At 56.7% G+C, this 57,283-nt stretch carries 54 protein-coding genes, 1 pseudogene and 2 riboswitches (1 of these 57 cut by a window edge); of the genes and pseudogenes, 44 read left to right on the top strand and 11 right to left on the bottom strand.

What is annotated here, in order from left to right; genetic code table 11:
• The 4 genes from recF to dnaA form a co-directional block, all read right to left on the bottom strand.
• A protein-coding gene (gene recF, locus ACESMB_RS04510; RefSeq protein ID WP_372925340.1) for a DNA replication/repair protein RecF crosses the window boundary here: on the bottom strand, positions 1–324 show its start. The gene continues 798 nt to the left of window position 1, outside the view; the window shows 324 of its 1,122 coding nt (coding positions 1–324); the start codon lies at positions 322–324; its stop codon lies beyond the left edge, outside the window.
• Positions 325–423: 99 nt separating this feature from the next.
• Positions 424–1,695: an ABC1 kinase family protein gene (locus tag ACESMB_RS04505; protein ID WP_372925339.1), complete on the bottom strand. Its 1,272-nt coding sequence runs from the start codon at positions 1,693–1,695 to the stop codon at positions 424–426.
• A gap of 31 nt (positions 1,696–1,726) precedes the next feature.
• Positions 1,727–2,830: a DNA polymerase III subunit beta gene (dnaN, locus tag ACESMB_RS04500; RefSeq protein ID WP_372925338.1), complete on the bottom strand. Its 1,104-nt coding sequence runs from the start codon at positions 2,828–2,830 to the stop codon at positions 1,727–1,729.
• Positions 2,831–2,887: 57 nt separating this feature from the next.
• On the bottom strand, positions 2,888–4,333 hold the full coding sequence (gene dnaA, locus ACESMB_RS04495; RefSeq protein WP_372925337.1) for a chromosomal replication initiator protein DnaA: 1,446 nt from the start codon (positions 4,331–4,333) through the stop codon (positions 2,888–2,890).
• A 642-nt stretch (positions 4,334–4,975) separates the two neighbouring features.
• Between dnaA and rpmH the strand changes: the two genes are divergently transcribed.
• From rpmH to mnmE, 5 genes are all read left to right on the top strand, one after another.
• Positions 4,976–5,110 carry a 50S ribosomal protein L34 gene (rpmH, locus tag ACESMB_RS04490; protein WP_008172542.1) on the top strand — a complete coding sequence of 45 codons (135 nt, stop codon included), beginning with the start codon at positions 4,976–4,978 and terminating at the stop codon, positions 5,108–5,110.
• Between the two features lie 15 nt (positions 5,111–5,125).
• Positions 5,126–5,533, top strand: a complete 408-nt coding sequence (gene rnpA, locus ACESMB_RS04485) for a ribonuclease P protein component (RefSeq protein WP_372925336.1) — start codon at positions 5,126–5,128, stop codon at positions 5,531–5,533.
• Positions 5,533–5,826 (top strand): membrane protein insertion efficiency factor YidD, encoded by a 294-nt coding sequence (yidD, locus tag ACESMB_RS04480; protein WP_372925335.1) that lies wholly within the window; start codon positions 5,533–5,535, stop codon positions 5,824–5,826. Before rnpA ends, yidD begins: the two co-directional genes overlap by 1 nt.
• Before the next feature lie 4 nt (positions 5,827–5,830).
• Positions 5,831–7,543 (top strand): membrane protein insertase YidC, encoded by a 1,713-nt coding sequence (yidC, locus tag ACESMB_RS04475; RefSeq protein ID WP_372925334.1) that lies wholly within the window; start codon positions 5,831–5,833, stop codon positions 7,541–7,543.
• A gap of 71 nt (positions 7,544–7,614) precedes the next feature.
• Entirely contained in the window at positions 7,615–8,985 is a 1,371-nt protein-coding gene (gene mnmE / locus ACESMB_RS04470; protein ID WP_372970995.1) for a tRNA uridine-5-carboxymethylaminomethyl(34) synthesis GTPase MnmE, read from the top strand.
• Positions 8,986–9,175: 190 nt separating this feature from the next.
• On the opposite strand, the gene thpD is transcribed toward mnmE, so the two are convergent.
• On the bottom strand, positions 9,176–10,111 hold the full coding sequence (gene thpD / locus ACESMB_RS04465; protein ID WP_372970994.1) for an ectoine hydroxylase: 936 nt from the start codon (positions 10,109–10,111) through the stop codon (positions 9,176–9,178).
• Positions 10,112–10,419: 308 nt separating this feature from the next.
• Between thpD and ACESMB_RS04460 the strand changes: the two genes are divergently transcribed.
• From ACESMB_RS04460 to ACESMB_RS04450, 3 genes are read left to right on the top strand one after another with little or no spacing between them, the layout of a single operon-like run.
• Positions 10,420–10,980: a DUF3833 domain-containing protein gene (locus tag ACESMB_RS04460; RefSeq protein WP_372925331.1), complete on the top strand. Its 561-nt coding sequence runs from the start codon at positions 10,420–10,422 to the stop codon at positions 10,978–10,980.
• A 60-nt stretch (positions 10,981–11,040) separates the two neighbouring features.
• Positions 11,041–12,135 carry an efflux RND transporter periplasmic adaptor subunit gene (locus ACESMB_RS04455; RefSeq protein ID WP_372925330.1) on the top strand — a complete coding sequence of 365 codons (1,095 nt, stop codon included), beginning with the start codon at positions 11,041–11,043 and terminating at the stop codon, positions 12,133–12,135.
• 3 nt (positions 12,136–12,138) lie between these two features.
• Entirely contained in the window at positions 12,139–15,288 is a 3,150-nt protein-coding gene (locus ACESMB_RS04450; protein WP_372925329.1) for an efflux RND transporter permease subunit, read from the top strand.
• 10 nt (positions 15,289–15,298) lie between these two features.
• On the opposite strand, the gene ACESMB_RS04445 is transcribed toward ACESMB_RS04450, so the two are convergent.
• Complete coding sequence (locus tag ACESMB_RS04445) at positions 15,299–16,573, bottom strand: EAL domain-containing protein (protein WP_372925328.1); 1,275 nt, start codon at positions 16,571–16,573, stop codon at positions 15,299–15,301.
• Between the two features lie 637 nt (positions 16,574–17,210).
• Between ACESMB_RS04445 and mnmG the strand changes: the two genes are divergently transcribed.
• From mnmG to ACESMB_RS04360, 17 genes are all read left to right on the top strand, one after another.
• Positions 17,211–19,097, top strand: coding sequence for a tRNA uridine-5-carboxymethylaminomethyl(34) synthesis enzyme MnmG (gene mnmG, locus ACESMB_RS04440; protein ID WP_372925327.1), 1,887 nt, complete (start codon positions 17,211–17,213; stop codon positions 19,095–19,097).
• Between the two features lie 8 nt (positions 19,098–19,105).
• The gene (gene rsmG, locus ACESMB_RS04435) at positions 19,106–19,768 is read left to right on the top strand and encodes a 16S rRNA (guanine(527)-N(7))-methyltransferase RsmG (RefSeq protein WP_372970993.1); all 663 of its coding nucleotides are present in this window, start codon (positions 19,106–19,108) and stop codon (positions 19,766–19,768) included.
• Between the two features lie 2 nt (positions 19,769–19,770).
• Positions 19,771–20,565, top strand: coding sequence for a ParA family protein (locus ACESMB_RS04430; RefSeq protein ID WP_372925325.1), 795 nt, complete (start codon positions 19,771–19,773; stop codon positions 20,563–20,565).
• A gap of 51 nt (positions 20,566–20,616) precedes the next feature.
• Entirely contained in the window at positions 20,617–21,489 is an 873-nt protein-coding gene (locus ACESMB_RS04425; RefSeq protein WP_372970992.1) for a ParB/RepB/Spo0J family partition protein, read from the top strand.
• Between the two features lie 262 nt (positions 21,490–21,751).
• Positions 21,752–22,144, top strand: coding sequence for an ATP synthase subunit I (locus tag ACESMB_RS04420; protein ID WP_372970991.1), 393 nt, complete (start codon positions 21,752–21,754; stop codon positions 22,142–22,144).
• Positions 22,145–22,159: 15 nt separating this feature from the next.
• Positions 22,160–23,029 carry a F0F1 ATP synthase subunit A gene (atpB, locus tag ACESMB_RS04415; RefSeq protein WP_372925322.1) on the top strand — a complete coding sequence of 290 codons (870 nt, stop codon included), beginning with the start codon at positions 22,160–22,162 and terminating at the stop codon, positions 23,027–23,029.
• 81 nt (positions 23,030–23,110) lie between these two features.
• Entirely contained in the window at positions 23,111–23,338 is a 228-nt protein-coding gene (atpE, locus tag ACESMB_RS04410) for a F0F1 ATP synthase subunit C (RefSeq protein WP_372925321.1), read from the top strand.
• 98 nt (positions 23,339–23,436) lie between these two features.
• Complete coding sequence (locus ACESMB_RS04405; protein WP_372925320.1) at positions 23,437–23,907, top strand: F0F1 ATP synthase subunit B; 471 nt, start codon at positions 23,437–23,439, stop codon at positions 23,905–23,907.
• A 12-nt stretch (positions 23,908–23,919) separates the two neighbouring features.
• Positions 23,920–24,456, top strand: a complete 537-nt coding sequence (locus ACESMB_RS04400; protein WP_372925319.1) for a F0F1 ATP synthase subunit delta — start codon at positions 23,920–23,922, stop codon at positions 24,454–24,456.
• 28 nt (positions 24,457–24,484) lie between these two features.
• Positions 24,485–26,029, top strand: a complete 1,545-nt coding sequence (gene atpA / locus ACESMB_RS04395) for a F0F1 ATP synthase subunit alpha (protein WP_372925318.1) — start codon at positions 24,485–24,487, stop codon at positions 26,027–26,029.
• A 66-nt stretch (positions 26,030–26,095) separates the two neighbouring features.
• Entirely contained in the window at positions 26,096–26,956 is an 861-nt protein-coding gene (gene atpG, locus ACESMB_RS04390) for a F0F1 ATP synthase subunit gamma (protein ID WP_372925317.1), read from the top strand.
• 55 nt (positions 26,957–27,011) lie between these two features.
• Positions 27,012–28,409 carry a F0F1 ATP synthase subunit beta gene (gene atpD, locus ACESMB_RS04385; RefSeq protein ID WP_372925316.1) on the top strand — a complete coding sequence of 466 codons (1,398 nt, stop codon included), beginning with the start codon at positions 27,012–27,014 and terminating at the stop codon, positions 28,407–28,409.
• Between the two features lie 36 nt (positions 28,410–28,445).
• Complete coding sequence (locus ACESMB_RS04380; protein WP_372925315.1) at positions 28,446–28,868, top strand: F0F1 ATP synthase subunit epsilon; 423 nt, start codon at positions 28,446–28,448, stop codon at positions 28,866–28,868.
• Between the two features lie 168 nt (positions 28,869–29,036).
• Complete coding sequence (gene glmU, locus ACESMB_RS04375; RefSeq protein ID WP_372925314.1) at positions 29,037–30,404, top strand: bifunctional UDP-N-acetylglucosamine diphosphorylase/glucosamine-1-phosphate N-acetyltransferase GlmU; 1,368 nt, start codon at positions 29,037–29,039, stop codon at positions 30,402–30,404.
• 49 nt (positions 30,405–30,453) lie between these two features.
• On the top strand, positions 30,454–32,286 hold the full coding sequence (gene glmS / locus ACESMB_RS04370) for a glutamine--fructose-6-phosphate transaminase (isomerizing) (RefSeq protein WP_372970990.1): 1,833 nt from the start codon (positions 30,454–30,456) through the stop codon (positions 32,284–32,286).
• 75 nt (positions 32,287–32,361) lie between these two features.
• Positions 32,362–32,460: riboswitch (glycine riboswitch) on the top strand.
• A 161-nt stretch (positions 32,461–32,621) separates the two neighbouring features.
• Positions 32,622–33,839 carry a D-amino acid dehydrogenase gene (locus ACESMB_RS04365; RefSeq protein WP_372925312.1) on the top strand — a complete coding sequence of 406 codons (1,218 nt, stop codon included), beginning with the start codon at positions 32,622–32,624 and terminating at the stop codon, positions 33,837–33,839.
• Between the two features lie 167 nt (positions 33,840–34,006).
• Positions 34,007–34,741 carry a substrate-binding periplasmic protein gene (locus ACESMB_RS04360; protein ID WP_372925311.1) on the top strand — a complete coding sequence of 245 codons (735 nt, stop codon included), beginning with the start codon at positions 34,007–34,009 and terminating at the stop codon, positions 34,739–34,741.
• On the opposite strand, the gene ACESMB_RS04355 is transcribed toward ACESMB_RS04360, so the two are convergent.
• A complete protein-coding gene (locus ACESMB_RS04355; protein ID WP_372970989.1) occupies positions 34,738–35,469 on the bottom strand; it encodes a DUF3047 domain-containing protein in 732 nt (243 codons plus the stop codon). The genes ACESMB_RS04360 and ACESMB_RS04355 overlap by 4 nt on opposite strands.
• A 73-nt stretch (positions 35,470–35,542) precedes the next feature.
• A riboswitch (cobalamin riboswitch) is annotated at positions 35,543–35,739 on the top strand.
• 112 nt (positions 35,740–35,851) lie between these two features.
• Here ACESMB_RS04355 and ACESMB_RS04350 point away from each other — a divergent pair.
• From ACESMB_RS04350 to ACESMB_RS04270, 17 genes and pseudogenes are all read left to right on the top strand, one after another.
• Positions 35,852–38,629, top strand: coding sequence for a ribonucleoside-diphosphate reductase subunit alpha (locus tag ACESMB_RS04350; RefSeq protein ID WP_372925309.1), 2,778 nt, complete (start codon positions 35,852–35,854; stop codon positions 38,627–38,629).
• Positions 38,630–38,645: 16 nt separating this feature from the next.
• Positions 38,646–39,704, top strand: coding sequence for a ribonucleotide-diphosphate reductase subunit beta (locus tag ACESMB_RS04345; protein ID WP_372925308.1), 1,059 nt, complete (start codon positions 38,646–38,648; stop codon positions 39,702–39,704).
• Between the two features lie 47 nt (positions 39,705–39,751).
• A pseudogene (locus ACESMB_RS04340) lies at positions 39,752–39,877 on the top strand (NAD(P)-dependent oxidoreductase); the annotation flags it as partial.
• A gap of 69 nt (positions 39,878–39,946) precedes the next feature.
• Positions 39,947–40,861, top strand: a complete 915-nt coding sequence (locus ACESMB_RS04335) for a LysR substrate-binding domain-containing protein (RefSeq protein ID WP_372925307.1) — start codon at positions 39,947–39,949, stop codon at positions 40,859–40,861.
• A 79-nt stretch (positions 40,862–40,940) separates the two neighbouring features.
• A complete protein-coding gene (locus tag ACESMB_RS04330) occupies positions 40,941–41,303 on the top strand; it encodes a hypothetical protein (RefSeq protein WP_372925306.1) in 363 nt (120 codons plus the stop codon).
• 59 nt (positions 41,304–41,362) lie between these two features.
• The gene (locus tag ACESMB_RS04325) at positions 41,363–42,310 is read left to right on the top strand and encodes a sodium-dependent bicarbonate transport family permease (RefSeq protein WP_372970988.1); all 948 of its coding nucleotides are present in this window, start codon (positions 41,363–41,365) and stop codon (positions 42,308–42,310) included.
• 4 nt (positions 42,311–42,314) lie between these two features.
• A complete protein-coding gene (locus tag ACESMB_RS04320) occupies positions 42,315–42,719 on the top strand; it encodes a hypothetical protein (RefSeq protein WP_372970987.1) in 405 nt (134 codons plus the stop codon).
• A 146-nt stretch (positions 42,720–42,865) separates the two neighbouring features.
• Positions 42,866–43,429, top strand: a complete 564-nt coding sequence (ahpC, locus tag ACESMB_RS04315; RefSeq protein ID WP_372970986.1) for an alkyl hydroperoxide reductase subunit C — start codon at positions 42,866–42,868, stop codon at positions 43,427–43,429.
• Positions 43,430–43,650: 221 nt separating this feature from the next.
• A complete protein-coding gene (ahpF, locus tag ACESMB_RS04310; protein WP_372927230.1) occupies positions 43,651–45,237 on the top strand; it encodes an alkyl hydroperoxide reductase subunit F in 1,587 nt (528 codons plus the stop codon).
• Positions 45,238–45,474: 237 nt separating this feature from the next.
• The gene (locus ACESMB_RS04305) at positions 45,475–45,684 is read left to right on the top strand and encodes an acetyltransferase (RefSeq protein WP_372927231.1); all 210 of its coding nucleotides are present in this window, start codon (positions 45,475–45,477) and stop codon (positions 45,682–45,684) included.
• 45 nt (positions 45,685–45,729) lie between these two features.
• The gene (locus ACESMB_RS04300; protein WP_372927232.1) at positions 45,730–46,281 is read left to right on the top strand and encodes a YgjV family protein; all 552 of its coding nucleotides are present in this window, start codon (positions 45,730–45,732) and stop codon (positions 46,279–46,281) included.
• A gap of 47 nt (positions 46,282–46,328) precedes the next feature.
• Positions 46,329–46,889, top strand: a complete 561-nt coding sequence (locus ACESMB_RS04295; RefSeq protein WP_372927233.1) for a TIGR00730 family Rossman fold protein — start codon at positions 46,329–46,331, stop codon at positions 46,887–46,889.
• Positions 46,890–46,917: 28 nt separating this feature from the next.
• Positions 46,918–47,898, top strand: coding sequence for a hypothetical protein (locus ACESMB_RS04290; RefSeq protein WP_372970985.1), 981 nt, complete (start codon positions 46,918–46,920; stop codon positions 47,896–47,898).
• Positions 47,895–48,185: a YkgJ family cysteine cluster protein gene (locus tag ACESMB_RS04285; protein WP_372927235.1), complete on the top strand. Its 291-nt coding sequence runs from the start codon at positions 47,895–47,897 to the stop codon at positions 48,183–48,185. The genes ACESMB_RS04290 and ACESMB_RS04285 overlap by 4 nt, the downstream gene beginning before the upstream one ends.
• Before the next feature lie 43 nt (positions 48,186–48,228).
• Complete coding sequence (locus ACESMB_RS04280; protein ID WP_372970984.1) at positions 48,229–48,579, top strand: DUF3147 family protein; 351 nt, start codon at positions 48,229–48,231, stop codon at positions 48,577–48,579.
• Positions 48,580–48,628: 49 nt separating this feature from the next.
• Entirely contained in the window at positions 48,629–50,155 is a 1,527-nt protein-coding gene (locus ACESMB_RS04275) for a flavin-containing monooxygenase (RefSeq protein ID WP_372927237.1), read from the top strand.
• 94 nt (positions 50,156–50,249) lie between these two features.
• A complete protein-coding gene (locus ACESMB_RS04270) occupies positions 50,250–51,170 on the top strand; it encodes a lysophospholipid acyltransferase family protein (RefSeq protein WP_372970983.1) in 921 nt (306 codons plus the stop codon).
• Positions 51,171–51,176: 6 nt separating this feature from the next.
• Here ACESMB_RS04270 and mltF read toward each other — a convergent pair whose 3' ends face one another.
• On the bottom strand, positions 51,177–52,553 hold the full coding sequence (mltF, locus tag ACESMB_RS04265; protein WP_372970982.1) for a membrane-bound lytic murein transglycosylase MltF: 1,377 nt from the start codon (positions 52,551–52,553) through the stop codon (positions 51,177–51,179).
• A gap of 141 nt (positions 52,554–52,694) precedes the next feature.
• On the opposite strand from mltF, the gene ACESMB_RS04260 reads away from it, so the two are divergent.
• Positions 52,695–53,150, top strand: a complete 456-nt coding sequence (locus tag ACESMB_RS04260) for a DUF302 domain-containing protein (RefSeq protein WP_372970981.1) — start codon at positions 52,695–52,697, stop codon at positions 53,148–53,150.
• A 36-nt stretch (positions 53,151–53,186) separates the two neighbouring features.
• Here ACESMB_RS04260 and dsbG read toward each other — a convergent pair whose 3' ends face one another.
• Together dsbG and ACESMB_RS04250 are read right to left on the bottom strand one after the other, a co-directional pair.
• Complete coding sequence (gene dsbG, locus ACESMB_RS04255; RefSeq protein WP_372927241.1) at positions 53,187–53,963, bottom strand: thiol:disulfide interchange protein DsbG; 777 nt, start codon at positions 53,961–53,963, stop codon at positions 53,187–53,189.
• A complete protein-coding gene (locus ACESMB_RS04250) occupies positions 53,960–54,811 on the bottom strand; it encodes a prolipoprotein diacylglyceryl transferase family protein (protein ID WP_372927242.1) in 852 nt (283 codons plus the stop codon). The genes dsbG and ACESMB_RS04250 overlap by 4 nt, the downstream gene beginning before the upstream one ends.
• 350 nt (positions 54,812–55,161) lie before the next feature.
• On the opposite strand from ACESMB_RS04250, the gene ACESMB_RS04245 reads away from it, so the two are divergent.
• On the top strand, positions 55,162–56,487 hold the full coding sequence (locus ACESMB_RS04245; protein WP_372970980.1) for a DEAD/DEAH box helicase: 1,326 nt from the start codon (positions 55,162–55,164) through the stop codon (positions 56,485–56,487).
• A gap of 102 nt (positions 56,488–56,589) precedes the next feature.
• On the opposite strand, the gene ACESMB_RS04240 is transcribed toward ACESMB_RS04245, so the two are convergent.
• On the bottom strand, positions 56,590–57,276 hold the full coding sequence (locus tag ACESMB_RS04240; protein WP_372970996.1) for an OmpW/AlkL family protein: 687 nt from the start codon (positions 57,274–57,276) through the stop codon (positions 56,590–56,592).
• Positions 57,277–57,283: the final 7 nt, after the last annotated feature.

Below are 57,283 nucleotides of genomic sequence, written 5' to 3'. Positions count from 1 at the left end.
GTCTACACGGAGTGTTGTCTCCTTAGCCAGGACATCCCTGGAAATGCCAACCCGGTGACTGAGTTCTCCGGCTGGCGGATTGTCATCGGCTATCCCCGTATCCAGACCCCCGAAAACTGTCAGCTTCTGCTGCCCGTGACTTACCACCGCCTGGTGACGACTGACCCGGAACGAACGGCCCAGACCAAGATAGCCAATAGCCTCGAGAACGCTGGTTTTACCACTACCGTTCTCGCCAAATAACAGATTCATGGAAGGTGAAAAACTGATTGGCGCAGAGACAAGATTGCGGAAGTGTTCCGTGTGCAATTTAACGAGCGCCATATGTCACGATAAGCCATTAACAGGGGAGACGGAACGAAAAAGGCAGCGTGCCTATCGGCGACGCTGCCCCAGTGTACAAAACCTTGTAGATGAACGCGATCAGTGAAGCATGGTCAGACGCTCATCCATAAAGACATCCATTTCAGGCGCCAGTATGTGGACATAGCGATCGAAATACAGGAACTGCTTCAGCAATAACGCAAACTCCCTCGGGAAATGAAGGCCGTGTCCTTCGCCTATCTTTACCATGTCCATAAGGATGTTGTTCACATCATCTTCAGCCTGATCCGGCTGATAAGGCACCTCATCGGGTACCATCTTGTCCATTTGCTGGTAAAGAAGGCGAAGATCATTTGCCAGTTCGCTGGCCTCAACCTTCTGATGGGTAATGCCGATACGAATCATGGCATCCGCCATCCCGTCGAAGTTACCAACCATCACGGAGGAAATAAAATCACTGACGGCCTGCCAGGTATCCGGCCGTATACGGCCTACAATGCCGAAATCTATAAATCCAACGCGCCCATCTTTCAGCACCATCAGATTACCGGCATGAACGTCCGCATGGAAAAATTCACACTGAGTGAGACTTGAGAACCAGGTGTTCATGGCAGTGATCAGAGTTCGTTCCGGGTCCCGCGCATAACCGCGAATACTTTCAAGGTCCGTAAGCGGCACACCGTGGAATCGCTCCATCGTGAGAATCCGGCGGGTGCTGCAGCTTTCATACACCAGGGGAACAGTAGCATCCTCGTTATGGGTGTTGAGCAGGAACTCACGGAACACTTTAAGGTTGTTAGCCTCCTTGATGAAGTCGCACTCCTCCATCATGGTCCGCTGGATTTCCTCGACGATTCCGGACAGTGATGTCCAGGACAGCTTCGGAGCCAGCGTTTCCAGAATCCTGGCAGACAGATACAGAAAATTAAGATCAGTGAGAAGAATGTTTTCCACACCAGGCTTCTGTACTTTGATCACCACATCCTCGCCGGTAACCAGTTTCGCGGCATGAACCTGCGCTATGGACGCAGACGCAAGCGCCACCGGATCAATATCGGAATAGACTTCTTCAATGGGACGCCCAAGTTCATCCCTGATGATCTTTTTGATCACACTGAACGGAAGGTTGGGCGTACGGTCCAGGCAGTACTGGAATTCCTCAACGTATTCTTTGGGGAAGAACGTGGGTGAACTGGCGATAAACTGACCCAGCTTTATATAGGTGGCGCCCAGAGATTCGAACGTTTGCCGCAGCAGACGAGGCGCCGGAGGTCTGTCACCACGGACCCAGTTTGCACCGGTACGACCAAGTACAGACAAGGTCTGGCCGATTCGAAAGGCACCTTTGAGACTGTTCGTCACCGTTCCCATGTTCTATTCCTTATCCCGTAAACATTGTCTTCTACAGCCGCATGGGCATAACAACGTAGAGGCAGCGGTTGTCGTTCTGGGCTTCTATCAGGGCGCTGCTGTTGGGATTCGCCAGGGTAATTTTCACCTGGTCCTCCTCCAGCGCGTTCATTACGTCCACCAGGTAGCCTACGTTGAATCCGATCTGCAGTGATTCGCCCTGGTATTCCACAGGCAATGCGTCTTCAGCCTGCTCCTGATCCGGATTATTGGCAAACACCTGGAGTTCATTGGGAGCCAGGTTCAGCCGCACACCACGGATATTTTCATGGGACAGAATACCGGCACGCTGAAGGGTATTTTTCAGCGTCGCCCTGTCCGCCAGTACAATCTTGTCACCACCTCGTGGGATTACCCGGTTGTAGTCGGGGAACTTGCCTTCGATCAGCTTCGAGGTGAAGGTGTAGGATCCAACAGTCGCTCGCAGGTGGTTGTCTCCGATTACCAGTGTAACCGGGGTGTCAACATCATCCAGCAGGCGCGACAGCTCCAGCACACCCTTGCGCGGTACAATCACCTGGCGCGGTTCCGGACACCCTGTCGGCAGGTCAAAATGCGCCATGGCCAGACGATGGCCGTCCGTGGCAACCGTGCGTACGTGGTCTTTGTCCACTTCCAGCAATAAGCCGTTGAGGTAGTAACGAACGTCTTGCTGCGCCATGGCAAACGCGGTGGCATCGAACATCCTGCTCAGTTCCTTCTGGGGAAGCTCAAGCCGGAAACTTTCGGCTTCGTCCTCAACGTTGGGAAAGTGCTCTGCGGGCAGGGTCGACAGCGTAAAATGACTGGCGCCACAACGCAGATGCAGGCGATCACCCTCCAGTGCCAGTTCGATGGGCGCTTCATCACCCAATGCCCGGCAGATGTCGGAAAGCTTTCTTGCAGGTACGGTAATACGCCCCGGCTGGTCAACATGTACCGGTGAAACCCGGCCCACGAGCTCAACCTCCATATTGGTTCCGGTAAGGATAAGGGTATTGTCCTCTGCCACCAGCAATACGTTGGACAGCACCGGCATGGTCTGTTTGCGCTCCACTACACCAGCGATGGATTGCAGCGGGGTTAGCAGGGATTCTCGGCTGATCGTCAGTTTCATGGCACTCAGCATTCTTTTATTGGAAGGTGAATGTTTATTGGTTGTTCACAGAACCGGTCAGGTTGTAAGCAACCGCATAAAGTTCTGATAATCCTCGCGGATCCCCGGGTCTGTCTCCTGGAGTTCCACAATTTTCTTGCAGGCATGAAGCACTGTTGTGTGGTCACGGCCACCAAAAGCGTCGCCGATTTCCGGTAGGCTGTGGTTGGTCAGCTCCTTGGCAAGCGACATCGCAACCTGCCTTGGCCGGGTAACCGTCCGGGTACGCCGTTTCGATAACAGGTCAGAGACCTTGATCTTGTAATACTCCGCCACGGTGCGCTGAATATTATCAATACTCACCTGCTTTTCATGCAGTGCCAGCAGATCCTTGAGGCTTTCCCGGATAAACGGCGGAGTAATCTCCGAGCCAGTGAAGTGAGCATTCGCTATCACCAGACGAAGCGCCCCTTCTAGCTCACGTACGTTTGATCTGATTTTCTGGGCAATAAAAAACGCAGCCTCACTGCTGAGTTTTACATTCACCTGATCGGCTTTTTTCATCAGGATAGCCACCCGGGTTTCCAGTTCCGGTGGCTCAACCATGACGGTAAGGCCCCAGCCGAATCGCGACTTGAGCCGCTCTTCCATGTCCACAATCTCTTTTGGAAAACGGTCACAGGTAACAATAACCTGCTGACCGCCTTCAAGCAGCGCATTGAAGGTGTGGAAAAACTCTTCCTGCGAACGCTCCTTGCGGGCAAAAAACTGGATATCATCGATCAACAGCGCATCGACAGACCGGTAGTAGCGTTTGAACTCATTAATCGCGTTGAGCTGCAGCGCCTTGACCATGTCGGCCACAAACCGTTCAGAACGCAGGTAAGCCACCTTTGCCCTTGGATTGCGACGTACGATGTCATTGCCAATGGCATGCATCAGGTGGGTCTTGCCCAAACCCACGCCGCCATAGAGAAACAACGGGTTGTAGGCACCTCCTGGATTTTCCGCAACCTGCATGGAGGCTGCTCTGGCGAGCTGGTTGGACTTGCCTTCCACGAAGGTATCGAAAGTAAAACCCTCATTAAGAAAGCTCTGGTGCTTGATATCACCCTCAACCTGTACCGGCCGCCGGCTATCGGTTTTTGACCTGGCTGAGCGGGGATTCACGGTAGCCGCGATTCCTTTTTCCTCCTCCGTCACCGTACCGGCCGACTCCTGCTCGGAAGCAGCACCGTTAACAGCCGTTTCTGAACGAACAACCAGTTCCGCCGTTTTTGGCGCCGAACCCACCTTCATATTAACAAGCGGTGCCTGGCCGCCGTGCAGATCTTTCAGCACTTCCTCTATTCGCCTGAGGTATTTTTCATTAACCCAGTCCATCACAAAACGGTTTGGCGCAAACAGCATCAGCTGACCCTCACGGTGATCAGACTGCAAGGGCCGTAGCCAGGTATTGAATTGCTGAGCGGGAAACTCGTCCCGGAGTACTTCCAGACACTGATGCCAGATATTATTCGGCACGACAGTCTTGCCTCCGATGCCTCAGAAATTACTCGTAACGGATCTCCATGACCCGACGAAAGAGATGACAAAGGATTCTAACCTGAGCACCCCTCGAGTGAAAGGGTCAAAAGCATTTAATAAACAGCCTGTGGAAATTTAAATTGTTTATTTTCATTATTTTACAGACTTACCTACAGGCTTGTGTACAGAAAATAAAAGCAACGTCAGTTACCCACAACCCCCTGTTCGCAACCCGGCCCCAACCCTGTGCACAACCCCTATAACTACGGTGCATAAATCACCCTGTTTACCTCAGGCCATGTTACCCACATGTCCTGCCTCGGTTATACACAGGCCTCACCGGCACTTGTCAACTGACTTTCATGCTCCCCAGATCCTCGGTTTTAAGGCTTTTTTTCCGCTTATCCACAGAAAATGGCCTGTGTAATAACAGTAATAATAGTCTTTAAAGAGATTAAAAAAGACTTACTGAATCTATTACTAACCAACACTTTCCGGGCCGTTTCCCGATAGGCGTATGACGTAAACAATAGGCATTGAATTCCCTGGCCACATTGCATAGAATGCCGCTCCTGTTTTGGCTGATCATTTTCCAGTCAACTATTGAATTTCAAATACCCGTAATGTGAGATCGACACCATGAAAAGAACGTTTCAACCAAGCGTACTGAAGCGTAAGCGCGTTCACGGTTTCCGTGCCCGCATGGCTACTGCCAACGGCCGCAAGGTTATTTCCCGCCGTCGTGCAAAGGGCCGTGCCCGTTTGTCTGCGTAAGACATTGACCGCCTGATGAAGGCTTTGACCTTTCCCAAATCATCCAGGTTGCTGAAACCCGGCGATTACGGCAAAGTCTTCGATGACGTTCAAATCAGGGTTCCGCACCGGAATTTTCTGATCCTGGCAACACCCAACACCCTGGGGCGTGCCAGGATCGGACTGGTGTTTTCCAAGAAAAATCTCAAACTCGCGGTCCAGCGCAATCGGGTAAAACGCAGGGTTCGGGAAACTTTCAGGCATCAGACAGACTTCCCTGCTCTGGACATTGTGGTACTCGGGCGCAGAGGGCTGATCGAGCTTGATAATCAAACGCTCAATGCTACCCTGACGGAGCTCTGGTCTCGTCTCAGGAAGAAACACCACCAGCTCCAGAAACCCTCAACATCGGAACATTCCGGTACCGGCAAAGGAACGGGTTAATGCGCAAACTGTTGCTCCTGCCCATCCGAGTCTACCAGTACGCAATCAGCCCCATGATGGCCAGCCACTGCCGTCACTATCCGACCTGTTCCCAGTATGCTATTGAAGCCATAACCACCCATGGTGCGATAAAAGGCCTTTTTCTTTCGGTGAAACGTCTTCTGAGGTGTCATCCCTGGGGGAAAGGCGGGTATGATCCCGTTCCGGGCACTGAAGTCTGCAGTGAGGTAATACCGACCACCTGCTGCGGGCCGGCCAGCCAAACCCATAACACTAACCAGACCAAACAGTAAGTTTATGGATATTCAACGCATTGTATTGTTTGCCGGCCTGGCCATTGTCAGTTACCTGATGGTTCTTGCCTGGAATGAAGACTATAACCAGCCCCAGACCGAGCAGGTAGCCGAGGAGACCAGTTCCAGTGCCCAGTCAGGAGACAGCGATGACCTGACACTGCCGGACGAATCCGCAGACGGCTCTGAATCTTCCGAAGAAGAGTTCACCACGCCGGAAGGCGACAGCGAAGCCATTGGCAGTACCGGAAATGGTTCGGTGGAAGTCAGCGATCAGCTAATTACCGTGCGTACCGACGTCTACGAACTGAAAATTGATCGGTTAGGCGGTAATCTCATCGAGAGTTCCCTGCTCCAATACGATCGCTCTCTAGACAGTGAAGAATCCCTGCGGATCCTGACCAATACCAACCGGCGCACCTACATCATGGAAAGCGGTCTTATCGGCCGTGATGGTATCGACAGCAAACGCAACGGAAACGCGCCGGTTTACGATGTCTCTGCCAGTGAATTCGAACTGGAGGAAGGCGAAGATTCGCTGACGGTAGATCTGAGCTATACCACCGATAATGATGTGGAAATCACCAAACGGTACCGGTTTGCCCGTGACAGCTATGAAATCGATGTCCGCTATCTGATCGATAACCAGTCCGACGATGTCTGGCAGGCCAACATGACTGGCAAGATTGTCAGGGATCAGGCGCCTGATCCAACCGCGCAAAACAGCCTGGGCATCAGGGCATTTCTGGGCATGGTTGTGAGCACCCCGGAAGACCCCTACGAAAAGTACGATTTTGATGACCTGACCGACGAACCTGTCAATCAGTCCGTCACCAATGGTTGGCTGGCTTTTCTCCAGCACTACTTTCTGGCGGCATGGGTACCTGAGCGGGATCAACCGGCACAGTTTCAGTCCACCCAGCGCGGCCCGCTCCATGTGATGGGGTTTGTATATCCCGCCACTCAGGTTCAGCCGGGAGAAACCGCAGAAGTATCAGCCCGGGCCTATGTCGGTCCCAAGATCATTGAACGTCTGGAAGAGGTCGCACCGAACCTGGATCGCACCGTTGATTTCGGCTTCCTGTTCTTTATTGCCCTGCCGCTATTCCTCATTCTGGACTGGTTCTTCGGCCTGGTGGGCAACTGGGGTGTCGCGATCATCCTGCTGACGGTTCTGGTCAAGGCCGTGTTCTTCAAGCTCTCGGCAACCAGTTACCGTTCCATGGCGAGAATGCGAGCTGTGGCGCCTCAGCTGACAAGGCTGAAGGAGCTCTACGGCGACGACCGTCAGCGAATGTCCCAGGAAATGATGGCACTGTACAAACGGGAGAAAATAAATCCCCTGGGTGGCTGTCTGCCGATACTGGTACAGATGCCGGTGTTCATTTCCCTGTACTGGGTCCTGTTCGAAAGTGTGCAGCTGCGCCATGCCCCCTTCATGCTGTGGATTCACGATCTGTCGGTAATGGATCCCTACTTCATCCTGCCGATCCTGATGGGTGCCAGCATGATGTTGCAGATGAGCCTGAACCCGACACCACCGGACCCTATGCAGGCCAAGATCATGAAGATGATGCCAATTGTCTTTACAGTCTTCTTCCTCTGGTTCCCGGCAGGTCTGGTACTGTACTGGCTGGTTAACAACATCCTGTCCATCAGCCAGCAGTGGTATATTACCCGCAAGATCGAAGGGGAAATGGCCACCAAGAAGAGCTGACAGGGCACGATCAAAGCCAGTAATCACAGAGGCTCCTTCCGGGAGCCTCTGCTGTTTCAGGGGACTACAATATGTTCAATGCCACCGATACCATTGCCGCCATTGCTACAGCACCGGGCCAGTCCGGTGTCGGTATCGTGCGGGTCTCCGGCTCGGATGCAGCCGCCATTGCCCGGCAGATGCTGGGATTCAGGCCAAAGCCCCGGTACGCTCACTATGGTCCGTTCCTGGACACCAACGGCGAGCTGATCGACGAAGGTATCGGGCTGTTTTTCCCCAATCCCCATTCCTTCACCGGCGAGGACGTAATCGAGCTACAGGGGCACGGCGGCACGGTTATCCTGGATCTGTTATTAAGAACCGTCTGCGAACTTGGAGCCCGCCTGGCCAGGCCCGGTGAATTTTCCGAAAGAGCCTTTCTCAACGACAAGCTTGACCTTACCCAGGCAGAGGCCATTGCCGACCTGATTGAGAGCAGTTCCGAGCAGGCGGCCCGTTGCGCGGTGCGGTCGTTACAGGGTGTGTTCTCCCGCCGGATTGATGCCCTGGTTGATGCCATTACCCACCTGCGGATCTATGTGGAAGCCGCCATTGATTTTCCCGAGGAGGAAATCGATTTCCTGGCGGATGGCAAAGTTGCCAACGATCTCCAGGCGATCATGGGGGATCTGGACGTTATTCTTGCGGAAGCCCAGCAGGGCACGATTCTCAGGGATGGCATGAAGGTGGTTATTGCCGGGCGGCCGAACGCCGGCAAGTCCAGTCTGCTCAATGCCCTGGCAGGTCGCGAAGCGGCCATCGTCACCGCCGTTGAGGGTACTACCCGGGATGTGCTGCGGGAACATATCCACATCGATGGCATGCCCCTGCACATTATCGACACTGCCGGCCTGCGGGACAGCCCCGATGAGGTGGAACAGATCGGCATTGCCCGGGCGTGGGAGGAAATCCGCCAGGCGGACCGTATCCTCTTGATGGTGGATGCCACCACCACACCGGAGACCGAACCGCACCGGCTATGGCCGGACTTTATTGATCAGTTACCTCAGGGAGCCCCACTTACGGTGATCCGCAACAAGGTGGATCTGACCGGTGAACCCGTTGGTATTGAACAATCCGACGAAGCGGCGGCTCCGGTCATCCGTATTGCCGCCCGATCTGCCGATGGACTCGAGGATTTACGGGATCACCTGAAGCAGTGCGTGGGATTTGCCAGTACTACAGAAGGAGGATTCATCGCCCGCCGCCGCCACCTGGATGCGCTGGAGCGGGCTCGGGATTTCATGCGGCAGGGGGAGCAGCAACTGAACGGGTTTGGTGCCGGCGAGTTGCTGGCAGAAGACCTGCGTGCAGCACAGGACGCCCTGGGAGAGATTACCGGTGCAATGACGCCAGATGAACTGCTGGGCAAGATTTTCAGCAGTTTCTGCATCGGTAAATAAGCGCAGGCATCAACCGCGAGCGTTTGTCCGATGCGTGGTCAGTCGGTCATGTGGCTGCTTGCCCCGCTGACAATGGTGTTCGTGGCCGGTACGTTATTGCTGTCCGGGTTGAATCTCAATTATTCCCGTCACCATGCGGGCAAAACGGGAACCGGGTATCGCTCCCGTTTTTGTTTCCGGCGGTCTTTCGTTACCCGGTTCTGCGGTGATGCCGGTTATCCACTGACTGGAGTGCCTCCGTCCGGGCGCGGTTGCCCAGGAACTCCGGCCTTGGTTTGTTGCCGCAGAACGGCTCTAACAGCTGGTTCTCCACACTGTTATAGACGAAGAACAGGTTGCTCCGGGGCCAGGGAGACATATTGGCGTTGGAGGCGTGCAGGGTGTTGCATTCAAAAATGATCAGCGAGCCTGCAGGGCCAGTAGGCGCCTGGATGCCATGTTGATCGATCATCCGGTCGAGATCCTGGTCCGCCGGCACGCCCAACTCCTGTTTTTTCAGGGATGACTGGTAGTTGTCCTCGGGCGTGCGACCGACACAGGGAATAAAGGTCTTGTGGGAACCCGGCACGAGCATCAATGGCCCATTGAACGGCGTGTTGTCAGTCAAAGCAATGGAAAAGCTGACGGAGCGCATACGGGGCATACCGTCTTCCGCATGCCAGGTTTCGAAATCCGAGTGCCAGTCAAAGCCTTTGCCATGGAACCCGGGCTTGAAGTTGATGCGGGACTGGTGGATATAGGCATTGCTTCCCAGCAACTGATGCACCATTCCCAGGATATGACGGTCCCGGGTCAGCCGGTCAAAACGATCAGAGAGTTCGTGGATGCCGAAAATCGAACGTATTTCCTGCTTGCCCGGCTCGGTGATTGTGCCTTCTGAGTGCAGTATGGTGGTGTCGTTCTCGTAGGCTCGCAGGTCGTCACGGAAACGCTGCACTGTCATGGCATCGAGAAAGTTGTTGCATACCAGGAAGCCGTCTCTTTCGTATTGAGCCAGTTCGGTCTCGCTCAGCGGGCCGTCGGTGCGGTCTCGACCGCTACTGTGGACCACCGGGTCAAGGCGATCGAAACTTGCGTTGGGGCGCTCAAGCCGGGTGGGGTACAGATCGTCAGTACGAGTCTCCATGGTCAAACCTCCCTATTTTTCTATCGCAAAGGGGAAACCGCACTGGCTTCCCCAAAAGCAAAAAAACAACAAGTTGATCTGGTATGGAATACCGCGCGAATGGCGGCTATTTAGAAGTCTGGGGGCGGTTGCCGGAATTTCAAGGAGCGGACATCCAGGAGCCGCTCCGGAAGAATTGAAAATCCCGGAACCGCAAAGCCTTGCAGCTTTAATTGCCCGTTGTTTTACGGCATTGATCGGTAACCGTGCTTTCGGCGTATTTCAAAGGTTACAAATTGTTTTCGCAACGTCCCGAGAGTGTAAAAGTCATGCAAAGTTCAGCCGGATCAAAGGTCATCACTGGTTTGCCCCGCTATCTGTGGTTATTGTTATCCACAGCCCTGCTCGTCGGCTGCGCCGGGCCGGCGCTGGAGGATTACAAGGATCGCAAACCGGTACTGACGCCCCAGGAATTCTTCACCGGCGAACTTTCCGCCCGGGGGGTGGTCAAGGATTTTTCAGGGGAAGTGATTCGTACCTTTGATGCGGATATTTCCGCCAGCTGGGACAGCGACGGTGTCGGCACCCTGGATGAAGAGTTCCGTTTTGATGATGGCGAAGTCCAGACCCGGGTCTGGACCCTTACCCCGGATGACGGTGCCCTGCACGCGGATGCAGGGGATGTGGTGGAGCCTGGCTCCATGCGCTGGCAGGGTAACGCCATCAATATGAATTATGTCCTGAGAGTGCCATATGGTGATGACACCATCGATGTACGCATGGATGACTGGATGTATCTGATCACATCCGACACGCTGATCAACCAGACCACCATGAGCAAGTGGGGAATCGACGTCGGTGAAATTGTACTGGTGATCAGCAGGAAATAGCCGGGCGGTGCCCTGGCGACGCCAATGCGAGCAACATAAAACCAATTAACAGAGAAGATTATGGCTAAGCAATGGCTGATCGCCCTGGTTCTTGTGGTCCTGGCAACCGGAGGGGCTTTCTCCTGGCAGTATTTTGGCCAGGAAGAATCTGGGGGCGCACAGAGAGAGCGCCCGGCAAGCAAGGTGAATGCGATCAGCCCCAGCATGGAATTGGTTCGGGATTCCGTCAACGCGGTGGGCAACCTGAGGGCCCTTGATCAGGTGGAGCTGACCACTGAAGTCAGTGGCCGTGTGGTGGAAATGAACCTGACCAGCGGAAAGCGGGTTGGCCAGGGTCTGTTGTTGCTGCGCCTGGACGACCGTCAGGCGCGGGCTGATCTGCAGGTAGCGGAAGCCACTCTGGCAGATGCTCGCCGTCAGTATGAACGGGCGCAGCGCCTGCAGGCCAACAACAGCATTTCACAGTCCCGGGTGGATGAGCTCCGGACCGCCATGGATGTGGCCGAGGCCCAACGGGAGTCAGCCCGGACCCGTCTCGACAACCACCGCATTGAGGCCCCTTTCGAGGGCGTTATCGGACTCAGTGATATCAGCCTTGGCACCTACCTCAGTTCCGGAACGCCGGTCACCACCCTTGATTCAACAGATCGTATGGAATTGGGTTTTTCCGTTCCCGAGCGTTTCCTGGGTCAGGTGCAGATGGGACAGATGGTCCGTGGCACGTCGCCGGCCTATCCCGACGAGGGGTTTCAGGGTGAACTGGTGGAAATGGGTACGCGGATCAACGAACTCAGCCGCACTTTGCCGGTGCGTGCCATTATCGACAATCCGGATGGCAAGTTACGCCCGGGTCAGTTCATGTCTGCCAACCTGACTCTGCGGGAGCGGGAAGCACTGGTCATTCCCGAGCAGGCCATCATGATCCGTGGTGACGACAAATATGTGTTCATTGCCGAGGACGGTGTCGCCCGCCGGGTATCCGTTTCCACAGGTTCCCGCTCGCCCGGCTGGGTGGAGGTATCCGACGGCTTAGCGGAGGATGACCGGGTGATCGTCACCGGTCAGGATCGTCTCAGCAGTGGTGACCGTATTGATGTGGTGGATGACGACGAGGCAATTCCGGATAACCGTTTTGCCAGTTCCCCGGAGTCCTGATCGATGATCCTCTCGGACATCTCCATCAAGCGCCCGGTTTTCGCCACCGTTATCAGCCTGCTTATCCTGGTTTTCGGTCTGGCTGCCCTGCGCGGCCTGCCAGTACGTGAGTACCCGGATATCGACCCGCCGGTGGTGTCAATTTCCACCGATTACACCGGCGCGGCCGCTGAAGTGGTGGATACTCAGATCACCCAGGAGATCGAAAGCGCCATCAGTGGTATCGAGGGTATCCGTTCCATCGAGTCCAGTACCGAACAGGGCGAGTCCCGCACGTCCATCGAGTTCAATACATCGCGGAATGTGGACATTGCCGCCAACGATGTCCGGGATGCAGTCGCCCGGGTGGCCAATAACCTGCCCGAAGAAGCCGACCCGCCGGTAGTTCGTAAGGCGGATTCCGACGCCCGTCCGATGATGTGGCTGTCATTGCGCAGTGATGTCTGGGACAGCGCTGAGCTTAGTGATTTTGCCGAAAGAGTACTGGTAGATCGTCTTTCCGTTCTGGATGGTGTGGCGGATGTCCGGATTGGTGGCGAGCGGCGCTATGCCATTCGCGTCTGGCTGGATCGTGAAAAACTGGCTTCCAGGGACATGACAGTGGCCGAGGTGGAACGGGCCCTCAGGTCGAATAATGTAGAGCTTCCAGCGGGTTCGGTGGAATCCTCTACCCGGGATTTTACTGTACGTGCCAAAGGGCGGCTCAGTGGCGTCGATGAATTCCGTCAGCTGGTTATCCGTCGTGACGGTAACGATCTGCTCAGGCTCGGTGAAGTTGCCAATGTGCAGTTGGGGGTCGAGTCCGACACCAGCCGTCTGCGCTTTAACGGGCAGACCGCGGTGGGGCTGGGGGTCATCCGGCAATCCAAATCCAACACCGTTGCTGTCTCGGACCTGGTTCGTGCAGAACTGGATAAAATCCGCGAAACCCTGCCCCCGGAAGTCAACATCGCTGAAAGCTACGATGAATCCATCTTTATCCGTGCTTCTATCCGGGAAGTCGCCATCACACTGGCGATCGCGGTATCCCTGGTCATTCTGGTTATTTTCATGTTCCTGCGCTCCTGGCGTGCGACACTGATTCCTGCGGTGACCATTCCGGTGGCGGTCATCGGTGCGTTCATCGGCCTTGGTGCCCTCGGTTTCTCCATCAACGTGCTGACGCTGTTGGCCGTTATCCTTGCCATCGGCCTGGTGGTGGATGACGCCATCGTGATGCTGGAGAACATCCAGCGGCGTATTGACGAAGGTGAACCACCGCTGCTGGCGGCCTATCGCGGTGCCCGGCAGGTGGCGTTTGCGATTATCGCTACCACCCTGACCCTGATTGCGGTGTTCGTACCTATCTCCTTCATGGGAGGCAACGTCGGGCGCCTGTTCGCGGAGTTCGGCTTTACGCTGGCGGCGGCCGTGGTGGTATCCAGTATTGTGGCACTGACACTGACTCCGATGCTGTGTTCCAAGTGGCTGAAGCACAGCCCGGAAACGGAAGAGGGCCACCGACTCTGGGCTGCCAGCGAGCGTGTTCTCAACGGGCTTACCAATGGTTATGCCCGCCTGTTGCGGTTCTCGTTGCGTCAGCCTGGCCTGTTGCTGGGTCTCGGCGTAGTGGGAATGATCATGGCGGTGGTGGTGTTTCCGAAACTGCCACAGGAGCTCGCCCCCACCGAAGACCGTGGTGTCATCATCATGCCTACCAGTGCGCCTCGTGGCTCCACGGTAGAGTACACGGACCATCATGTTCTCAAGGCCGAGGAGCAGTTGCTGCCTTACCTGGAAGATGGCAGTGCCAACCGCATACTCTCCATCGTGGGATTCCGGAATGAACCGGATAATGCCTTCATGATCATGGGCCTGGCCCCCTGGGACGAGCGGGACATCAAGCAGCAGGAAATCACCAGTGAGCTACGGGGCAAACTGGCAGGCATTCCGGGTGTGCGATCCGTGGCGGTGAATCCGCCAGGCCTGGGCCAGCGTGGGTTCAATCAGCCGGTGGAGTTTGTCATTGGTGGCCCCGACTACGACTCGGTGCAGGCATGGAGCGAGGAAATTGTCGAACGGGCGAAAGAAAACCCCGATCTCCTCAGCCTGGAAACCGATTTCGAGCTTACCCGTCCGGAACTGAACGTCACCATCGACCGGGAGCGGGCTGCGGATCTCGACGTGACGGTGGAAGATGTGGGCCTGACGCTGCAGACCATGCTGGCTTCAAGGCAGGTGACGACCTACCTGGATCGGGGCCGGGAATACGATGTGATCGTGCAGGCTTCTGATATCGATCGGGCTACCCCCAGTGACCTTGGCCGCGTGTTCCTGCGCCCACGGCAGGGTGGCGACCTGATTCCCCTGGAAGCCCTGGTTTCGATTGAAGAGGTTGGCGCCAACCCGGATCTGCGGCGCATTGACCGGTTGCCGGCGGTGGTTATCAGCGGTTCACTGGCGGACGGCTACGATCTGGGTTCGGCTCTGAACTACCTGAACGGTCTTGCTGTGGATAACCTGCCACCGGAGGCCAGGGTGAGTTACAAGGGGCTGAGCCGAGAGTTCCAGGATTCATCGGCGGCTATCTATGTGACCTTCGGGCTGGCGTTCGTGATTGTCTTCCTGGTGCTGGCGGCGCAGTTTGAAAGCTGGATTCACCCGATGATCATCATGCTGTCGGTGCCGCTGGCTGTTACAGGTGCGCTCTATGCCCTGTTCTTCTCCGGCATCACTCTCAACATCTACAGCCAGATAGGCATCATCATGCTATTGGGGCTGATGGCCAAGAACGGGATACTGATCGTGGAGTTTGCCAATCAGCTGCGCGACAGAGGCCATGAAGTCCATGATGCCATCCTGGAAGGGGCGATATTGCGTTTCCGGCCGGTTTTGATGACCACCATCTCCACGGTATTCGGGGCGGTGCCGCTGGTACTGGCAACCGGCGCCGGCGCTGAAAGCCGGGCTTCGATTGGTATCGTGATTCTTGGCGGGCTAATCTTCGCCACCACCCTGACCCTGTTCATCATTCCCGTGCTCTACAACCTGCTGGCGCGGTTTGCAAAGTCCAGCAACGCGGTGAGCGTGGAACTCGAGAAACAGGCCAGTCAATCTGCCGGCGGCCGCGGCATGGCCACTGCACCACAGTCAAAAGAGATGGACCGGTTCTGATCGCGACGGCTCAGAGTGTATGTGGAAAACACAGCTGGCCGTCGAAGAGTTCATCGGGATGCAGGTCAACACAGAACACCTGGCGGCCATTGCCGCTGGTCAATGAAGTGGACAGTGTCACCGTGCGAATGGCATCCGGTAATGCCACGTAGGGCCGGGACGCATTGATGTGCTGCGGCCGGGTAACCGCATTGCGGAAATATTCCCGGTGGGCCCAGCAGGCACCGGCTGACTGGTAGAGCGGGTTAAAATTATGAGGTGCCGCAGTGTGGGTGGCGAACACCAGGTTGCCCTGCTGCACTCCGTCCCGGTTGAGCAGGAAGCAGCGTTTGACACCTTCGATCTTCAGCATGGTTTCACACGCGGCAGTAAAGGGCTCCCCTCTTGCTACCCGAAGGCAGGCTTCAAGGATCTCGTATCTGAGCAGACGCAAAAAGTCCTGGTGATCCGAACTTTCCTTCAGGGAAGTCTGGCTGGACTGATTCATCACAGATCTCAGCGCAGCTTCACCCTGAGCCACCGTGGCCTGGTTGATGGCATCCGGCATAGCCAACAGGAATCCCTGCAACAGATCAGCCTCGGTTGCCAGTGCAATTCCGGCCTGGGCCTGGTTTTCGATACCTTCCAGCAGCACCAGGCTGCCACTCTCACGAATCATCCGCACCAGGCTTTCCAGTAACTGGCGGGCACGATGGTGCTGTTCGGCATTGACCAGCAGGCTGCGATCAAGCTTCACGATCATCGGGTCCATTCGCCACAGGCGCTCGAAATTCGAATCCCCGGTACCAAAGTCGTCGATAGCGATCCGGAAACCCCTGGCTTTGGCAATATCGATAAACTTCAGCAGGGCGCCAGGGTGTTCGCTTGCGGTCTCCACCAGCTCCAGCACCACCCTGTCCGGTGAAATGCCGCACGCCTGGCACTGGTCAATCAGCCGGTCCATAGACGAGGCGGGATGGGTGCAGGTCTCCGGATTGATGTTCAGGAAAAGCCATGCGGGTATCGGATGCGTTGAAAACTGTTCCAGGTGACGGTGCAACAGAAAGTTGTCCAGCTCTACCGTCTGCCTGCTTTTGTGAGCGCTTTTGAACAGTTGTACCGGTGAGACCGCCTGGTGATCCTGGCTGACCCGCACCAGCGCTTCAAAGCCGACCAGTTTCTGATGGGTCGGGCTGAAAATTGGCTGATACACCGAGTTGAAATCGAAGTCGTTGAAAATATTCCTTTCCCGGGTGTGTCGGGCGTGGAAGGTCCGGTGTCTGGAAAACGAAATTACACTGGTCATGGTCAGGTTCCCTCAGCGGTGAAGCCGCACTGGCCCTGGGCTGAAATTTGATTGAAAGCTGTGAATCCCCGCGAATTTCATGCCAGTTCGTCATTAAACAGGCGGATATAGTCATTTAAAGGTGTCAATAAACGATCATCGGTTGGCAGGCCCCAGAAATCTGCACCGTTAACGGGCAATGCCCGGATGATTGCCCAAAAATGGAACAGCCCAAGGGCGCGGAACAGTGCGGCTGTTGCTGGCGGCATCAAACTGTGGATAAATAATTGGATAACCTTCGGATAAGCTTTGAGTAAAACTCTACAAAATATTTAAAAACATACGGTTAGGATGTTTTTTGGTGCCTTCAGAAGCACTCCATGAATGTGGATAACTTTCTTGAAAACTTTTATGAGAAGATCACGACAAGACGCTGAAATTTTTCGGATTTCGGTTTTCACCTATCTGTGAAACCTGGCGTGGAACACCCTGGAGTGCGCGGGTGGTCTGCCAGAAGGTTAATATGGGCTTCCAGTCTGGTTAAAATTTGCACATTCTGACTGCAATTTACAGGGTAAGGCGTTATAATCCCCGCCCTGATTTTCAGGCTGTTATTGATACCCAGAATTTTTGATACCCCGTTTGCCGAGGTGATGTAGTGGATTATCCGACCCGTTTCGACGTGATTGTCATTGGTGGTGGCCATGCCGGCACTGAAGCCGCGCTGGCGGCTGCGCGTATGGGATCACAGACCCTGCTGCTGACCCACAACATTGAAACCCTGGGCCAGATGTCCTGCAATCCGGCCATTGGCGGTATTGGCAAGAGCCATCTGGTCAAGGAAATCGACGCCCTTGGTGGCGCCATGGCGATGGCTACAGACAGGGCCGGAATCCAGTTCCGCGTGCTCAATTCCCGCAAGGGCCCTGCGGTTCGGGCTACCCGTGCCCAGGCGGATCGGGTGCTTTACAAGGCGGCCATTCGTGAAATCCTCGAGAACCAGCCCAACCTGACCCTGTTTCAGCAGGCCGCCGACGACCTGATTGTCGACGGTGAGCAAATCACCGGCGTGGTAACACAGTCCGGCATCCGCTTCCGAGCGCCCACGGTGGTACTGACCACCGGTACTTTCCTCGGCGGTGTTATTCACATTGGTATGCAGCAGCATTCCGGCGGCCGTGCCGGTGACGCTCCCGCCAACGCCCTCGCGCAGCGCTTGCGTGAGCTGCCGTTCAATGTCGGGCGCCTGAAAACCGGTACCCCGCCTCGGATCGACGCCCGCAGCGTGGACTTTTCCGTGATGCAGGAGCAATGGGGTGATGACCCGGCACCGGTGATGTCGTTCCTGGGTTCCCGTGCCCAGCATCCCGAGCAGGTTTGCTGCTACGTCACCCGCACCACCGAGCAGACCCACGACATCATCCGCAGCGGCTTTGACCGTTCGCCCATGTTTGCCGGCAACATCGAAGGTATCGGGCCTCGTTACTGCCCGTCCATCGAAGACAAGGTCAATCGCTTTGCGGACAAGGACTCGCATCAGATTTTCGTTGAGCCCGAGGGCCTGACCACCAATGAGTTGTATCCCAACGGCATTTCCACAAGCCTGCCGTTCGATATCCAGCTGGCCGCCGTGCGCACCATCCCCGGCTTCGAGAATGCCCATATCACCCGGCCCGGTTACGCCATCGAATACGATTTCCTCAATCCACAGGACCTGCGCCACACCCTGGAGACCAAGTTTATCCAGGGTCTGTACTTTGCCGGCCAGATCAACGGCACCACCGGCTACGAAGAAGCCGGTGCCCAGGGCCTGCTGGCGGGTATCAATGCAGCGCTGCGGGCCCAGGAGCGGGACGAATGGTACCCCCGCCGCGATGAGGCCTACCTCGGAGTGCTGGTGGATGATCTGATTACCATGGGTACCTCCGAGCCCTACCGCATGTTTACCAGCCGCGCCGAATACCGGCTGATCCTGCGGGAAGACAACGCCGACCTGCGCCTGACCGAAACCGGCCACAAGCTGGGGGTCGTGGATCAGCAGCGCTGGCAGGCCTTCAACACCAAGCGCGACGCGATCGCCAAAGAACGCAAGCGCCTGGAAACCACCCGGATTCATCCGGGTACCCCCGGTGGTGAGGCCGCCAACAGCTTCCTGCGCCAGCCCATGAACCGTGACCAGACCCTGGCGGAACTGCTACGTCGCCCGGAGATCAGCTACAGCCATATTGCTCAGATGGCTGAGGGCATCGCAGACGATCCCATTGTTGCGGACCAGGTGGAAATCGAGATCAAGTACGAGGGTTACATCTCCCGCCAGGCGGATGAGATCGAGCGCCTGCGCCGGAACGAGAACACTCTCCTGCCGGTGGATATTGATTTTGACGCCATTGGCGGCCTGTCCAACGAGATCAGGCAGAAGCTCAAGGAAGTCCGGCCGGAGACCGTGGCCCAGGCCTCACGCATCCAGGGAGTGACACCGGCGGCGATTTCCCAGGTCCTGGTGCATCTGAAAAAGCGCGACCTGTTGCGTAAACAGTCTGCCTGAGCGCACCCATGAACGATGCACTCTGGCAACGCCAGCTCGCCGAGGGTCTGGCTGATCTGAATCTGGAACTCGATGACGCCAGCCAGCACCAGCTGCTGGCGTTTCTGGCTTTGCTGAACAAGTGGAATCGCGCTTACAACCTGACGGCCGTGCGGGAACCGGCGCAGATGGTGTCCCGTCAGTTGCTGGACAGCCTGAGCATTCTGCCGTTCGTCACCACCGACCACCTGCTGGATGTAGGTGCCGGAGGCGGGCTGCCGGGCATCCCCCTGGCCATTGTTTTGCCCCATAAGAGATTTACCCTGTTGGACAGCAACAGCAAGAAAACCCGATTCCTGACCCAGTGCGTGCTGGAACTGGGCCTGAATAATGTGGAAATTATCCACGGCCGGGCGGAAAGCTGTGATCCCGCCATTCGATACCGCCAGATCAGCAGCCGCGCGTTCACGGCTCTGGACAATCTTGTTGTCTGGTGCGGACATCTGCTTGCGGATGAGGGCGAGTTCCTTGCCATGAAAGGCCAGTTTCCGGATGATGAGGTGGCGGCCCTGCCCGCGGGTTGGCAGGTAAAGTCCCGGTACCCGTTATCGGTACCCGGCTCGGACGGCGACCGGCATCTACTGGTGATCGGGCGGGATTCCGGCCATCAGAATTTCACCACAGGAGGCTAGCCATGGCGCGTGTGATTGCAGTGACCAATCAGAAAGGCGGTGTTGGGAAAACCACCACCTGCGTCAACCTGGCTGCCTCCCTGGCTGCAACCAAGCGCCGTGTGCTGCTGGTGGACATGGACCCCCAGGGCAACGCCACCATGGGCAGCGGTGTGGATAAAAACGCGCTCGAGCGTTCCGGCTACGACATGCTTACCAAAAGGGCCACCGCCGGCGAGGTAATTTTCCACGCCGAGGCATCCGGTTTCGACATCCTGCCGTCCAACGGCGACCTAACCGCCGCCGAAGTGGAGCTGATGAATGAAATCGGCCGCGAGCACCGCCTGCGACTGGCCCTGAACAAGGTGCGGGAAAACTACGACTACATCCTCATCGATTGCCCACCGTCCCTCAGCCTGCTGACCGTTAACGCCCTTTCAGCGGCGGATACCGTGCTGATCCCCATGCAGTGTGAGTATTACGCACTGGAAGGCCTGGCGGCGCTGATGAACACGGTGGAACAGATTCAGGAAACGGTGAATCCGGATCTGCAGGTGGAAGGTATCCTGCGTACCATGTACGACCCCCGTAACAGCCTGACCCTGGACGTTTCCGGCCAGCTCAGTGAGTTTTTCGGCGACAAGGTCTACAAGGCAGTGATTCCCCGTAACGTGCGGCTGGCCGAGGCGCCCAGTTATGGTGTGCCGGCGCTGAAATACGATCGTACCTCCAAGGGCGCGATTGCATACCTGGCCCTGGCTGGTGAAATGGTTCGCCGGCACGGTTCACAAAAGACATCCGCGGCCGTTGCCGTGTAAACTACCTCTCCTTTGCACACAGATTTTTCATCGGGAAGAATGACAAACACCATGGCGGCGAAGAAACGAGGACTGGGTGAGCGCGGACTGGGCGCTCTGTTACAGGGTTCCAGGGTTAATCTGGATCAGGAACTGAAGGACCACGACGGTGAGCTCCGGGAGGTTCCGATTGACCTGATCCAGCGCGGCCGGTTCCAGCCCCGCCGGGACATGGACCCGGCGGCCCTGCAGGAGCTGGCGGATTCCATTCGTCAACAAGGTGTAATGCAACCGGTCGTGGTGCGCCCGATCGCCGAAGGCCGGTTCGAACTGATCGCCGGCGAACGCCGCTGGCGTGCCACCCAGATGGCAGAACTTGATCGCATCCCCGCTATCATCCGTGATGTGCCGGATGATGCCGCCATCGCCATGGCGCTGATCGAAAATATCCAGCGCGAGAATCTCAATCCCATTGAAGAGGCCTTTGCCCTTCAGCGCCTGCAGGACGAATTCGGCCTTACCCAGGCCCAGGTCGCGGAAGCGGTGGGCAAGTCGAGAACCACCATTACCAACCTGCTGCGCCTGATCAGCCTGTCCGAGGATGTGCGTGTGATGCTGGAGCACGGCGACCTGGAAATGGGTCATGGTCGCGCTATGCTGACTCTGCAGCCGGAACAGCAGATGCAGGTGGCGAAGCAGGTGGTGGCGAAATCCCTGTCTGTGCGCCAGACCGAAGCCCTGGTTCGCCGCGTTCAGCAGGAAACCCCGGGCCGCAAGAAAGCCAAAGGCGAGGTAGACCCCAATATCCGCGCCCTGCAGGATGATCTTGCTGAACGTCTGGGAGCACGGGTGTCTATCGACCATGGCCAGCGTGGAAAAGGCAAGCTGGTGATTGAATACACCTCACTGGACGAGCTGGACGGTATCCTGGACCACATCAAGTAGTGTCATTGGTCGATAGTGCGAAAGTACTGACTCGGCGCCAAAACACCACATGTCGTGATCTGAATTGTTTAAAAACACAACTTGTGTGATATTGATGGCATCTGCCGTGAAAATTGGCTACTTTTCCATCAAATTTTCCCGCCGGTTTTGTTGAACACCCATCGGTTAACACATATAATTTCGCGCGCTTGCATAAACACCGGACAGGGTTGTGGCAGGAAACAGGTTTCAGGTACGCAGGTACAATATTCAGGCTGGTTCCATGTCCCCGACCAGAAGGCGTATAAATCAGCTGCCGTTTGTAAGGTGGCTGGTGGTGGATGTCGGGCTCGTGGCTGTATTGAGCCTGGTTTGGTTGTTAGAAAGTCGTTTGGCTGGTTATTCCGCGTTCATAGGCGGTCTTATTTTTGTAATACCAAACGCATACTTTGCTCGCCAGATGTATCGTTATGAGGGCGCACGAAAAGTGCATCTGCTGGTGAGTAACATGTTCAGGGCTGAAGGTATCAAACTCGCCCTGATTGCCGTTTTTTTTGCGGCCGTTTTCATCTTGATGGAGCCTGTGCACGTGCCGGCTCTGTTATTCACTTTTGCTGTGATGGTTGTTTTGAACCCGTTCATTCGTTGGTTCACCCGGCCAAGACAACAGCGATGACTGGACGAGAGCAGTATGGCAGCTGATACCCCAGTAGAGTATATCCAACACCACCTCCAGAACCTGACTTATGGCAAGCTTCCGGCAGGCTATGAACGGGTTGATCCTTACACCAACGATGTCACGGTAATGCAGGAAGCATCCTGGACGTTCGCCCGCACCTCTACGGAAGCGGCGGATATGGGCTTCATGGCGTTTCATGTGGACACCCTGGGCTGGTCGATCTTCATGGGTCTGGTCTTTATCGGGCTTTTCCGCATGGTTGCCAAACGTGCGACCACGGGCGTTCCGTCCGGTCTGCAGAACGCGGTGGAAATGATCGTTGAATTCGTTCAGGGCATTGTCCGCGACGGCTTCCACGGCAAGAACCCGGTGATTGCGCCACTGGCGCTGACCATGTTCGTGTGGATCTTCCTGATGAACAGCCTCAAGCTGATTCCGGTGGATTTCATACCACAGATCGCCCATGCCCTGGGGGCAGAATACTTCAAGATTGTACCTACCACCGATCCCAATGGTACTTTCGGGATTTCCATCGGTGTGTTCCTGCTTATCATCTTCTACAGCATCAAGGTTAAAGGTGCTGGTGGCTTCGCAAAGGAACTGTCGTTCACGCCGTTTAACCACTGGTCTCTGGTGCCATTCAACCTGGTACTCGAACTCATTGGACTGCTTACCAAGCCACTCAGCCTGGCGCTGCGTCTGTTCGGTAACATGTACGCCGGTGAGGTAGTGTTCATCCTGATCGCAATATTGCCGTTCTGGATTCAATGGACACTGAACGTGCCCTGGGCGATTTTCCACATTCTGGTAATCACGCTGCAGGCCTTTATCTTCACCACGCTGGCTGTTGTTTATCTCAGCCAGGCGCATGAAGATCACTAACTGGTCGTCGAAATCGCTTACGAAAATCTGAACTGAAAATAGAAATTAACCTTTAATAAACTGAAAACTGAGGAGTTTTAAATGGAAATCGTATTCATCGCAGCCGCTATCATCCTGGGTTCTGGTGCACTGGCTACCGGCATTGGCTTCGCCCTGCTCGGCGGCAAGCTGCTTGAATCAACTGCTCGTCAGCCGGAAATGGCTGCCCAGCTGCAGACTAAGACCTTCATTATGGCCGGTCTGCTCGACGCGGTTCCCATGATCGGCGTTGGTATTTCTATGTACCTGATCTTCGTTGTAGCTGGCTAATTACGCCCGAAAATCCGGGGCACTGATGCTGAAAATGCACTGGCAGTGCCCGGTTTTCCGGAAACCAGCATGCAACGAATAGCAAGAGGTATATTGCCGTGAATATAAACCTTACGTTAATAGGGCAAGCGATCGCCTTCGCTATTTTCGTCTGGTTCTGCGTGAAATATGTATGGCCTCCGATCACCGAAGCCATGAGTGCGCGCCAGAAGAAAATTGCTGATGGCCTTTCTGCCGCAGATCGGGCTTCCCTCGATCTGGAACTCGCGCAGGAAAAAGCCTCTAAGGAACTGCAGAAGGCCAAAGAAGAAGCTGCAGGCCTGATTGATCAGGCCAACAAGCGTGCCGCCCAGATCGTTGAAGCCTCCAAAGATGATGCTCGCAAAGAAGGTGAGAAAATCATTGAGCAGGCCAGGGCGGAAATCCAGCAGGAGCGTGTACAGGCTCGTGACGCACTGAGAGCGGAAGTGGCAGCCATCGCCATCGCCGGTGCCGAGAAGATCCTGGAAACCTCCGTCGACGCCAAAGCTCACAGCGAGATGCTGGACAAGCTGGCCGCAGAACTCTAAAAGAGGGTCATCATGGCACAACTGATTACGTTAGCCCGACCCTACGCGAAAGCCGTTTTTGACGCTGCGCAGGACCAGAACGCTGTCGATCTTTGGGATCAGGCTCTGGCTTTCGCTGCCAAGGTTGCGGCTGACCCAGAGGTAAAAATCATCCTGGCCAATCCGGGCCTGTCTGAGCAGCGCAAGGCGGAACTCTTCGCTGACTGTTTTGAAGAGCAACTGCCTGAGGCACTCAGAAACTTCCTGTTGATTCTTGCTGAAAACAAGCGTCTGGCCCTGCTGCCTGCCGTTTCGGATCTATTCACTCTTCACCGTGCCGACCTTGAGCGCAGTGTCAAACTCAAGGTGAGTACGGCTTTTGAAATGACCGCCGAACAGCAGCAGAAGATGATTGACGCACTGTCCAGGAAGCTGGAGCGCAAGGTCGAACTTGAATCCTCGGTTGATCAGTCATTGATCGGTGGGGTAGTTGTACGCGCAGGCGACCTGGTTATCGACGCTTCGGTTCGTGGCAAGCTGGCGAAACTCGCCAACGCCATGGGCTCCTGATTTCAGCACAAGGTTTGAGGACAAAGGCATGCAGCAACTGAATCCATCCGAGATCAGTGACATCATCAAGAAGAGAATCGAAAAACTCGATATTTCTTCAGAAGCAAAAAACGAAGGTACGATCCTGTCTGTTTCTGACGGTATCGTATTGATTCACGGTCTGGCCGACGTCATGTACGGCGAGATGATTGAATTCGCTAACGGCATTTATGGTATGGCACTGAACCTGGAGCGTGACTCCGTAGGTGCCGTGGTACTGGGCGACTACGAAGATCTGGCTGAAGGCCAGAAAGTTCGTTGTACCGGCCGTATCCTGGAAGTACCGATCGGACCGGAACTGCTTGGCCGCGTTGTAGACGGCCTGGGTAATCCGATCGACGGCAAGGGTGACCTGGGCAACACCCTGACATCACCGGTCGAAAAAGTCGCGCCCGGCGTAATCGCTCGTCAATCTGTTGACGAGCCGGTACAGACTGGTCTCAAAGCGATTGATACCATGGTGCCAATCGGCCGTGGCCAGCGTGAGCTGATTATCGGTGACCGTCAGATCGGTAAGACCGCTGTTGCCATCGACGCGATCATCAACCAGAAGAACACCGGCATCAAGTGTGTCTATGTAGCCATTGGCCAGAAGCAGTCTTCCATTGCGGCCGTTGTTCGCAAGCTGGAAGAGCATGGCGCCATGGACCACACCATCGTGGTCGCAGCCGGTGCTGCCGATCCTGCTGCGATGCAGTTCCTGGCACCGTATTCCGGCACCTCCATGGGTGAGTACTTCCGTGACCGTGGTGAAGACGCGCTGATCATCTATGACGATCTTTCCAAGCAGGCCGTGGCTTACCGCCAGATTTCCCTGCTGTTGCGTCGTCCGCCGGGCCGTGAAGCCTACCCGGGTGACGTTTTCTACCTGCACTCACGTCTTCTGGAGCGTGCTTCCCGGATCAACGCCGACGAAGTTGAAAAGCTCACCAACGGTGAAGTGAAAGGCAAGACCGGTTCCCTGACCGCACTGCCGATCATTGAAACCCAGGCTGGTGACGTTTCCGCCTTCGTACCGACCAACGTAATCTCGATTACCGATGGTCAGATCTTCCTGGAAACCAACCTGTTCAACTCCGGCATCCGTCCGGCAATGAACGCCGGTATCTCCGTATCCCGGGTTGGTGGCTCCGCACAGACCAAGATCATGAAGAAACTTGGCGGTAATATCCGTCTGGCCCTTGCCCAGTATCGTGAACTGGCGGCCTTCGCCCAGTTTGCATCAGACCTGGACGAAGCCACCCGGAACCAGCTGGAGCACGGTCAGCGCGTTACCGAGCTGATGAAACAGAACCAGTACAGCCCCATGACCGTTGCGGAAATGGGTACCGTGCTATTCGCAGCTAACGAAGGCTTCCTGGATGATGTCGAAGTCAACAACGTCGTTAAATTCGAAGCGCAACTGCTTGACTGGATGCGTGCAGAACAGAAAGACGTGCTCGACAAGATCGGTGAAGAAGGCAAGTACGATGACGATGTTGCCGCCAGCCTGAAAGCTGCTCTGGAGAAATTCAAGACCACTCAAAGCTGGTAAGCCCGAGACCCGCCGCGGCGGGTCCGTTGGTCCACATGAGTGTCTAACTTGAAAAGGCAGTGACTTATGGCCGTCGGAAAAGAAATACGCAACCAGATCGGAAGCATCAAGAGCACGCAGAAAATCACCAGCGCCATGGAAATGGTGGCTGCGAGCAAGATGCGTAAGGCTCAGGACCGCATGAAGGCCACGCGCCCTTATGCGGAAAAGATGCGTCAGGCAATCGGACATATTGCCAAATCCAACAAGGATTACGTGCACCCGTTCATGAAAGAGCGTGACGTAAAGCGTGTCGGTTACATTGTGGTGTCCTCGGATCGTGGACTCTGCGGGGGCCTTAACACCAACGCTTTCAAACTGCTTGTTCGTGAAATGCGTGCATGGAAAGACAAGGGTGTAGAGACCGATATCTGCGCTGTCGGGCAGAAAGGCGCTTCGTTTTTCCGCAGCTACGGCGGGAACGTGGTCGCGGCACTGACTCACATCGGTGACAGCCCCAGCGCGGAAAAGCTCATTGGTAACGTCAAGGTCATGCTTGATGCATTTGAGGAGGGCAAGATCGACCGCCTTTACCTCATTTTCAACGAATTTGTGAACACCATGACCCAGGCGCCCATCGCGGAGCAGCTTCTACCCTTGCCGAAAGGCGATGATGAGGAAGTCGGTGACCAGTGGGATTATCTCTACGAGCCGGATTCACGGCCCATCCTCGATGGACTGCTGCCACGCTATATCGAATCCCAGGTGTATCAGGGAGTGGTAGAGAATCTGGCCTGCGAGCAGGCTGCGCGAATGATCGCCATGAAGAGTGCGACAGACAACGCCGGCGAAATCATTAACGAGCTCCAGCTTGCCTATAACAAGGCTCGTCAGGCAGCTATCACGCAAGAAATTTCGGAGATTGTGAGCGGCGCGGCTTCGGTCTGATCCTGCCCACAATCCTACTGGTTTTATTGACTATCAAGATAACGAGGAACCGAGCATGAGTAGCGGACATATCGTTCAGATCATAGGCGCGGTTATCGACGTGGAATTTCCACGTGACTCCGTTCCGGGCGTTTACGACGCACTGCTGCTTGAAGGTGGTGAGACAACTCTGGAAGTTCAGCAACAGCTGGGCGACGGCATTGTCCGTACCATCGCAATGGGCAGCACCGAAGGCCTCAAACGTGGCCTGAAAGCAGATAACACCGGCAAGCCGATTTCGGTACCGGTAGGCACCCAGACTCTGGGCCGCATCATGGATGTTCTGGGTCGTCCCATCGACGAGCAGGGTGACATTGGCGAGGAAGAGCGCTGGGCCATCCACCGCAAGGCGCCGGGCTATGCCGATCAGGCAGCGTCTGCTGACCTGCTGGAAACCGGCATCAAGGTTATCGACCTGATCTGTCCGTTTGCCAAGGGGGGTAAGGTTGGCCTGTTCGGGGGCGCGGGTGTTGGTAAGACCGTTAACATGATGGAACTGATCAACAACATCGCCAAAGAGCACTCCGGTCTGTCGGTCTTCGCTGGTGTAGGTGAGCGTACCCGTGAGGGTAACGACTTTTACTACGAGATGAAGGATTCCAATGTACTGGACAAGGTTGCAATGGTATACGGGCAGATGAACGAACCCCCCGGAAACCGTCTGCGTGTTGCCCTGACCGGCCTGACCATTGCCGAGAAGTTCCGTGACGAAGGTCGTGACGTACTGTTGTTCATCGACAACATCTACCGTTACACGCTGGCGGGTACCGAGGTATCGGCACTGCTGGGCCGTATGCCGTCCGCGGTAGGTTACCAGCCCACACTGGCCCAGGAGATGGGTGAATTGCAGGAGCGTATTACGTCCACCAAGACCGGTTCCATCACGTCTATCCAGGCGGTATACGTGCCGGCGGACGACCTGACTGACCCGTCGCCGGCGACCACCTTCTCGCACCTGGATGCCACTGTTGTACTGAGCCGTGACATCGCTTCCAAGGGTATCTACCCGGCGATTGATCCGCTGGACTCCACCTCACGTCAGCTGGATCCGCTGGTGATCGGCGAGCAGCACTATGACGTTGCACGTGGTGTTCAGAACGTACTCCAGCGTTATAAAGAGCTGAAAGACATCATCGCCATCCTGGGTATGGACGAACTGTCCGAAGAAGACAAGCAGACAGTATCCCGTGCCCGTAAGATTGAGCGCTTCCTGTCCCAGCCTTTCCACGTTGCTGAGGTATTTACCGGCTCACCGGGTAAGTACGTGTCTCTGAAAGAGACTATCGCCAGCTTCGAGGGTATTCTGAACGGTGAATACGACGAAATGCCCGAGCAGGCTTTCTACATGTGTGGCGGCATCGAGGAAGTAATCGAGAAGGCGAAGGAAATGAAAGAGAAGGAAGGCAAGAAGTAAGACTTCCTTTGCTTTCAGACCCAAGAGGCATCAAAAATGGCTATGACCGTACATTGTGACGTCGTAAGTGCCGAGGAAAAAATTTACTCCGGGCTGGTAGAGATGCTGATTGCTACCGGCACCGAGGGTGAACTGGGTATACAGCTGGGCCATGCTCCGCTGCTGACCGAGCTAAAGCCCGGCTCAGTGCGGATCATCAAGCAGAACGGGAAAGAGGAAATCCTTTACGTTTCAGGTGGGTACCTGGAAGTTCAGCCCAACCTCATTACCCTGATGGCTGACACCGCTATCCGCGCCAAGGATGTGGATGAAGCAGCGGCACTGGAAGCCCAGAAAGAAGCTGAAAAGGCACTGGCAAACAAGACAGGCGAGTTCGAATACTCCCGTGCCGCGGCCGAGCTGGCAGAAGCTGCCGCTCAGCTGCGTACAATTCAGAAGCTGCGCAAGAACGTACGCTGAGGTCGGTTATTGCCGGAACCTGCGTACAGGCAGCCATTCGCCTGACAAGAGCCGCATCCTGAAACGGATGACGCACCGGAATCTTTCCGGAGTGTCATTTGCCAGGGAGGCGGCTTTTTTTGTTCAATACATGCAAACCCGCCACCAGTCCGGAGTGTGGTTATCCCTATGACATCCCTGCACGTTGTAATTCTGGCCGCCGGCCAGGGATCGCGGATGAAATCCGCCATGCCCAAGGTTCTCCACCGTATTGCCGGCAAACCCATGCTTCATCATGTGATCGACACCGCCCGTACACTGGGTGCGGAGGGTATTCATGGCGTCATCGGTCATGGTGCGGATCAGGTAAAAGCCATCACACCGGCTGACGGTGTGCAATGGGCATTGCAGGAGCAACAACTGGGTACCGGCCACGCCGTCGCCCAGGCCCTGCCGGCGCTACCCGACGATGCCCGTGTGCTGATTCTCTATGGCGATGTGCCGCTGACACGACCAGAAACTCTGGAGGCTCTGGTATCTCAGGTCAGTGAAGACTCACTCGGCCTGTTGACGGTGACGCTGGACAACCCGGACGGTTATGGCCGAATACTCCGCAACGAAGCTGGCCAGGTGACGTCGATTGTGGAACAGAAGGATGCCACCGAGGCGCAGAAAACCGTGACCGAAGTGAATACCGGTATCCTTGCGGTTTCCGCGCGCCACCTGAAAGACTGGCTGCCGCAATTGTCCAACAGCAATGCCCAGGGCGAATACTACCTGACGGATATCATTGCCATAGCGGCCGACAGAGGCGTGGGTATTGCAGTGGCACAACCTGGCAACGAATACGAAGTGCAGGGCGTGAATAACCGGCTGCAACTGGCGGAACTGGAACGCTGGTATCAGCGTCAGGAGGCTGGCCGGCTGATGACCGAAGGTGCCACGCTGGCAGACCCGGGGCGAGTGGATGTACGGGGGAACCTGTCGGTAGGACAGGATGTGCTGATCGATATCAATGTGGTCTTCGAGGGCAATGTCTCCCTCGCTAATGATGTCAGCATTGGCCCCAACTGCGTGATTCGTGATGCCACCATTGGCCGGGGCACCCATATCGAAGCCAATTCGATTGTTGATGGCGCGGTCATCGGCAGCGGCGCCCAGGTTGGCCCTTTTGCACGGCTGCGTCCAGGCACAAAACTGGCAGACAGCACCAAAGTAGGCAACTTTGTGGAAACCAAGAAGGCCGAGGTGGGTGAAGGCAGCAAAATCAACCATCTCAGCTACGTGGGCGATGCCACCCTCGGGCGCAATGTGAATGTGGGTGCAGGAACCATTACGTGCAATTATGATGGGGTTAACAAGTACAGAACGGTGATGGGTGACGGCGTTTTCGTGGGCTCGAACACTGCTCTGGTCGCGCCCGTGTCATTGGCGGACAATGTCACCATTGGTGCCGGCTCCACCATTACCCGTGATGTCGGGACCGGCGAACTCGCCGTGGCCCGTGGACGCCAGCGCAATATCAACAACTGGGAACGCCCGGTTAAAAAAGACTGATTCAAAAGCCCGGACAGGCTTCGGTACATTCAGAACAGGTGACAGGTTTATGTGTGGAATTGTAGGTGCAGTATCGGAAAGGGATGTTCAGGGTATTTTGCTGGAGGGACTGCGCCGCCTGGAGTACCGGGGTTATGATTCCGCGGGTATGGCTGTGATCGACAGTAACCACGCCATAAACCGGGCACGGGAAGTCGGCAAGGTTGCGGCCCTGGCCGACGTTATTACCGGTGAAGGCCTGCAGGGCGCTGCCGGTATTGCCCACACCCGTTGGGCGACCCATGGTGAGCCGTCTCAGGTTAACGCCCACCCGCACATGTCCGGTGAGCGCCTGGCCATTGTTCATAATGGCATTATCGAGAACTATCAGGAACTGCGCGAGGAGCTGAAAGCCGAGGGTTTTGAGTTTACCTCCCAGACCGATACCGAGGTGGTCGTACACCTTATTGAAAAGCAGTATCGCCAGAGCAAGGATCTCTACCAGGCGGTCAGCACGGCCATCGAGCGCTTGCGCGGTGCTTATGCCCTGGCCGTTATTCACGCCGACGAACCTGAGCACATGGTGGTGTGTCGAGAAGGCAGCCCGCTGGTAGTCGGGGTGGGTATTGGCGAGAACTTCATCGCTTCCGACCAGTTGGCGTTGCTGCCGGTCACCGACCGCTTCATGTTCCTGGAAGAGGGTGATATTGCCGATATCCGCCGTGACCGCATCGAGATTCACGACCGTGACAAGCAGCCGGTGGATCGTGTCACCACCCGTTTCGAACACAGCTCGGACGCCGCTGAAAAAGGCGAGTATCGCCACTTCATGCTCAAGGAAATTCACGAGCAGCCACGGGTCATCCGCGCCACCACCGAAGGCCGGGTAACCAAAACCCGCGTGCTGGAGCAGGCCCTGGGCACCCAGGCCGGAAACCTGCTGGAAAACGTGCGCCATGTCCAGATCATTGCCTGTGGCACCAGTTACCATGCCGGCCTGGTGGCGCGCTACTGGATCGAGGATCTGGCGGGTGTGCCCTGCTCCGTGGAGGTGGCTTCCGAGTTCCGCTACCGCAAACACGTTATCCAGCCGGACACCCTGTTCCTGTGCATCTCACAGTCCGGTGAAACCGCCGATACCCTGGCGGCTCTGCGTCAGGCCAAGAAGGCCGGTTTCCGCGCTGCCATGGCGATCTGTAACGTGCCCGGCAGCTCCCTGGTGCGGGAATCCGATCTGGTGATCATGACCCAGGCCGGCCCTGAAATCGGTGTCGCCTCCACCAAGGCGTTCACCACCCAGCTGACGGCGCTGTTGATTTTCACCCTGGCACTGGCTCGCCAAAACGGCCTTGACGAAGCGCGGGAAGCGGAAATTGTTGAAGCTATCCGGTTGATTCCCGGGCAGGTGGAGCAGGTACTGGCACTGGACGGTGAGATCGTCGAACTGTCGAAATCGTTCATGGACAAGTTCCACAGCCTGTTCCTGGGCCGTGGTGCCATGTTCCCGGTGGCTCTGGAAGGCGCTCTGAAGCTCAAGGAAATCTCCTATATCCACGCCGAGGCCTATCCTGCCGGTGAACTCAAGCATGGCCCGCTGGCACTGGTGGACGGCGACATGCCGGTTGTCACAGTGGCTCCGAACAATGAACTGCTGGAAAAGCTGAAGTCCAACCTGGAAGAAGTCCGGGCCAGAGGTGGCGAGTTGTTCGTATTCGCGGACCAGGCGGCGGGTGTGAAGGCCCAGGAAGGTATCCATGTGATGCAACTGCCTTCTGTGCACCCGATTACATCGCCGATCGTCTATACCGTGCCCTTGCAGCTGCTGTCCTACCATGTGGCAGTCTTGAAAGGCACCGATGTGGACCAGCCCAGAAACCTGGCGAAAAGTGTTACGGTGGAGTAGCTGCTCGGTGCAGGAGTGTTCAAACCTCCAGAGTTTTGCTATTTTCTGACCAAGTTCTGAATTGATTGCAAGACAGACGTGCTAGCGGGAGAGACCGGGTCACACAACTGTGCACCCGGCGCCGAAGGAGCAACTGCCCCGGAAACTCTCAGGCAAAAGGACCGCTAGCGCGAAAACTTTCCGAAGAGTTGTCGACTGCGTCTGTTGGCACACCGAAGGAGCAAGCGGCCGGTTTCGTTTAACCGGTACGTGAATCTCTCAGGTCCAGTGACGGAAGGGGTGCTTTCTACCGCCTGGTGTAGGAAGGAAACCCTGGACGCTCCCTGGAGATTGCTATGAAGCGAATTGCAGTTATTGGCGGTGGTATTACTGGTATCACGACTGCCTACACCCTGGCCAAACGCGGCTTTGATGTCACCGTTTACGAGAAGCACCGTTATGCGGCGATGGAAACCTCCTTCGCCAACGGTGGTCAACTGTCGGCCTCCAATGCCGAAGTCTGGAACAACTGGCAGACCATTATCAAAGGCCTTAAATGGATGTTGCGCAGTGATGCGCCGCTGTTGGTAAATCCCAGGCCGTCCTGGCACAAACTGAGCTGGTTTGCCGAGTTCATCGCTGCCATTCCCCAGTATGAAAATAACACCACCGAAACCGCCCGCCTGGCCATTGCCGCCCGGGACTATCTGTTTGCGTGGGCAAAAGAGGAAGGCATTGATTTCGACCTGAAAAAGCAGGGCATTCTGCACATCTACCGCGACAAGGCCGGTTTTGACCATGCATCCCATGTGTCCAAGCTGTTGGCTGCCGGAGGCCTTGATCGCAGGCCGGTCACCCCCGAGGAAATGCGTGACATCGAACCTACCCTGGCCGGCAGCTATTACGGCGGCTTCTTCACCGAGAGCGATTCAACCGGGGATATCCACAAGTTTACCAATGGTCTGGCGGAGGCGATTCAGCGGCTTGGGGTGAAGACCTGCTATGGCCATTCGGTGACCGAGCTCAGTGCCGACGAAAGCCATGCATGGGTAACCTCCCATGACGGCGAAGAGCAGACCCGTGACACTTTCGATGGCGTTGTGATCTGCGCCGGGGTGGGCAGCCGGGAACTGGCCGCGAAGCTGGGCGATCGTGTCAACATCTACCCGGTCAAAGGCTATTCCATCACCGTGGAGCTGGACGATGAAGCGTCCCGGCAAGCGGCACCGACCGTCAGCCTGCTGGACGATGCCACCAAGATCGTCACCAGCCGCCTGGGGGACGAGCGTTTCCGTGTCGCCGGTACCGCGGAATTCAGCGGATATAATCGCGATATCCGGGATGACCGCATCCGGCCGCTCACTCGCTGGGTAGAGCAATGTTTTCCGGGTGTCTGTACCCGTCGCGTAGTGCCCTGGGCGGGCTTGCGCCCCATGCTTCCCAATATGATGCCCCGGGTCGGGCCGGGCAGGCTGCCCACGGTGTTCTATAACACCGGCCATGGCCATCTGGGCTGGACCCTGTCGGCAATTACCGCCGAGATGCTGGCGGATGCCGTTGAAAATGTATCGTAGCGATGCTGAATATCGGCTCGTGTGAAGTGCATTCCCGTGCAGGTCTGTTACGCTTTTTATAATCTGTAAAGGTAACGGCCAGCGGCACAATGAAAATAACAGTCAGCATATTGACCAGACTTTGCGGCGTACTCCCGGTACTTCTGCCCTTTATCATCGGTTGGTGTGTGCCTGTCTTCGCTCAGACCCAGCACAATGACGATACGCTCACGGTTGGCTATCTTGATGCGCCGCCAGTGACGTTCCAGAGTGAAGAAGGCCGAGCCGAGGGTATTTTTATTGAGCTGACCCGCCGCGTGGCAGAGGAGGCAGGGTACGATGTGGATTTCCAGTTGCTGCCGATCAGCCGGGCATATCATTACCTGCGCACGGGCGGTATCGACGTCTGGCCGGGCGCTACTGATATACCGGATCTCGAAGGTGAGATCCTGGAGAGTTTTGTCAGCCCGTTTCCCTTGCAACTCAGTGCCTGGGGCCTGGAAAATACGCCCAAAGTGTCCCGTTTTGATGACCTGACGGGCCAGACCCTGATTCTGATTTCAGGCTATACCCACAGCGGACTGGATTCGATTTTGGAATCAAGCCCCGAGATCACGGTGATCTATGCCCGGAATCACCGGGCCGGTGTTGCCATGCTGGAGCGTGGACGGGGAGATTACCTGCTGAACTTTCAACAGGCGGTCATGGCGGTGCTCGAGGAATTTCGGGTTCCCGGAATTCGCGAGTACCCGGTGCGAACCAGGAACGCCGCCTGGATATTTTCACTGGCGAATCCAAGAAGTGCCCAATTACGCAATGAATTTGATGATGCTTACCTCCGCCTTGCAGAGCGGGGTGACGTGCCTCCTCGACGGGAGTTGACGGCAGGATTCGTGCTTCCCGGCTTACCGCAATTGCCCTAGGGCCGAACCAGTTCTACGTCGCCATACCGGGCCGTGGCGGATTCCCCGGTGTTGTCCGAATCAGACATAATGGCTACTCCCACCAGCTTTGGAGGCTTGCGGCCAAAGGCATCTTCGTAATCTGCGACAATGTCCCGCTCCACAGTGACCCATTCGCCAGTTCTATCCGCGCCGGAATTCACCGCCACCATCATCGTGGTATCGGTAAAGGGATTGGCAACAACTTCTCCAGCCGGCAGCTGGTTGGCCCATATGTAGTTCAGGGCGTTGCCCGGCAGTTCCTCCCCGAACACAACCTCCACTGTTTTGCGTTTGGCGCGCTCAAAAAAACCGGCTTCTTCAGGCTCGAATTCGAATGCCACGTAGATGCGGGCGGGGTAATCATCGCCATCTTTTTCGCGGGCATCTCCCTGCTCGAACACATTTGAAACCTTCCAGCGCCAGCGCAGTATCAGTGAATCCCCGGGTTCCACCGATATCCTTGCAATAAGCCCGGAGGCGCTGTTGTCAGTGGTGGCTTCAACAACCTGCTTGCCCTCGTCGTCGACCAGTTCATAGCGGCTATGCCGGTCGATTTTGGGAAACTCCAACGGCTCCCAGCCATCTTCCAGAGATGTCATGGCTGAAAAGGCTTTGATCAGTGAGTCATCGCGACCATCTGCATGGGCCGTGGCCGCCAGGACAGGCAGGGTCAGGGCTGTCAGCAGGTATCCGAGTATTGCCTTCATGGTGCTCTCCTTGGTTCCGTTTACTGACCGCAAACCGGTAAAAAAGTGCCTTGTCGTCATGCTTCTCACTGTATATAGTGTTTAAATCCTTGGTAAAGTACCAGATATGGTACTAGGAATCCGGTGAGAGTCCGGAACTGACGCGCAGCGGTATTGGGGAACAAGCCTGGCAGCAAGACACTGGTTAACACCGGGAAGTCGCCAGGCAAGGCCGAACCAGACGGTTCACGCCCCTGAGTCCGAAGACCTGCCAGGGAAACAACTGCACCTTCGCGTATAAGGTTGAGCAGAGTCGGGAACCCGTGGGCCTGCGGCCTTGCCCTCCGATTCTCCCTGCCTGCGCGAAGGACATGGAAAGCGACGCGTATTCAGGAGAACCGACATGTCCACCGCCACCCTGGCTGAACCCCAGTCTCAACTTCAGGCCTCCGGGCCAACCAATACTGCCTCCCTGCAGGTCATTAAACGCAACGGTACCCTGGTTGGATTTGATCCTGCCAAGATCAGTGTTGCTGTTACCAAGGCCTTCCTCGCCGTGGAAGGTGACGAAGCCGCCGGCTCTGCCCGTATTCACGATTCCGTGGAACGCGTTACCCACCAGGTTATCCAGGCCATCAGCCGCCGCCTGAAAGCCGGTGGCAAGGTGCACATCGAAGATATCCAGGACCAGGTGGAACTGGCACTGATGCGGGCAGAGGAGCAGAAGGTTGCCCGTGCCTACGTACTCTATCGCGAAGCCCACGCCCAGGAGCGGGCTCTGCACGAGCCGGTTGAAGCTCACCCTACGCTGACCATCAAGAAAGCCAATGGCGAAGTGGCCCCGCTGGATCTTGGCCTGATGAAAGTGCAGGTGGAACACGCCAGCCAGGGCCTCGACGGCATTGACGGGGAATCCCTGGTGGAAGGCGCGCTGCGCAATCTTTACGACGGCATCGCCGAGGAAGAAGTGCTGACCGCCCTGATCATGACCGCCCGCGGGCGCATCGAACAGGAGCCGGACTACAGCGCCGTTACCGCCCGACTGCTGCTGGAACAGCTGCGACTGGAGACCATCACCGCCCTGGAGTTGCCTCTGCATCTGCCGCTTCAGGAAGTCTATCCACAGGCGCTGACGGCTTTTGTTCACCAGGGCATTCGCCACGATCTGCTGGACCAAGCCATGGCGGCTTTTGACCTGGAGAGACTGGGCGCCGCCCTCAAGCCGGAGCGGGACTACCAGTTCGGCTTCCTGGGCCTGCAGACTCTGTACGACCGCTATTTCATCAACTGGAAAGGCGACCGCCTGGAGCTGCCCCAGGTGTTTTTCATGCGGGTATCCATGGGCCTGGCACTGAAAGAAGACGACCCTGATGCCCGCGCCATCGAATTCTACAACCTGTTGTCGTCCTTCGACTATATGGCGTCGACGCCCACCCTGTTTAACAGCGGCACCCAGCATTCCCAGCTGTCGTCCTGCTATCTCACCACCGTGGGCGATGACCTGGAAGACATTTACGGCGCCATTCGCGACAACGCCATGCTGTCGAAATGGGCTGGCGGACTGGGCAACGACTGGACCCCGGTGCGGGCCATGGGTGCGCATATAAAAGGCACCAACGGCAGCAGTCAGGGCGTGGTGCCGTTCCTGAAAGTAGTCAACGACACGGCGGTGGCCGTCAACCAGGGCGGCAAGCGCAAGGGCGCTGTCTGCGCCTACCTGGAAAGCTGGCACATGGATATCGAGGAATTCCTGGAGCTGCGCAAGAACACCGGTGACGAACGCCGCCGCACCCACGATATGAACACCGCCAACTGGGTACCGGACCTGCTGATCGAGCGTATGCGCGAAGACAAGGACTGGACCCTGTTTTCCCCCAGCGACGTACCGGATCTTCACGACCTTTACGGCAACGCTTTCCGCGAACGCTACGAGCATTACGAGGCGCTGGCGGAGCAGGGCAAGATCGCCCTGTCCAAAAAGATCCCCGCCAAGCAGCTGTGGCGCAAGATGCTGACCGTGCTGTTTGAAACCGGCCACCCCTGGATCACCTTCAAGGACCCCTGCAACCTGCGCTCGCCGCAGCAGCACAAGGGCGTGGTGCACAGCTCTAATCTCTGTACTGAAATCACCCTGAACACCAGCGCCGATGAAATCGCGGTGTGCAACCTGGGCTCCATCAACCTGGCGGCCCATATCCGTGACGGCGAGCTGGATGTGCAGCGCCTTGAAGGAACGGTAAACACCGCCGTGCGCATGTTGGATAATGTCATCAACATCAACTACTACGCGGTGCCCCAGGCGAAGAACTCCAACTTCAAACACCGCCCGGTGGGGCTGGGCCTGATGGGCTTTCAGGATGCGCTTTATAAACTCAACCTGCCCTACACCAGCCCGGAAGCGGTGGAATTTGCCGACCTGTCCATGGAGCAGATCAGCTATTTCGCCATCCGCGCTTCTGCCGCGCTGGCGGGTGAACGTGGCGCCTATGACAGCTACGAAGGGTCACTGTGGCAGCAGGGCATTCTGCCCATCGATTCCCTCAACCTGCTGAAAGAGCATCGCCGGGAAGGTCAGCTGTCCGTGAACACCAGCAGCCGCCTGGACTGGACCCCGGTGCGGGAACTGATTGCAAAGAACGGCATGCGCAACAGCAACGTTATGGCCATCGCGCCCACGGCCACGATTTCCAACATCGTGGGCGTAGCCCAATCCATCGAGCCCGCATACCAGAACCTGTTCGTGAAATCGAACCTGTCCGGCGAGTTTACCGTGGTGAACCCGTCCCTGGTTCGGGATCTGAAAGCCGAAGGCCTGTGGGACAACGTGATGGTCAGCGACCTGAAATACTTCGACGGCAGCGTGCAGCAGATCGATCGCATCCCGACCGAACTCAAAGCCCGCTACGCCACCGCCTTCGAAATCGACGCCCGCTGGCTGGTGGAGGCCGCTGCCCGCCGGCAGAAATGGCTGGACCAGGCCCAGAGCCTGAACCTGTACATGGCCGAGCCCAGCGGCAAAAAACTGGACGACCTGTACCAGCTGGCCTGGGAACGTGGCCTTAAAACTACTTACTACCTGCGCTCCCTGGGGGCCACCGGCGCCGAGAAATCCGCTCCGGTAGCAGCGCCGCAGCCGCAGGTGTGCAGCATCGACGAGCCGGACTGCGAAGCCTGCCAATAATTCTGGAGATTTAATCATGCTCAACTGGGAAGACGAACCAACCACCCAAACCACCTCTGCCACCCCTGAGGGCCCGGCCCCCATCAACGTCGACGACAAGCGGGTCATCAACGGCGAGACCGACATCAATCAATTGGCCCCGTTCAAGTACCCCTGGGCCTGGGAGTATTTCATGAACGCCAACAAGAACCACTGGACGCCGCTGGACGTGAACATGGCCCAGGACGTTCACGACTATCACCATCGCCTGTCCGCGCCGGAGAAGCACGTGTATGAAAACGTACTGGCGTATCTCACCACCTCCGACATTCTTGCCATGCGCAACATCGGCCTGGCGGTGATGGAGAAAATGAGCGCCCCGGAACTGCAGATCTACCAGGCGCGGCAGGTGTACGAGGAAGCCATGCACACCTGGGCCTACCAGCACTGCATCGAAACACTGAACCTGGACCAGAGCGAAATCTATAACCGCTACCGGGTGGTGCCCGCCATCAATGGCAAGATCCAGATGGCCAACCGCCGCCTGGACGCCGCCATGCGCTCCGACATGAACCTGCGTAACAAGGACGATCTGCAGGAATTTATCATGTCCTACCTGTTTTTCGCGGCCGTGTTTGAAGGCACCTGGTTCTACAACGGTTTTAGCCCCATCTTCGCCCTGCAGCGCCGGGGCCTGATGCGAGGCACCGGTGAACAGCTGCAATACATCCTGCGGGACGAGGCCATGCACTTCTCGTTTGGTCTCAAGGTGGTGAATCAGATTCTGGAGGAAGAGAACATCACCCTCGATCCCAAAGCCGTGCGGGATATGTGGGATGAGTCCGAGGCAGCCGAAACCGCCTACGCCAACTACATCCTGCGCGACCCCATTCTGGGCTACTCCGCGGAGTACCACAGCGAACAGTTCCGCTTCGTGGCCAACCGTCGCGCCAGGACCGTAGGCCTGGAAGAACCGTTCCCGGGGGCGAAGAACGTCTCGCCCTGGCTGGATGAGCAGGCTACCATGCGTAAGGAGAAAAATTTCTTTGAAACGCGGGTGATCGAGTACCAGACCGGTGCGCAACTGGAGTGGTAGGCCAGAGCCTGACGTTGCTTATGCACGAGGCCGACACCCGGGTGGTCGCCTACCACCGTATCCGCGACGGCAACTTCGCCCTCGACGGACTCCTGGGCTTCGACATCCGCGGACGTACAGTTGGCATCATCGGCACCGGCCAGATTGGCGTGGAAGTGGCGCGCATCCAGGCGTGAACCAGGTGAGCGCCTGATCTTGTGTACAACTTGTCGTCTGCCCACGAACAGTGAGCAATACCGGATATGGACAATCTGAATCTTCGTCATCTCTATTATTTCTGGGTGATCGCCCGGGAAGGTTCTATCGCGCGTGCGGCGGAGAGTCTTGAGCTGACACCACAAACCCTCAGCGGTCAGCTGGCTACTTTCGAATCTGCCCTGGGTAATTCGTTATTCCGACGTGCCAACCGGGCCCTGCAACTGACGGATTTCGGGCAGACTGTCTTCGGTTACGCCGATGACATGTTCCAGACTGCCCAGGCGCTGACGGATGTGATTCGTCAGCCTCCGGAGAACAGGCCCCTGAGTCTGTCGGTCGGTATTGCTGCTTCGATTCACAAACTCATTGCCTTTCATCTGACGGAGCCTGCCCTGTCCCTGTCCCGCGAGGTCCGGCTGAGCTGTCGTACCGGCGACACCACGGGGTTGTTGAAGCGCCTTGGCCAGCGGGAGCTGGATATTGTTCTGACTGACCGTCAGCCCGCCTCGGGCGAGGCTGGCCATTTCCGCAGCCATCGCCTGGCTAGTTCTTCCATGTCGCTGTTTGCGGCCCCGAAGCTGGCGGACATTCTGGCTGCTGATTTTCCGGCCAGTCTTGACCGGCAACCGTTCCTGGCGACTTCCTTTGACGCTCCCTATATAAGCGCGTTGATGAACTGGTTTTCCAGCCAGAATATCCGGGTGAACGTGGTTGCCGAAGTGGACGACAGCGCCCTGATCAAGGTTTTCGGTCGGGAGGGTCTGGGTTATTTCGCAGCGCCAACGGCCATCCGTGATGAGGTTTGTCGCCAGTACCAGGTGGTGCATGTGGCTAGTATCCACGAGGTCAGGGACACCCTGTACGCGGTGACACGGGCCCGGGGCAGCCATAATGCAGCGGTAGTCGAGTTGTTGCGGGAGCGTCCTGAGCTGGACGATGAGATCGAAAAAACCGAATGATAAACCAGAAAAAATCGTATTCCTTTCGATTTATTGTTTGTGGATGATGTCACTGTGTTCCACAGAAGGAGAACCGGCCATGAAAACCATTCACAAATTCCGTCTCGAATGCGGCAAAGAGCCCAACACGCTGAAGCTGCGGGAAGGATACCGCGTGGTCCGCTGCGAATACGTTGTACCCCAGAAGGGTGTTTACCTTTGGGTGGAGCAACCATTGAACGTTGCCATTCCGATGGTGGAACGGCAATTTGTAGTGGTGTATTCGGGTGATCCTGTGCCAATCAGTTACCAGTACCTGGATACAGCACTCGACCCATTCGGCCCAGAGGCCTACCATATATTTGAGGTGGCCGTGGCATCGGATGGTAAAGTGACTGCAACACACCAGCAGCCAAATCCGCTGCTTTTCAGGCCAGCCTCACAACAGGTGGGGACCGCCTAGCTTAGAGTTTTATGTAAGGGGCCCTGCGGGGCCCCTTTTTTATTGGAGTTTTCTGTTTCATGCCAGACATCATCGTGATGTTCTTCCTGCTTGGAGTGATTGCTGGAACCCTTCGCTCGGACCTGACGATTCCCAAGGCCGCTTACGACATTCTCAGTCTGTTGCTGATGCTGACCATCGGCCTGAAAGGCGGTATGGCCCTGCATGGCAACCTTCACTGGGGGTTGGTTTCGCAGGTGCTGGCGATCATGGCACTGGGCTTTATCATTCCCCTGGTACTGTTTCCGATGCTCCGGCACCTGGTTCGACTGAGTGTGGCGGATTCCGCCAGTTTCTGTGCTCACTATGGTTCTGTCAGTGCGGGTACCTTTGCTGTTGCACTGGCCTGGGTGGAGTCCAGGGGGATGGCCACTGGCGGGCAGGTGACTCTGTATCTGGTTCTGCTGGAGCTGCCGGCGATTCTCACCGGCCTGTGGCTATACCGGCGCTATACCCAGGAAACAGCCCAGACAAGCAGCACCGGAACACCCCTCTGGCAGGAAACCCTTACCAACCGCAGTGTGGTTTTGCTGGTTGGCGGTGTGGTTATCGGTATTCTCTACGGCCCGGACCAGGGCGATGGCGTTACGGCGCCGCTGACCGGAGCCTTCTCCCTGGTACTTTCACTGTTTCTGCTCGAGATGGGGCTGGTGGCGGCTGAAACCCTGCGCAAAATCGAGCTCCGCCACTGGCGGCTGATTGTCTTTGCCCTGTGCATGCCGCCAATCCTCTCCCTGCCGGGGTTGGCAACCGGTCTGTGGCTGGGACTCGAACCCGGCACCATTGTCATCCTCGGCGCCCTTACCGCCAGTGCCTCTTATATTGCAGCGCCGGTGGCCGTGCGACACGCCATTCCCGATGCAGATATCGGGCTTGCCATGCTGGCCTCTCTGGGTGTGACCTTCCCGTTTAACGTGTTAATAGGTATCGGGTTGTACAGTTACTTCCTGGACATTCTGGCTGGGTAGCCTCGTGCGTCAGACCGGACGATTTCGGGGTGATCCGGCCGATGTCGCCTATCTGAAGGCTGTGCGTGACATTCTGGTGCCAGCAGCAGACTTCTTCAAGCCGGACCTGGTGCTGGTTTCTGCCGGCTTCGACGCTCACTGGTTCGACCTCGCACTGAACGTGTCCTACGAGGGTTTTGCCGCCATGACCGGAATTGTCCAGCAGATTGCTGACAAGCACTGTAATGGCCGGTTAGCCATGATCCTTGAGGGCGGTTACAATACCGAATCCTTGTCTCATGGCGTACATGCGGTACTGAAGGCGCTGGCCGGAGGCGTAGTGATGGAGCCAAAAGATTGCGGCGTAGAGGAAGTGGAGGTTGCCACCGAATTCCACAAGGGTGCCTTTCAGCCCGATAATACGAATTAGTTCTTTGCTATTACCCGCCAAAGAATAAAATAGTAGTTACCTATCGAACAACTAAAAACAATCAATTTGTATGTTCTTGAGCGGACCAATATAGTGTCCCGCTCAAGTTAGCCAATGCTTAAATTAACCAACTGGAGACTTCTCATATGGGTATGATTAACAGTGAAATTAAGCCGTTCAATGCAACTGCTTTCAAGAACGGTGAGTTTGTTGAGATTTCCGAAGCCGATGTAAAAGGTAAGTGGGCGGTATTTTTCTTCTATCCGGCCGACTTCACTTTCGTATGCCCGACGGAGCTGGGCGATGTAGCCGACAAGTATGAAGAGCTTCAGAAGCTGGGCGTGGAAGTATTCTCCGTGTCTACCGATACCCACTTCACTCACAAGGCGTGGCACAGCAGCTCCGACACCATCGGCAAGATCAACTACTTCATGGTTGGCGACCAGACCGGCACCATCACCAACAACTTCGGTGTTATGCGTGAAGGCCAGGGCCTGGCAGACCGCGCTACTTTCCTGATCGACCCGGATGGCATTATCCAGGCGATGGAAATCACTGCCGAGGGTATCGGCCGTGATGCAGACGACCTGATGCGCAAAGTTAAAGCGGCACAGTACGTTCGCAACCATCCTGGCGAAGTTTGCCCGGCCAAGTGGAAAGAAGGCGAAGAGACACTGACTCCGTCACTGGATCTGGTAGGCAAGATCTAAGGTTTCGATAACCGTGAAACCTGTAGTAAGGCCCGCTCTGCGGGCCTTACTTGTTTCTATCTGGTTGATTTGCAGAGTCGAATAGCAAAGGCCTATCAAATACTTTAGATCAATTAATTTGAGCTCTGCATGGCTTGACCGTATTGTTCGCACAGCTTCGATTCACGACTCAACCTGAGTTTGTACATTCAGTTTTACGATATCCGAGGGGAACAGAGAGCATGTTGGATGCCAGTATCAAGGAGCAGTTGAAAGCCTACATGGAAAAGCTGCAGCAGCCGATCGAGCTGGTTGCAGCTTACGACGATAGCAAAAAGTCCCAGGAGCTGAAGCAACTGCTGGACGAGATCGAACCGATGTCGGACAAGATCAGCCAGCGCACGGAAGAATCCCCGGATGTTCGTCGCCCATCTTTTGCCATCAACCGCATTGGCAGCGATATCGGCGTGCGTTTTGCCGGTATTCCCATGGGGCACGAGTTCACTTCGCTGGTGCTGGCGCTGCTGCAGGTAGGGGGTCACCCGCCCAAGGCTAGCCAGGAAGTCATTGATCAGGTGAAAGATCTGGACGGTGAGTTCGAGTTTGAAACCTATTTCTCCCTGTCGTGCCAGAACTGCCCCGACGTGGTTCAGGCGCTGAACCTGATGAGCGCTCTCAACCCGAAGATCAAGCACACGTCCATCGACGGTGCCCTGTTCCAGGACGAAGTGGAGCAGCGCGAAGTCATGGCTGTGCCCAGCGTTTACCTGAACGGCAAACCGTTTGGCCAGGGCCGCATGACCCTTGAGCAGATCATCGCCAAGGTGGACACTGGAGCCGAAGCCCGTGAAGCCGAGAAGCTCAAGCACAAGGACCCGTTCGAGGTTCTGGTAATCGGCGGTGGCCCGGCTGGTTCTTCAGCCGCTATCTACGCGGCGCGCAAGGGCATATCCACTGGTATCGCAGCCGAACGTTTCGGCGGCCAGGTGGCCGACACCATGGGCATCGAAAATCTGATCTCCGTGCCCTACACCGAAGGCCCCAAGCTGGTGGCTGCCATGGAGCAGCACGTTAAAGAGTACGACGTGGACATCATGAACCTGCAGCGTGCCGAAAAGCTGATTCCGGCGGCCCGCAAGGGTGGTCTTCATGAGGTTCGCCTGGCCAATGGCGCGTCGCTGCAGGCGCGTACGCTGATTCTGTCCACCGGTGCACGCTGGCGCCAGCTGGGGGTACCCGGCGAAGAGGAATACCGCAACAAGGGCGTGGCCTATTGCCCGCACTGTGACGGCCCCCTGTTCAAGGGCAAGCGTGTGGCGGTAATCGGTGGCGGTAACTCCGGCGTGGAAGCAGCCATCGATTTGGCCGGTATTGTCGGCCACGTCACCCTGCTGGAATTCGCCTCTGAAATGAAGGCGGACGAGGTGCTTCAGAAGAAGTTGCGAAGCCTGAAAAACGTGGAGATCCTGACCTCCGCCCAGACCACCGAGGTGGTTGGCGAGAACGGAAAAGTCAGCGGCCTGAACTACAAGGACCGTAACAGCGGCGAAGAGCACCACGTTGCCCTGGAAGGTGTGTTCATCCAGATTGGCCTGATCCCCAACACCGAGTGGCTGAAAGGCGACATCGAACTGAGCCAGCACGGCGAGATCATTGTCGATGCCCGTGGCGAGACCTCGATACCCGGTGTGTTTGCCGCCGGTGACGCCACCACAGTGCCCTACAAGCAGATTGTGATTTCCATGGGTGAAGGTTCCAAGGCCGCCCTGAGCGCCTTTGACTTCCTGATCCGTAACTCTGCGGATGAGAGCGAAGAACAGGCGGCCTGAATCATCGCCTGAAAACAGGTTCACACACGACTGACCCCAAACAGACAGTTCGTGTTTTCAGCCCCGCTGTCCGGCTTTCGGATGGCGGGGCTTTTTTTATTTGCACCGTAGTGAAGCGCCGCTCCGAAGTGATGGGCATTGAAGCCTCGCCAAAAGAGAATACACTCGACTTCAGGAAGATTGAGTTAGCGAGCTAGCTCGTTTCACACATCATCAGCGGAAATCCGGGAGGGATCTATGTTTCTCGCCGAGAAGTCGACCGGTCACATGATTGAAGTGCTGGACACCAAAGCGCTGTTCGATCCCAACGACGCGGAGGTCAGGGGCAGCCTGCATTTCGGTGAGGAGGCCCAGGACCCGGAGGCGTTCGAAAAATCGGGCCTGAACTTCCCGTCCGGGGAACCCCTGCCTCTTTGCTGGACCGACCCGGATTATCGCAGACGGTGATCCGGGCTTTACGCAAACCGTTCCAGCCACCCGGAGTTGTCCGCCATGCTTGAGGGTATGAGCCATACCGACATGGCGGGCCAGGTCGTCAGCCTGATTGCACTGGGGTTCTGCATTGTCGGCTTCGCCAGCAAGCGGGATGACCGCCTGATGGTGCTGCTGATCTCTGCGAACGTGGCCTTTGCAGCGCAGTTTGCCCTGTTCGGCAGCTGGACGGCGGCCATCCTGAGCCTGCTGGTGATTGGCCGAATCATGCTGGCCCGGCGTTATCTTGGTAGCTGGAAGGTAATGCTGGCGGTACTTGTGGTGAACCTGGTGGCGGCCGTGCTGACCTGGGGCAGCCCGGTGGATTTTTTCGCCATTGCCGCAGCCATCTTCGGTACCGTGGGCATGTTCATGCTCCGTGGCATTCCCATGCGCTTGATGCTGATGGCAGCTGCCATAGCCTGGATGCTGAATAACATCGTTATTGGTTCGGTTGGCGGTACCCTGGCAGAAGGCATGGTGGTGGTCACCAATTTCATCACCATTGTCCGCCTTGCCCGGATGAAGCGCCGTTACCCGGAGGCTTTTGAAAAGCTGAAGGAAACCGGTTGATAGCCTGAAAAAACCCGAGACAACGAATACATTTACAGGAATCCGTCATGAAAATTGCTGTCTTTTGCGGCTCCAGCCGTGGCGATGACGAACGCTTTGCAGAGGCCGCCGATGAGTTCGGCCGTTATATGGCCAGCCAGGGCATGGACCTGGTGTTTGGCGGTGGCAAGGTGGGTCTGATGGGCGTGGTTGCCGATGCGGTGCTGGCCGGTGGCCGCGAAGTCTATGGCGTTATCCCCGAATCACTGCGTGACCGCGAACTGGCCCACCAGGGCCTGACCCGGCTGGACGTGGTGGCCTCCATGCACGAGCGCAAGGCGCTGATGGCCGATATGGCTGACGCCTTCGTAGCCCTGCCCGGCGGCCCCGGCACCATGGACGAAATCTTCGAAGCCTGGACCTGGGGGCAGCTTGGTTATCACAACAAGCCCTGCGCCTTCTATAATGTTGGAGGCTATTACGAAGAGCTGCTGGCTTTTATCCGCAAGATGTCCGGCGCCGGCTTTCTGAGGCCGGAATATGCGGACATGGTGATAGTGGAACAGCAGCCGGACGCATTGATATACGCCCTCAGAAACTATCAGCCGCCGCTACGTAAATGGTCGTAATGGGAGCAACGCAGACATTAACTTCGCCATGAAGCACACCATTAGCGCTTGCCGCGCAGCGGCCAACCGGGCCCTGATGGCTGGCAGCCCGGAGTATTTCAGCTGGAGCGCGGAAGCCCGGGAAAGATTCCGGGCGGCGCCGGGCAGGGAAGCACGTTGCCGGATGGAGCAGGTACTGTTGAAGCAGGTGCTGGGCATCAAGTGCTCCGTTGCTCAGGCTTCGGATGTCTGGGATGAGCTCACCCTGGACCAGCTCAACGAAATCAACCCGGCCGACCTGCTCACCAAAGGCATTGGCGAGGATTATGTCTATCTCAATGAAAGCATGGATGAGGACGCCTCGTTACTTGATTTCGACACCCTCTTTGATTACGACTACGATGATTTTCTGTTCCAGGAGGAGTGGCGCCACAGAGAGCTGAAAAGCTATACCAGCCCCGGCTACTTTCCCCTGTATCAACCACGCTGGATTCGGCTGGTGATGGACGACGAGCTGGTATACGGCAATCTGTTTTCGACGGCGGGTTACGTGATATCAAGGGTGGCAGAAGCCGGTGACCGACGGCTGAATGAACTGATTCCCTCCTCTTACGTGGAAGGCCCCGACCATGGCAAGCAGGAAGACGGCGGCGTGGTCTGGGATTACCAGCTGGATGCGGATGGCCTGGAGCCCCAACTGGAAGAGTTAAGACGACGCTGGTGGCGCTATCAACAGGGTGCTGAGCAGGACCTTCAGCGGGAACTCGCTGATGCCCCTCCAAAGGCCTACCTGCTGTACGATCAATCCCCAATCCCGGACGAAATTAACGTCAACTTTGTTATCCACAACGAAACAGCCATGCGAAGCGTTCGCTGGCGGACATTCCAGGCGGACCTGGGGGCAATCGAAGGCAACAAAGCAGACATCGAAGCACTGATTCGGCGTGAGGAGAAAACCAGCCTGAAGTTTATCGACGAACAGCACGAGAACATCCGCAAAAACTACGTGCCGCCGGACATCTCGCCATGACTATTGCTGTTAAAAATATAACCGAACCCGAAGTCTCCTGTTCAAACTGTCAGGCCTGTTGCTGCCGCCTGGAAGTGATGATTATTTCTGACACGGGGGTTCCCGACCGGCATATTGCTGTCGACGAGTGGGGTGGCGAAACCATGTTGCGGCTGGCGGATGGCTGGTGCTCTGCAATAGATCGCGAGACCTTCATGTGTACCATTTATGAGAACCGGCCCTGGATCTGCCGGGAGTTTGAAATGGGTTCCGATGAATGCCTTGATGAACGGGCGCAGCTCGTGTGATTCCGGAATTCCGGTGAAACACCACGGCGTGAGGTAAAGACAATTGGCCTATTACATTGCAAAAGTCGCCATTACGGCGGTCCTGGTTGTCCTGATCTCTGAAATCTCCAAACGCAGCTCGTTTATCGGGGCTGTTCTGGCGTCCGTGCCGCTGACTTCGGTTCTGGCTATACTCTGGCTCTACGTCGATACGGGTGACGCAGGCAGGGTCATTGAGCTTGCTGGCAGCGTGTTCTGGTTGGTTCTGCCGTCGTTGGCGTTATTTATCGCGTTGCCGGTGCTATTGGCAAATGAGGTCAACTTCTACCTCAGCCTTGCGGTATCCATTGCGATTACGGCAATCTGCTACTGGTTAATGATTGTGGTACTCCGGCATTTTGGTGTCGAGCTTTGAAAAAAACTGATAACAAGATCGCAGCCGAGCATCGGTGCCAAGGGCAGTTATGAACAAGCAGCACGTGGACGTACTGATTATCGGTGCCGGTGTATCCGGCATCGGCATGGCCTGTCATCTCAAGCGCGAATGCCCCGGTAAGTCTTTCGCCATTCTTGAACGCCGCCAGTCCCTGGGCGGTACCTGGGATCTTTTCCGCTATCCGGGTATCCGCTCCGACTCCGACATGTACACCTTCGGCTACAACTTCCGCCCCTGGACCAGCGGCAAGGTGCTGGCGGATGGCCCTTCCATCAAGCAGTACGTCAGCGACACTGCTGCCGAAAACGATGTGGCAAAGCATATCCGTTATGGTATGGCGGTGAAGCGCGCGGAATGGTCCGGAACCGACAAGTGCTGGACACTGACCGCAGAGGAAGAAGCAACCGGTGAGACGCTCACGTTTACTGCCAGCTTCATGATCGGTTGTACCGGCTATTACAATTATGACGCTGGCTACAAGCCGGACTTCCCCGGCGAAGACCGGTTCAGGGGCCAGATTGTGCACCCCCAGCACTGGCCTGAACATCTTGATTATACCGGCAAGCGCGTGGTGGTTATTGGCAGCGGCGCCACGGCCGTAACGCTGGTGCCCACCATGGCGGAAGAGGCGGGGCATGTCACCATGCTGCAGCGCTCGCCCTCCTATCTGATGCCGTTGCCTTCTGACGATCGGCTGGCGATGTTTTTCCAGAAAATATTTTCCCCTGAAACGGCCTATCGCCTGACCCGGGCGCGAAATGTGGCAGTTGCCCGTTTTCTGTTCAATCGCTCACGCAAGAACCCTGGAATCATGCGCCGGCTGATGCTGAACCTGGTGCGCCGGCAGCTGGATGGCAAGGCTGACATGCGCCACTTCTCCCCCAGCTACAACCCCTGGGACCAGCGGCTGTGTGTGGTCAAGGATGGCGATCTGTTTCGCGCTATTCGCGCTGGCAGGGCTTCGGTAGTAACGGATCACATTGAGAGTTTCACGGAGGACGGAATCCGGCTGAAATCCGGCGAGGAGCTGGCGGCGGATATCATCATTCCCGCCACTGGGCTGGATATCCAGATGCTCGGGGGCATGGACCTGGTGGTTGATGGCCAGCCGGTGATCCTGCGTGAGAAGGTCGTCTACAAGAATGTGATGGTCGAAGGTGTGCCCAATGCCGGCATGATTTTCGGTTACACCAATATTTCCTGGACCCTGAAGGTGGATATTGCCGCGGAGTACCTGTGTCGCTTGTTGAACCATATGGATGCCCACGGCAATCAGGTCTGTGTGCCCAGGGATACCGGCGACAGCCGTGGCGAGGGCACGGTGATGGGCGGGCTGGACTCGGGATATATCCGCCGTGCGGATGACCGTCTGCCGCGCCAGGGCTCCCATGACCCCTGGAGGGTTACCCAGAATTACGTGGCTGACGTGAAAACCCTGAGGTATGCCCCGATTGAAGACGGTTACCTGGAATTCGATGGCATCAGGCCGGTGGAAAAACCTGCTACCCGGCCCGGTTTCCTGCGGCCGCTGAAATCGGCCCTGTTTGGTTCCTGAGGCGGGCCCGCCAGCTCTCCGGTCACACTTGGAAGTACACTTTGCCCGGATTCTATGGCAGGCTCGTCTCTCGTTTTCGAACAGGCAATGATGTATGTCCGGCACCAACAACAAGAACAACAGGCCTTTGTGGCATCCTGCATTCTGGCCCTCGTGGCTTCTGGTACTCACGCTGTATCTGCTTTCCCTGTTGCCAATGACGGTCAAACAGCGCCTGGGCCAGCGGCTGGGCTGTTTTCTGGAAGGCAAGCTGAAATCCCGCGCCAAAGTGGCCAATATCAACATTGCCACCTGCTTTCCCGAGCTGGACGAAACCGCCCGTGAGCAACTGGTGCAGGACAATTTCGTGGCCTGTACCCGCGGTTTCCTGGAAAGCATCCATGCCTGGTGGCGGGATATGTCAGGGTTCTGCGAGAACGCCGAGGTGCACGGGCTGGAGCACCTCAAGGAGGCCCAGGCCAGGGGCAAGGGTGTACTGCTGATAGGCGGGCACTACAGCATTTTTGACTTTGCGCTGCCATTGATCGCCTGCCACCTGAAAAAGCCCGGCTACATGTACCGCCCCAACAACAATCCGGTGATTGACCGGATGATTGAAAATGGTCGCCGCCGCCACTTCGGAATCCGGCCGTTCACCAAGCGCGAGTTGCGGCCGCTGGTTTCTTTTCTGAAGAAGGGCGGCGAAGTCTGGTTTGCCTGTGATCAGGATTTTGGCAATAAGACCGAGCTTTTTGTACCGTTTTTCGGTGTCGAGGCAGGTTGTATCAGTTCCCCAAGCTACATTGCCCGGGTGTCTGGTGCATCGGTAATATGTGTCAGTCATTTACGGATGCCGGACGGGCACTACCGCGTCATTTTCTCCCCCATCCAGGAAAACTTCGGTGCCGACAAGCAAAGCGACACCGAAACCTGGAGCCGCTATATCGAACAGACCGTTCGCGAACTGCCAGACCAGTACCTGTGGTTGCACAAACGTTTCAAGACCCGCCCTGAAGGTGCAGAAAAGGTCTACTAGGAGCATTTATTCAAACGATGCGCTGATGACATCCCGGTAGTTACGGATCCGCTGCACATAGTGCACCGGTTCGTAGCCGCGGGCATAACCGTATCGGGTGCTCGGGTAATAGCGCTTGTCGGCTTTCAGCGGCAACACTTCCTTCATGTCGTCCCAGGAGTCCGGGTTCTTGCCCAGTTCCCTCGCCAGTTGGCGGGCGTCCAGCAGGTGGCCCCGGCCGATGTTGTAGCTGGCAAGTGCCAGGAAGGTGCGGTCCGGTTCGGGAATGGTGTCAGGCAGCCGGCGATAGCGATCAGCCAGGTAGCGGGCACCGCCGTCAATCGCCGCCGCCGGATCCAGCCGGTTGGTAACGCCCAGCGACTGCGCCGTGTTCTGGGTGAGCATCATGATGCCACGCACGCCGGTTGGTGATACCGCGCTCGGGTCCCAGTGGGATTCCTGATAGGACAGAGCCGCCAGGAGATCTGCCGGCATGCCGGTAGTGGCTTCCGCCTGGTCAAAACGCTCGATAAAGTTTGGCAACCGGTCTGATATGCGGCGGTTCAGTGCCCTCAGATCGACGAAATCGAATTCCCCGATGTAGGCGTAGTAGCGGCTTTCCATATAACCGATGGCTTCGTCGCCGGCAGGGCTGTTCATCCATTGGCGGGCTGTGCCGGCCAGGCTTTCAGAACCAGTGGGAAGATACCATCCAAGATTGTTTCCGGTGTTCAGGTTCATTGCCACTTCCAGGTGCGGGAAGTGGCGGCGCATTACCTGGACAATGTTCGAGTCGGCCACTGTGCAGTCGATAGACTGTTCGGCTACGTCAGACAGCAATATTTCGGTGGTCCGGTTCTCGTCCTCGCTGAACTCAATACCTTCATGTTCCCTGGCCAGCCGGTCCAGTGTTTCCACGTAACTGGCCTCTGCGGTGACGGTAATGCCGACACCTGCCATGGCATCGGGGGTGCGTGGCATGGGCCTCATGTCCCGATGGCAGACCAGTTGCTCGATTATTTCAGTATGGGCCGGGCCGCGGACGAAGTGCTCGGTTCTGGAGGGCAGATGTGTCAGCCCGGCTGCGGCAATGTGGGTGTTTCCCGATTCCAGTGCTTCAAGTACCGCGGCGGTGGACTCATGCATCGTCCAGTTGACTTCCCAGCCTTTGCTCTTTGCAAACTGTCTGATCAGGCTGTACTCAGGGCCGGATGGATTTTCGTGACGGTCCAGATAGTAAGTGGTCGAGCCATTACGGGTGGCAACCTCCAGCACACCGGTTTCTTCCGGTGACGCCAGAGCTTCTGCGGTTTCCTCGTTGTTCACGGAATTGGCATCGCCCTGGCTGCAACCAGCGATGATGAACACACATGGAAAAAACACAGCAGTAAGCCTGGGAGTCATCAAGAACCTCTTGTATCTGGACCCACCCTTTCGTTACGGGCCTGTAACCAACATGTATCACTATAGTCCATTAGCGATGCGGGCAGTGAATTGCAGACTGGCCTATGCTGTAGGCACGGTTCCAAACAGGAGGAGACACCGATGTTTTCCATATCCAGGCACGTGGCAGCCATTGTCATGTTGGCACTTCCCCTGTCTGTGTTGGCAGCAGAGGGCATGGTGACGGTTAAAAGCAGTCACAGTGCGGAGGCAACGGCGGACAGGCTGGAGTCGGTGCTGAAAGACAAGGACATGACGGTCATGAACCGCATCAATCATACCAAAGGTGCCGACAAGGCAGGGCTGGAACTGCGGCCTACCGAAGTGGTGATCTTCGGCAACCCCAAGGTGGGCACGCCATTGATGCAATGTGCCCAGAGTGTTGCTATCGATCTGCCGCAGAAAGCGCTCATCTGGGAAGACAGCGAGGGTACTGTCTGGCTGGCCTACAACGACCCCGAGTATCTGAAGCAGCGCCACAACATGGAGGGCTGTGACGAGGTTATCGAGAAAGTGAAGGGTGCGCTGGCGGGCTTTGCCAAAGCTGCCACTGAGTAAGTCCCGCCGCTTTGGTTGGCGGGACACCCGTTGTGGTCAGGGGCGAGGGCCCATCATGCGCTCCAGTGCCTGTGGGTTGGGAAGGCCCTGCACCATGTTGATTTTCCCGTCTTTTTCCCTGTAGAGGGTGCTGGGTGTTGCCTGCAGGCCCAGCTCCTGCATCAGGCTGTTATTGGCTTTCACATCGAGATGGGCCGCGCTTACGCGTTTGCGGTCCACCTCAATACCACCCTCCTCGAAGGAGGTCTGGTGCTCGTGCATAGCCGCTTCGGGATCATCGCTGCCAAGAATGGTCGCTGCCTTGGTCAGGCTGTCTTCCTTGAGAATGCCCACCATGATGTGGCGTAGCTGTACCTTGCCGGCGTCAATCCAGGGCTCTGCCTGCTGGCGGAAACGATAGCAATAGGGGCAATTGGGATCGGTGAAGGTGTAGATGATGGTGTCTGCGTTCTTGTCACCGTCGCGGACCCAATGGCTCTCTTCCAGTTTCGGCCAGGCGCTTTCAAATTTCGGGCCCTCGACCAGTTCCTGAATACTGGCTTCGCTCAGGTTGTTACCGTCCTTGTCCAGCATGGTGCCGACGATGACATGATCGCCGTCGGGCGTAAGATAGAAGGCCAGTGAGCGCCCCTGCATTTCGCCAACATAACCGGTCATTCCACCGGGTGCGTCGAAGCTTTCTACTACCTCCACACCCTGTTGCTCCAGATTCTGAATCGCCGGCGGGAGATCGTCGGCCTGGGCAACACCTGCCATAACGGCGGTGGAAAGCAGGGTGCCTTGCAGTAGGCGTTTGAGTGGGGGCAGGGTCATCGGGATGTTACCTCCTTCGACGGTGATGGTTCGAGATGGCTGGCATTGAAGCGTTCAAGGCCGCGGGCCAGGCTGGCTCTGGATAGCTCGCCCATGTGGCTGTCCACCAGTTTGCCGCTGGCGTTATAGAAAAGCGTTGTCGGCAGGCCCTGGCTGCCGGCGGCGCGGCCGAAACCGCCCTGGCGGTCGCTGAGTACATGCTTCAGATCCAGATTCTGCTCGCTGAGAAATTTACTGATGGTTTCCGGATGCTCGCCCTGGTTGGCAAACACGAAGTTGATGCCTGGGTAGCGGCCCTGGGCTTCTTCCAGTACCGGCATTTCGCGAATGCAGGGCGGGCACCAGGTGGCCCAGAGGTTTACCACGGTGGGCTGCCCCCGGGTCAGGGAGTCCAGATCGACCGGTTGTTCATTCAGGTCGGTCAGGGCGACCTCGGGCAGGCCCTGGGTCTGGTTGTCGATCAGTGCAATCACGCCCCCGGTGAAGCCCCAGGTTATCAGGCCGGATGCTACAGCGTACCCCAGTGGTCGGCGGATGTTGCTTCGCCGCCAGAGCAGGTAACCGGTGAACAACAGTGCCACTACCAGGCCAGACACCACGTCAAAGCCGCCATCACGGATATCGATGATACCCAGCCAATCGTCCTGGTAGTGTTCAAAGTAACGGGCCACAAAGCCGACCCGTGCGCCCACCATGGCGGCGAGGAAAATGTCAGCCAGGGCACCGGATACCGGGAGATTTTCCTTGCGGCCGGCTAGCGCCCCTACAATCAGGGCAACGATAAACGCCATTATCAGCAACAGATGTCCGATAGAAAGACTGAAGGGACCAACGCCTACACTGAGCATGACTTCTCCGGCCATGGAGGTGAATTTTGCATACAGTACGGCGGCTAGTGACCAGTAACATGGATGGGAGTTCCCTTTTTCCCCGAAAAATAAAAAGCATCCTACTTAAAACCACCTATGGCTATTTCCAGGACCCTCTGTTAACGTGCTTTCCATCCTGCCTCTAGGGATTTCCGCAGTTCAAGGCTTTAAAGCCCCGTGCGAACCATCCATACGACCTGTCAGAGGACGTCACCCCGTCAGCGGTGTGTGGCCGTAGTCGTCTTTTATCCCATGAATCTTCATGGCATCTGCCCGCATTCGCCCAGATCGGTGTTCGTGGAGGCAGAACAATCAAGAGTTGATCCAATATGAGTTTTTCTTCACTCGGTCTGTCCGAGCAACTGGTCCGTGCAACGACCGACCAGGGTTATGAAACCCCGTCTCCTATTCAGGCCAAGGCCATTCCCGCCGTTCTTTCTGGCAGGGACGTAATGGCGGCTGCTCAGACGGGCACCGGTAAAACCGCAGGGTTTACCCTGCCACTGCTGCAGCGCCTGGCGGAAAATCCCCGCACTGGCAAGGGCCCCCGTGTACTGATCCTGGCGCCCACCCGTGAGCTGGCGGCGCAGGTGCACGACAGCGTGGCCCTGTACAGCAGGTACATGCCCACCAAGTCCGCCGTGGTTTTCGGTGGTGTGAAAATCAATCCGCAGATGATGAAGCTGCGCAAGGGCCTTGACGTACTGGTGGCCACACCCGGTCGTCTGATGGACCTGTACCAGCAGAATGCTGTGCGCTTCAACGAAGTGGAGATCCTGGTTCTGGACGAAGCTGACCGCATGCTGGACATGGGCTTCATCCGCGACATCCGCAAGATTCTCGCGCTGTTGCCGGCCAAGCGTCAGAACCTGCTGTTCTCGGCCACCTTCTCCAGGGAAATCCGTACGTTGGCAGAGGGATTGCTGGATAACCCGGTTCAGGTGGAAGTAGCGGCCCGTAATACGGCTGCCGAGAGCATTGTTCAGTCTGTCTACCCGGTAGACCAGAGCCAGAAAACCGCCCTGCTGAGCAAGCTGGTGCGTGATAACGCCTGGGAACAGGTACTGGTGTTTACCCGTACCAAGCACGGCGCCAACCGCCTGACCCAGAAGCTGGAGCGCGACGGCATTACCGCAGCCGCCATCCACGGCAACAAGTCGCAGGGTGCCCGCACCCGTGCCCTGGCCGATTTCAAGCAGGGTGAAGTACGTGTGCTGGTGGCAACCGATATCGCCGCCCGCGGCCTGGACATCAAACAGCTGCCCCAGGTGGTGAATTTCGAGCTGCCCAACGTGCCGGAAGACTATGTGCACCGCATTGGCCGTACCGGTCGTGCCGGTGAAAGCGGTCACGCATTGTCGCTGGTCAGTGCCGATGAGGGTTCGATGCTGGCGGGTATCGAAAGGCTGCTCAAGAAGCAGCTGCCGCGTAAATCGGTGGAAGGCTTTGAGCCGACCAACAACCTGCCGCTGAAACCCAAGGGCAAGCCGGATCCCAGCCGTGCCCGTAATCGCAACGGTAACGGTGGTGGCAATGGCAAGCCGGCCGGTAATGGCCGCAGCTTTGGCGGCAAGCCCGGTGGTCGTAGTGGTGGCCGTAGCCAGAATGGCAGCGGTGGCCAGGCACGGCGATCGCCCCAGCGCGAAACCGCCTGATCCGGTTTTCTCCAGACAAAAAAGCGGGGCCCGAAGGCCCCGCACTGGAGGACGTACCATCCAAAAACCTCACGTTAGTGAGGTTTTTGGCGTTTACGTTTATCAGAACTTGTAGGTGAAGCCTACCATGTAGACCATGGGGTCGATTTCGACTTCGAATTCATCAGTTTCTGCTGCAAAGTTACCTGCGCCATCAAAAACTTCGACCTTGGCGTCGGTATTAATGTCTGCCCACCAGATAGCCGCGTTCAGGCCAAAGTTTTCGCTTAGCATGTAGTCCAGGCCGAATTCGAAGGCTACGCCTACACTGTCATCAAGCTCCAGGGAAGTGCTCGCTCCTGGAATTCCGTATTCGAGAGCCACCACGCTGTCGAGAGTGCCAGTTGTCTTCTCCTCAAAAAAGGTTGTGTAGTTGACGCCAACGCCCACATACGGCTGAAGGGCGGAGGAGCTTTGCATTGGAAAATACTGCAATGTCAGCGTTGGTGGCAGATGCTTTGTTTCAGCCAGCTTCACATCGCTTGGGATGTCTCCACCACCATTGATGTCGTGCTTGAACGGCGTTGCGGCAAGCAAACCAATACCGAGGTTGCTGGTAAACATATAGGTACCACGCAGGCCGAGCTGAGTATTTGCGTCAACTGTAACCTTGGAATCTGCCCCATTTAATAAGGGAGCGCCACCTACTGTAATGGAGTCACTAGAATCATCCGGCGCCACATGCGCAACACCAGCACGCAGAATAAAATCGCCAGCTTCGAAAGCCTGAGCAGCAGGGGCAGCTGCCATAACGGCG

The sequence above is a fragment of the Marinobacter sp. genome (assembly GCF_041686475.1).
Lineage (GTDB): Bacteria > Pseudomonadota > Gammaproteobacteria > Pseudomonadales > Oleiphilaceae > Marinobacter.
This window is presented reverse-complemented; position numbering and strand designations above follow the sequence as displayed.

What these genes read in the sequence shown, in the direction of transcription:
- ACESMB_RS04505 (WP_372925339.1), bottom strand. Translation starts at nt 1,695, where the DNA reads ATGGGAACGGTGACGAACAGTCTCAAAGGTGCCTTTCGAATCGGCCAG.
- dnaN (WP_372925338.1), bottom strand. Translation starts at nt 2,830, where the DNA reads ATGAAACTGACGATCAGCCGAGAATCCCTGCTAACCCCGCTGCAATCC.
- rpmH (WP_008172542.1), top strand. Translation starts at nt 4,976, where the DNA reads ATGAAAAGAACGTTTCAACCAAGCGTACTGAAGCGTAAGCGCGTTCAC.
- rnpA (WP_372925336.1), top strand. Translation starts at nt 5,126, where the DNA reads ATGAAGGCTTTGACCTTTCCCAAATCATCCAGGTTGCTGAAACCCGGC.
- yidD (WP_372925335.1), top strand. Translation starts at nt 5,533, where the DNA reads ATGCGCAAACTGTTGCTCCTGCCCATCCGAGTCTACCAGTACGCAATC.
- yidC (WP_372925334.1), top strand. Translation starts at nt 5,831, where the DNA reads ATGGATATTCAACGCATTGTATTGTTTGCCGGCCTGGCCATTGTCAGT.
- mnmE (WP_372970995.1), top strand. Translation starts at nt 7,615, where the DNA reads ATGTTCAATGCCACCGATACCATTGCCGCCATTGCTACAGCACCGGGC.
- thpD (WP_372970994.1), bottom strand. Translation starts at nt 10,111, where the DNA reads ATGGAGACTCGTACTGACGATCTGTACCCCACCCGGCTTGAGCGCCCC.
- ACESMB_RS04460 (WP_372925331.1), top strand. Translation starts at nt 10,420, where the DNA reads ATGCAAAGTTCAGCCGGATCAAAGGTCATCACTGGTTTGCCCCGCTAT.
- ACESMB_RS04455 (WP_372925330.1), top strand. Translation starts at nt 11,041, where the DNA reads ATGGCTAAGCAATGGCTGATCGCCCTGGTTCTTGTGGTCCTGGCAACC.
- ACESMB_RS04450 (WP_372925329.1), top strand. Translation starts at nt 12,139, where the DNA reads ATGATCCTCTCGGACATCTCCATCAAGCGCCCGGTTTTCGCCACCGTT.
- ACESMB_RS04445 (WP_372925328.1), bottom strand. Translation starts at nt 16,573, where the DNA reads ATGACCAGTGTAATTTCGTTTTCCAGACACCGGACCTTCCACGCCCGA.
- rsmG (WP_372970993.1), top strand. Translation starts at nt 19,106, where the DNA reads ATGAACGATGCACTCTGGCAACGCCAGCTCGCCGAGGGTCTGGCTGAT.
- ACESMB_RS04430 (WP_372925325.1), top strand. Translation starts at nt 19,771, where the DNA reads ATGGCGCGTGTGATTGCAGTGACCAATCAGAAAGGCGGTGTTGGGAAA.
- ACESMB_RS04425 (WP_372970992.1), top strand. Translation starts at nt 20,617, where the DNA reads ATGGCGGCGAAGAAACGAGGACTGGGTGAGCGCGGACTGGGCGCTCTG.
- ACESMB_RS04420 (WP_372970991.1), top strand. Translation starts at nt 21,752, where the DNA reads ATGTCCCCGACCAGAAGGCGTATAAATCAGCTGCCGTTTGTAAGGTGG.
- atpB (WP_372925322.1), top strand. Translation starts at nt 22,160, where the DNA reads ATGGCAGCTGATACCCCAGTAGAGTATATCCAACACCACCTCCAGAAC.
- atpE (WP_372925321.1), top strand. Translation starts at nt 23,111, where the DNA reads ATGGAAATCGTATTCATCGCAGCCGCTATCATCCTGGGTTCTGGTGCA.
- ACESMB_RS04400 (WP_372925319.1), top strand. Translation starts at nt 23,920, where the DNA reads ATGGCACAACTGATTACGTTAGCCCGACCCTACGCGAAAGCCGTTTTT.
- atpA (WP_372925318.1), top strand. Translation starts at nt 24,485, where the DNA reads ATGCAGCAACTGAATCCATCCGAGATCAGTGACATCATCAAGAAGAGA.
- atpG (WP_372925317.1), top strand. Translation starts at nt 26,096, where the DNA reads ATGGCCGTCGGAAAAGAAATACGCAACCAGATCGGAAGCATCAAGAGC.
- atpD (WP_372925316.1), top strand. Translation starts at nt 27,012, where the DNA reads ATGAGTAGCGGACATATCGTTCAGATCATAGGCGCGGTTATCGACGTG.
- ACESMB_RS04380 (WP_372925315.1), top strand. Translation starts at nt 28,446, where the DNA reads ATGGCTATGACCGTACATTGTGACGTCGTAAGTGCCGAGGAAAAAATT.
- glmU (WP_372925314.1), top strand. Translation starts at nt 29,037, where the DNA reads ATGACATCCCTGCACGTTGTAATTCTGGCCGCCGGCCAGGGATCGCGG.
- glmS (WP_372970990.1), top strand. Translation starts at nt 30,454, where the DNA reads ATGTGTGGAATTGTAGGTGCAGTATCGGAAAGGGATGTTCAGGGTATT.
- ACESMB_RS04365 (WP_372925312.1), top strand. Translation starts at nt 32,622, where the DNA reads ATGAAGCGAATTGCAGTTATTGGCGGTGGTATTACTGGTATCACGACT.
- ACESMB_RS04355 (WP_372970989.1), bottom strand. Translation starts at nt 35,469, where the DNA reads ATGAAGGCAATACTCGGATACCTGCTGACAGCCCTGACCCTGCCTGTC.
- ACESMB_RS04350 (WP_372925309.1), top strand. Translation starts at nt 35,852, where the DNA reads ATGTCCACCGCCACCCTGGCTGAACCCCAGTCTCAACTTCAGGCCTCC.
- ACESMB_RS04345 (WP_372925308.1), top strand. Translation starts at nt 38,646, where the DNA reads ATGCTCAACTGGGAAGACGAACCAACCACCCAAACCACCTCTGCCACC.
- ACESMB_RS04335 (WP_372925307.1), top strand. Translation starts at nt 39,947, where the DNA reads ATGGACAATCTGAATCTTCGTCATCTCTATTATTTCTGGGTGATCGCC.
- ACESMB_RS04330 (WP_372925306.1), top strand. Translation starts at nt 40,941, where the DNA reads ATGAAAACCATTCACAAATTCCGTCTCGAATGCGGCAAAGAGCCCAAC.
- ACESMB_RS04325 (WP_372970988.1), top strand. Translation starts at nt 41,363, where the DNA reads ATGCCAGACATCATCGTGATGTTCTTCCTGCTTGGAGTGATTGCTGGA.
- ahpC (WP_372970986.1), top strand. Translation starts at nt 42,866, where the DNA reads ATGGGTATGATTAACAGTGAAATTAAGCCGTTCAATGCAACTGCTTTC.
- ahpF (WP_372927230.1), top strand. Translation starts at nt 43,651, where the DNA reads ATGTTGGATGCCAGTATCAAGGAGCAGTTGAAAGCCTACATGGAAAAG.
- ACESMB_RS04305 (WP_372927231.1), top strand. Translation starts at nt 45,475, where the DNA reads ATGTTTCTCGCCGAGAAGTCGACCGGTCACATGATTGAAGTGCTGGAC.
- ACESMB_RS04300 (WP_372927232.1), top strand. Translation starts at nt 45,730, where the DNA reads ATGCTTGAGGGTATGAGCCATACCGACATGGCGGGCCAGGTCGTCAGC.
- ACESMB_RS04295 (WP_372927233.1), top strand. Translation starts at nt 46,329, where the DNA reads ATGAAAATTGCTGTCTTTTGCGGCTCCAGCCGTGGCGATGACGAACGC.
- ACESMB_RS04290 (WP_372970985.1), top strand. Translation starts at nt 46,918, where the DNA reads ATGAAGCACACCATTAGCGCTTGCCGCGCAGCGGCCAACCGGGCCCTG.
- ACESMB_RS04285 (WP_372927235.1), top strand. Translation starts at nt 47,895, where the DNA reads ATGACTATTGCTGTTAAAAATATAACCGAACCCGAAGTCTCCTGTTCA.
- ACESMB_RS04275 (WP_372927237.1), top strand. Translation starts at nt 48,629, where the DNA reads ATGAACAAGCAGCACGTGGACGTACTGATTATCGGTGCCGGTGTATCC.
- ACESMB_RS04270 (WP_372970983.1), top strand. Translation starts at nt 50,250, where the DNA reads ATGTCCGGCACCAACAACAAGAACAACAGGCCTTTGTGGCATCCTGCA.
- mltF (WP_372970982.1), bottom strand. Translation starts at nt 52,553, where the DNA reads ATGACTCCCAGGCTTACTGCTGTGTTTTTTCCATGTGTGTTCATCATC.
- ACESMB_RS04260 (WP_372970981.1), top strand. Translation starts at nt 52,695, where the DNA reads ATGTTTTCCATATCCAGGCACGTGGCAGCCATTGTCATGTTGGCACTT.
- dsbG (WP_372927241.1), bottom strand. Translation starts at nt 53,963, where the DNA reads ATGACCCTGCCCCCACTCAAACGCCTACTGCAAGGCACCCTGCTTTCC.
- ACESMB_RS04250 (WP_372927242.1), bottom strand. Translation starts at nt 54,811, where the DNA reads ATGCTCAGTGTAGGCGTTGGTCCCTTCAGTCTTTCTATCGGACATCTG.
- ACESMB_RS04245 (WP_372970980.1), top strand. Translation starts at nt 55,162, where the DNA reads ATGAGTTTTTCTTCACTCGGTCTGTCCGAGCAACTGGTCCGTGCAACG.
- ACESMB_RS04240 (WP_372970996.1), bottom strand. Translation starts at nt 57,276, where the DNA reads ATGGCAGCTGCCCCTGCTGCTCAGGCTTTCGAAGCTGGCGATTTTATT.